45 protein-coding genes and 6 pseudogenes (1 of these 51 running past the window's edge) are annotated in these 57,116 nt (G+C 69.8%); 33 read left to right on the top strand and 18 right to left on the bottom strand.

Annotation, left to right across the window (positions count from 1 at the left end; translation table 11 throughout):
* On the top strand, positions 1 to 923 hold the end of the coding sequence (locus tag ACIRU3_RS40170; protein WP_404067721.1) for a glycoside hydrolase. Its footprint begins 1,066 nt before the window's first position; only the last 923 of its 1,989 coding nucleotides appear in the window; its start codon lies off the left edge, out of view; its stop codon occupies positions 921 to 923.
* A gap of 308 nt (positions 924 to 1,231) precedes the next feature.
* Here the strand turns inward: ACIRU3_RS40170 and ACIRU3_RS40165 are convergent, their stop codons facing one another.
* Positions 1,232 to 2,032, bottom strand: coding sequence for a carbon-nitrogen family hydrolase (locus ACIRU3_RS40165; protein WP_404067718.1), 801 nt, complete (start codon positions 2,030 to 2,032; stop codon positions 1,232 to 1,234).
* 531 nt (positions 2,033 to 2,563) lie between these two features.
* Here ACIRU3_RS40165 and ACIRU3_RS40160 point away from each other — a divergent pair.
* Together ACIRU3_RS40160 and ACIRU3_RS40155 are read left to right on the top strand one after the other, a co-directional pair.
* Complete coding sequence (locus tag ACIRU3_RS40160) at positions 2,564 to 4,027, top strand: multicopper oxidase family protein (protein WP_404067716.1); 1,464 nt, start codon at positions 2,564 to 2,566, stop codon at positions 4,025 to 4,027.
* 134 nt (positions 4,028 to 4,161) lie between these two features.
* The gene (locus ACIRU3_RS40155; protein ID WP_404067713.1) at positions 4,162 to 4,794 is read left to right on the top strand and encodes a hypothetical protein; all 633 of its coding nucleotides are present in this window, start codon (positions 4,162 to 4,164) and stop codon (positions 4,792 to 4,794) included.
* A gap of 2 nt (positions 4,795 to 4,796) precedes the next feature.
* On the opposite strand, the gene ACIRU3_RS40150 is transcribed toward ACIRU3_RS40155, so the two are convergent.
* Positions 4,797 to 5,363, bottom strand: coding sequence for a hypothetical protein (locus ACIRU3_RS40150; protein WP_404067711.1), 567 nt, complete (start codon positions 5,361 to 5,363; stop codon positions 4,797 to 4,799).
* A 1,040-nt stretch (positions 5,364 to 6,403) separates the two neighbouring features.
* Here ACIRU3_RS40150 and ACIRU3_RS40145 point away from each other — a divergent pair.
* From ACIRU3_RS40145 to ACIRU3_RS40135, 3 genes and pseudogenes are all read left to right on the top strand, one after another.
* On the top strand, positions 6,404 to 7,288 hold the full coding sequence (locus tag ACIRU3_RS40145) for a hypothetical protein (RefSeq protein WP_404067708.1): 885 nt from the start codon (positions 6,404 to 6,406) through the stop codon (positions 7,286 to 7,288).
* Positions 7,289 to 7,467: 179 nt separating this feature from the next.
* Positions 7,468 to 7,562, top strand: a pseudogene (locus tag ACIRU3_RS40140).
* A gap of 261 nt (positions 7,563 to 7,823) precedes the next feature.
* Positions 7,824 to 8,036: pseudogene (locus ACIRU3_RS40135) on the top strand (aminoglycoside phosphotransferase family protein); the annotation flags it as partial.
* Between the two features lie 133 nt (positions 8,037 to 8,169).
* Here the strand turns inward: ACIRU3_RS40135 and ACIRU3_RS40130 are convergent.
* Positions 8,170 to 9,291 (bottom strand): response regulator, encoded by a 1,122-nt coding sequence (locus ACIRU3_RS40130; RefSeq protein ID WP_404067706.1) that lies wholly within the window; start codon positions 9,289 to 9,291, stop codon positions 8,170 to 8,172.
* Positions 9,284 to 9,514 carry a hypothetical protein gene (locus tag ACIRU3_RS40125; RefSeq protein WP_404067703.1) on the bottom strand — a complete coding sequence of 77 codons (231 nt, stop codon included), beginning with the start codon at positions 9,512 to 9,514 and terminating at the stop codon, positions 9,284 to 9,286. Before ACIRU3_RS40125 ends, ACIRU3_RS40130 begins: the two co-directional genes overlap by 8 nt.
* Before the next feature lie 392 nt (positions 9,515 to 9,906).
* Between ACIRU3_RS40125 and ACIRU3_RS40120 the strand changes: the two genes are divergently transcribed.
* The 4 genes from ACIRU3_RS40120 to rox all read left to right on the top strand — a co-directional run bounded on the left by ACIRU3_RS40120 (position 9,907) and on the right by rox (position 17,405).
* Positions 9,907 to 11,238, top strand: a complete 1,332-nt coding sequence (locus ACIRU3_RS40120; protein ID WP_404067700.1) for a hypothetical protein — start codon at positions 9,907 to 9,909, stop codon at positions 11,236 to 11,238.
* Between the two features lie 208 nt (positions 11,239 to 11,446).
* Complete coding sequence (locus tag ACIRU3_RS40115) at positions 11,447 to 11,806, top strand: CU044_2847 family protein (RefSeq protein WP_404067697.1); 360 nt, start codon at positions 11,447 to 11,449, stop codon at positions 11,804 to 11,806.
* 10 nt (positions 11,807 to 11,816) lie between these two features.
* Positions 11,817 to 15,560, top strand: a complete 3,744-nt coding sequence (locus ACIRU3_RS40110) for a trypsin-like peptidase domain-containing protein (RefSeq protein ID WP_404067695.1) — start codon at positions 11,817 to 11,819, stop codon at positions 15,558 to 15,560.
* A 417-nt stretch (positions 15,561 to 15,977) separates the two neighbouring features.
* Positions 15,978 to 17,405 carry a rifampin monooxygenase gene (rox, locus tag ACIRU3_RS40105; protein ID WP_404067692.1) on the top strand — a complete coding sequence of 476 codons (1,428 nt, stop codon included), beginning with the start codon at positions 15,978 to 15,980 and terminating at the stop codon, positions 17,403 to 17,405.
* Between the two features lie 432 nt (positions 17,406 to 17,837).
* On the opposite strand, the gene ACIRU3_RS40100 is transcribed toward rox, so the two are convergent.
* Positions 17,838 to 18,746 carry an NADP-dependent oxidoreductase gene (locus tag ACIRU3_RS40100; protein WP_404067690.1) on the bottom strand — a complete coding sequence of 303 codons (909 nt, stop codon included), beginning with the start codon at positions 18,744 to 18,746 and terminating at the stop codon, positions 17,838 to 17,840.
* A gap of 145 nt (positions 18,747 to 18,891) precedes the next feature.
* On the opposite strand from ACIRU3_RS40100, the gene ACIRU3_RS40095 reads away from it, so the two are divergent.
* Entirely contained in the window at positions 18,892 to 19,500 is a 609-nt protein-coding gene (locus ACIRU3_RS40095; protein WP_404067687.1) for a TetR/AcrR family transcriptional regulator, read from the top strand.
* Positions 19,501 to 19,564: 64 nt separating this feature from the next.
* On the opposite strand, the gene ACIRU3_RS40090 is transcribed toward ACIRU3_RS40095, so the two are convergent.
* Both ACIRU3_RS40090 and ACIRU3_RS40085 read right to left on the bottom strand, forming a co-directional pair.
* The gene (locus ACIRU3_RS40090) at positions 19,565 to 20,704 is read right to left on the bottom strand and encodes an ABC transporter substrate-binding protein (protein ID WP_404067684.1); all 1,140 of its coding nucleotides are present in this window, start codon (positions 20,702 to 20,704) and stop codon (positions 19,565 to 19,567) included.
* A gap of 390 nt (positions 20,705 to 21,094) precedes the next feature.
* Entirely contained in the window at positions 21,095 to 23,983 is a 2,889-nt protein-coding gene (locus ACIRU3_RS40085) for a SpoIIE family protein phosphatase (RefSeq protein ID WP_404067681.1), read from the bottom strand.
* 417 nt (positions 23,984 to 24,400) lie between these two features.
* On the opposite strand from ACIRU3_RS40085, the gene ACIRU3_RS40080 reads away from it, so the two are divergent.
* The gene (locus tag ACIRU3_RS40080; protein ID WP_404067678.1) at positions 24,401 to 24,916 is read left to right on the top strand and encodes an NUDIX hydrolase; all 516 of its coding nucleotides are present in this window, start codon (positions 24,401 to 24,403) and stop codon (positions 24,914 to 24,916) included.
* A gap of 104 nt (positions 24,917 to 25,020) precedes the next feature.
* On the opposite strand, the pseudogene ACIRU3_RS40075 reads toward ACIRU3_RS40080, so the two are convergent.
* From ACIRU3_RS40075 to ACIRU3_RS40065, 3 genes and pseudogenes are all read right to left on the bottom strand, one after another.
* A pseudogene (locus tag ACIRU3_RS40075) lies at positions 25,021 to 25,239 on the bottom strand (DUF6333 family protein); the annotation flags it as partial.
* Positions 25,199 to 25,396, bottom strand: a complete 198-nt coding sequence (locus ACIRU3_RS40070; RefSeq protein ID WP_404067675.1) for a hypothetical protein — start codon at positions 25,394 to 25,396, stop codon at positions 25,199 to 25,201. The pseudogene ACIRU3_RS40075 and the gene ACIRU3_RS40070, both read right to left, overlap by 41 nt.
* Positions 25,397 to 25,735: 339 nt before the next feature.
* A complete protein-coding gene (locus tag ACIRU3_RS40065) occupies positions 25,736 to 27,715 on the bottom strand; it encodes a BTAD domain-containing putative transcriptional regulator (RefSeq protein ID WP_404067672.1) in 1,980 nt (659 codons plus the stop codon).
* Positions 27,716 to 27,843: 128 nt separating this feature from the next.
* Between ACIRU3_RS40065 and ACIRU3_RS40060 the strand changes: the two genes are divergently transcribed.
* The 3 genes from ACIRU3_RS40060 (at position 27,844) to ACIRU3_RS40050 (ending at position 30,495) form a co-directional block, all read left to right on the top strand.
* Positions 27,844 to 28,722, top strand: a complete 879-nt coding sequence (locus ACIRU3_RS40060; RefSeq protein WP_404067669.1) for an alpha/beta fold hydrolase — start codon at positions 27,844 to 27,846, stop codon at positions 28,720 to 28,722.
* A 469-nt stretch (positions 28,723 to 29,191) separates the two neighbouring features.
* Positions 29,192 to 29,908, top strand: a complete 717-nt coding sequence (locus tag ACIRU3_RS40055; RefSeq protein WP_404067667.1) for a helix-turn-helix transcriptional regulator — start codon at positions 29,192 to 29,194, stop codon at positions 29,906 to 29,908.
* 32 nt (positions 29,909 to 29,940) lie between these two features.
* Positions 29,941 to 30,495 (top strand): DUF3291 domain-containing protein, encoded by a 555-nt coding sequence (locus ACIRU3_RS40050; protein ID WP_404067664.1) that lies wholly within the window; start codon positions 29,941 to 29,943, stop codon positions 30,493 to 30,495.
* A gap of 395 nt (positions 30,496 to 30,890) precedes the next feature.
* Here ACIRU3_RS40050 and ACIRU3_RS40045 read toward each other — a convergent pair whose 3' ends face one another.
* On the bottom strand, positions 30,891 to 31,463 hold the full coding sequence (locus tag ACIRU3_RS40045) for a winged helix-turn-helix transcriptional regulator (protein WP_404067661.1): 573 nt from the start codon (positions 31,461 to 31,463) through the stop codon (positions 30,891 to 30,893).
* Positions 31,464 to 31,548: 85 nt separating this feature from the next.
* On the opposite strand from ACIRU3_RS40045, the gene ACIRU3_RS40040 reads away from it, so the two are divergent.
* Both ACIRU3_RS40040 and ACIRU3_RS40035 read left to right on the top strand, forming a co-directional pair.
* A complete protein-coding gene (locus ACIRU3_RS40040; RefSeq protein ID WP_404067658.1) occupies positions 31,549 to 32,250 on the top strand; it encodes an SDR family oxidoreductase in 702 nt (233 codons plus the stop codon).
* A 39-nt stretch (positions 32,251 to 32,289) separates the two neighbouring features.
* Entirely contained in the window at positions 32,290 to 32,715 is a 426-nt protein-coding gene (locus ACIRU3_RS40035) for a tautomerase family protein (protein ID WP_404067656.1), read from the top strand.
* 81 nt (positions 32,716 to 32,796) lie between these two features.
* Here the strand turns inward: ACIRU3_RS40035 and ACIRU3_RS40030 are convergent, their stop codons facing one another.
* Complete coding sequence (locus ACIRU3_RS40030) at positions 32,797 to 33,195, bottom strand: cupin domain-containing protein (RefSeq protein WP_404067753.1); 399 nt, start codon at positions 33,193 to 33,195, stop codon at positions 32,797 to 32,799.
* A 566-nt stretch (positions 33,196 to 33,761) separates the two neighbouring features.
* Positions 33,762 to 34,229, bottom strand: coding sequence for an RICIN domain-containing protein (locus ACIRU3_RS40025; RefSeq protein ID WP_404067653.1), 468 nt, complete (start codon positions 34,227 to 34,229; stop codon positions 33,762 to 33,764).
* A gap of 546 nt (positions 34,230 to 34,775) precedes the next feature.
* On the opposite strand from ACIRU3_RS40025, the gene ACIRU3_RS40020 reads away from it, so the two are divergent.
* From ACIRU3_RS40020 to ACIRU3_RS40010, 3 genes are all read left to right on the top strand, one after another.
* A complete protein-coding gene (locus ACIRU3_RS40020; RefSeq protein ID WP_404067650.1) occupies positions 34,776 to 35,246 on the top strand; it encodes a DUF3592 domain-containing protein in 471 nt (156 codons plus the stop codon).
* Between the two features lie 747 nt (positions 35,247 to 35,993).
* Positions 35,994 to 36,998 (top strand): zinc-binding alcohol dehydrogenase family protein, encoded by a 1,005-nt coding sequence (locus ACIRU3_RS40015; protein ID WP_404067647.1) that lies wholly within the window; start codon positions 35,994 to 35,996, stop codon positions 36,996 to 36,998.
* Positions 36,999 to 38,418: 1,420 nt separating this feature from the next.
* Positions 38,419 to 38,787, top strand: a complete 369-nt coding sequence (locus ACIRU3_RS40010) for a hypothetical protein (protein ID WP_404067644.1) — start codon at positions 38,419 to 38,421, stop codon at positions 38,785 to 38,787.
* Between the two features lie 227 nt (positions 38,788 to 39,014).
* Here ACIRU3_RS40010 and ACIRU3_RS40005 read toward each other — a convergent pair whose 3' ends face one another.
* The gene (locus tag ACIRU3_RS40005) at positions 39,015 to 39,593 is read right to left on the bottom strand and encodes an SDR family oxidoreductase (protein ID WP_404067750.1); all 579 of its coding nucleotides are present in this window, start codon (positions 39,591 to 39,593) and stop codon (positions 39,015 to 39,017) included.
* Positions 39,594 to 39,984: 391 nt separating this feature from the next.
* On the opposite strand from ACIRU3_RS40005, the gene ACIRU3_RS40000 reads away from it, so the two are divergent.
* The 4 genes from ACIRU3_RS40000 to ACIRU3_RS39985 all read left to right on the top strand — a co-directional run bounded on the left by ACIRU3_RS40000 (position 39,985) and on the right by ACIRU3_RS39985 (position 44,624).
* Positions 39,985 to 40,503, top strand: coding sequence for a winged helix-turn-helix transcriptional regulator (locus ACIRU3_RS40000; RefSeq protein WP_404067642.1), 519 nt, complete (start codon positions 39,985 to 39,987; stop codon positions 40,501 to 40,503).
* 270 nt (positions 40,504 to 40,773) lie between these two features.
* Positions 40,774 to 41,472 (top strand): SDR family oxidoreductase, encoded by a 699-nt coding sequence (locus ACIRU3_RS39995; protein WP_404067639.1) that lies wholly within the window; start codon positions 40,774 to 40,776, stop codon positions 41,470 to 41,472.
* Between the two features lie 596 nt (positions 41,473 to 42,068).
* Positions 42,069 to 43,274, top strand: a complete 1,206-nt coding sequence (locus ACIRU3_RS39990; protein ID WP_404067637.1) for a cytochrome P450 — start codon at positions 42,069 to 42,071, stop codon at positions 43,272 to 43,274.
* Between the two features lie 312 nt (positions 43,275 to 43,586).
* Complete coding sequence (locus ACIRU3_RS39985) at positions 43,587 to 44,624, top strand: sulfotransferase (protein WP_404067634.1); 1,038 nt, start codon at positions 43,587 to 43,589, stop codon at positions 44,622 to 44,624.
* A gap of 223 nt (positions 44,625 to 44,847) precedes the next feature.
* Here the strand turns inward: ACIRU3_RS39985 and ACIRU3_RS39980 are convergent, their stop codons facing one another.
* Complete coding sequence (locus tag ACIRU3_RS39980; RefSeq protein ID WP_404067632.1) at positions 44,848 to 44,976, bottom strand: hypothetical protein; 129 nt, start codon at positions 44,974 to 44,976, stop codon at positions 44,848 to 44,850.
* Between the two features lie 104 nt (positions 44,977 to 45,080).
* Between ACIRU3_RS39980 and ACIRU3_RS39975 the strand changes: the two genes are divergently transcribed.
* On the top strand, positions 45,081 to 47,186 hold the full coding sequence (locus ACIRU3_RS39975) for an FUSC family protein (protein WP_404067629.1): 2,106 nt from the start codon (positions 45,081 to 45,083) through the stop codon (positions 47,184 to 47,186).
* Between the two features lie 118 nt (positions 47,187 to 47,304).
* Here ACIRU3_RS39975 and ACIRU3_RS39970 read toward each other — a convergent pair whose 3' ends face one another.
* The gene (locus ACIRU3_RS39970; protein ID WP_404067626.1) at positions 47,305 to 49,263 is read right to left on the bottom strand and encodes a glycoside hydrolase family 15 protein; all 1,959 of its coding nucleotides are present in this window, start codon (positions 49,261 to 49,263) and stop codon (positions 47,305 to 47,307) included.
* Positions 49,264 to 49,794: 531 nt separating this feature from the next.
* On the opposite strand from ACIRU3_RS39970, the pseudogene ACIRU3_RS39965 reads away from it, so the two are divergent.
* From ACIRU3_RS39965 to ACIRU3_RS39955, 3 genes and pseudogenes are all read left to right on the top strand, one after another.
* Positions 49,795 to 50,021 (top strand): annotated as a pseudogene (locus tag ACIRU3_RS39965) (ferredoxin).
* Positions 50,011 to 50,435 (top strand): annotated as a pseudogene (locus ACIRU3_RS39960) (FAD-dependent oxidoreductase); the annotation flags it as partial. The pseudogenes ACIRU3_RS39965 and ACIRU3_RS39960, both read left to right, overlap by 11 nt.
* 1 nt (position 50,436) lies before the next feature.
* The gene (locus ACIRU3_RS39955; RefSeq protein WP_404067623.1) at positions 50,437 to 51,039 is read left to right on the top strand and encodes a cytochrome P450; all 603 of its coding nucleotides are present in this window, start codon (positions 50,437 to 50,439) and stop codon (positions 51,037 to 51,039) included.
* On the opposite strand, the gene ACIRU3_RS39950 is transcribed toward ACIRU3_RS39955, so the two are convergent.
* Together ACIRU3_RS39950 and ACIRU3_RS39945 are read right to left on the bottom strand one after the other, a co-directional pair.
* A complete protein-coding gene (locus ACIRU3_RS39950) occupies positions 51,008 to 51,247 on the bottom strand; it encodes a hypothetical protein (RefSeq protein ID WP_404067621.1) in 240 nt (79 codons plus the stop codon). The two genes, ACIRU3_RS39955 and ACIRU3_RS39950, sit on opposite strands and share 32 nt — an antisense overlap.
* 346 nt (positions 51,248 to 51,593) lie before the next feature.
* A complete protein-coding gene (locus ACIRU3_RS39945; protein WP_404067619.1) occupies positions 51,594 to 52,532 on the bottom strand; it encodes a cupin domain-containing protein in 939 nt (312 codons plus the stop codon).
* Between the two features lie 111 nt (positions 52,533 to 52,643).
* Between ACIRU3_RS39945 and ACIRU3_RS39940 the strand changes: the two genes are divergently transcribed.
* From ACIRU3_RS39940 to ACIRU3_RS39920, 5 genes and pseudogenes are all read left to right on the top strand, one after another.
* Entirely contained in the window at positions 52,644 to 53,498 is an 855-nt protein-coding gene (locus ACIRU3_RS39940; RefSeq protein WP_404067617.1) for an NmrA family NAD(P)-binding protein, read from the top strand.
* Entirely contained in the window at positions 53,474 to 54,019 is a 546-nt protein-coding gene (locus ACIRU3_RS39935) for a nuclear transport factor 2 family protein (RefSeq protein ID WP_404067614.1), read from the top strand. The genes ACIRU3_RS39940 and ACIRU3_RS39935 overlap by 25 nt, the downstream gene beginning before the upstream one ends.
* Before the next feature lie 321 nt (positions 54,020 to 54,340).
* Positions 54,341 to 54,544: a cold-shock protein gene (locus ACIRU3_RS39930; RefSeq protein WP_023544341.1), complete on the top strand. Its 204-nt coding sequence runs from the start codon at positions 54,341 to 54,343 to the stop codon at positions 54,542 to 54,544.
* Positions 54,545 to 54,631: 87 nt separating this feature from the next.
* A complete protein-coding gene (locus ACIRU3_RS39925) occupies positions 54,632 to 56,362 on the top strand; it encodes a DEAD/DEAH box helicase (protein ID WP_404067612.1) in 1,731 nt (576 codons plus the stop codon).
* A gap of 568 nt (positions 56,363 to 56,930) precedes the next feature.
* Positions 56,931 to 57,020: pseudogene (locus ACIRU3_RS39920) on the top strand (IS5/IS1182 family transposase); the annotation flags it as partial.
* Between the last annotated feature and the right edge of the window lie 96 nt (positions 57,021 to 57,116).

The raw sequence follows: 57,116 nt of genomic DNA, 5'->3' as shown, positions 1-57,116 counted from the left end.
CCGCCCCGGTGTGGACGGACGGCTGTGTGCGCGGGGCCGACGGCAAGATCGTCACCGGCTTCGGCGACCGCGGCTGCTACGTCAGCTCCGAGGCACTCCGGCAGGCCGAGCCCCACCGGCACTACCTGACCGACCGTACCCGGGAGATGACCGCGAACGGTGCCACCAGCTACTTCCTCGATGTCGACGCCGCCGGCGAGTTGTTCACCGACCACTCCCCCGCGCACCCGATGCCCCAGGCGCAGGACCGCCGGAACCGGCTCGCCCGGATGGCGTGGCTCTCCGGTGACCGCAAGCTGGTGCTCGGTTCGGAGAGCGCCGGTTCCTGGGCGAATCGCGTGCTGTCCTTCAGCCACGGATCCGGAACACCGGTCGACGACCGGCTCTGGACGCTGGAGCGGGACCGGGCGGCCTGGGGCGGCTACACGCCCTCCGGCGCACCCGCCGTCTTCTTCAAGCCGGTCCAACTCCCGACCGACTTGGCCAAGGCGATGTACGACCCCCGGTACCGGGTGCCGCTGTACCAGACGGTGCTGCACGACTCGGTGATCAGCATGGAGCGCTGGGAGCTGTCGTGGTCGAAGCTGCCCGACCAGAGCCGCGCCCGCGCACTGCTCGCGATGCTGTACAACGTGCCGTTGAACCTGGTCCTCGACCAGTCCGAACTCGATCGCCACGGTCGGCAGATCGCCGAGTTGCAGAAGTACTTCGAGCCGTTGCACAAGGCAGCGGCGACCCGGCCGATGACCGATTTCCGCTGGCTGACTCCCGACCACCTCGTGCAGCGGACGACGTTCGGCGACGGCGTGCTGACCATGACCGCCAACTTCTCCGCGACCTCCCACGACGGTCTTCCCGCCGGATGCGTCGACGCGGTGGTCAAGGGCGGCAAGGTCCGGCGCCTGTGCCCCGAGGGGCTGTGACACCACTGGAGGAATCGTTGCGTCTCCGCTGTGCCCACCGGGGCGCAGGAGGCGTCCCGGTCCGGCGCCGGGCTCCCCGAGAGGCCGCACTCATGACCGGGCGCGTCTCGTGTTCCTGCTCGGTGACGGGGGTGGCCCCTGGATGTGGGGGCACCGGTCCGGGACTGGCCGGCCTGGCCGCCGCCGAGGTGTTGGAGCCCAGGCACGGTGGAGTACCTCGCCGCCTACCCCGGTTCCCAGGTGTGTGCGAAAGCTGTGGCCCCGGCCGAAAGACCCCCGCTCCCACCGGGGCCGGCCGCAGTCCCCGCTCAGCGCCGGTGTGCCGGAACCGGGATGCCCATCACCCGGTCACGCAGGACCGGAAGTTCCTTGCGCACGCGCGCGACCTCGGCGAGGTCCAGGTCGGCGGTGACGATCTCCTCCTCATCGGCCGCCTCGGCCAGCACATCGCCCCAAGGGGTCACGATCATGCTGTGTCCGGCCTGCCGAACCCCGCCGTGCTCGCCGACGGCGACGCAGGCGAGCAGGAAGCACTGCTCCTCGACGGCGCGTGTGCGGGCGAACAGCGTCAGGTGGGCGAGTCGGCCGGCGGGCCAGGCCGCAGGAACGGTCAGTACATCGGCGCCGGCGTCCAACAGCGCCCGGAACAGTTCAGGGAAGCGCAGGTCGTAGCAGGTGGCAAGGCCCAGCGTGGCGGATCCGGTGGGTACGGTGACCACCTGGTCGCCCGCACCCATCAGGGCGGCCTCGCCGGTGTCGAAGCCGTACCGATGGATCTTTCGGTAGAGACCGCGGCGGACGCCGGACGGGTCGAAGACCAGCGCCGTGTTGTACAGCGTGCCGTCCGGACCGCGTTCGACGAGCGTCCCCGCGTGCAGCCAGACCCCGGCCTCCCGGGCCGCGTCGGACATCGCCTGTGCGGTGGGACCGTCGATGGGCTCGGCATCCCGCTCCCAGCTGTCATGGTTCCAGGCGCCGGCGGCCCAGCTCTCGGGCAGGACCACGAGGTCGTCACCGGTCCGGGTACGCACCAGGGCCGCCGCACGGTGCCGCCGGTCGGCGGGGCTCTCGACGGCGTCCACACGGAGTTGGACGAGTGAGGCGCGCATGGGTCCTCCTGTCGCGCCCGCGGGCGGATCGCCGAGGCGCGGCGGGCGCTCATCACCTGCCCCGACACCTCCAGCCTAGGTGTGAGGCCGTGAGCCCGCGGATCGTACGAAGTGGTCTCCGATCCTGTGACCGGGCCGGCGGACCCGACAGGGCTGGAACGCATCGGGCCGGGTCCATGCCCCCGAGACCGACGGGCCGAGGATGCGGGCGGCCGGGCGGCCGGCCCTGTGCGTCCTGAGCACGGAGGGCATGCCGCCTGCTCCCGGGGACCGACCGGACGCGGCGGGCGAGGCGTGACGGCCGCCCGTCAGCGGTGTGGTGATCTGCACGGCCTGCGACCGGCAGACCTGGACAGGACCGAGACATCCGGATTCACCCGGCCGGCAGTGAATTCTGGATTCACTCGGTCGGTCTCCGACATCAACCACTTAAATGCGGGTCATTGAGCAAGAAACGCACCATTCGCTGGGCATGATGGCACGGGCCGCCCCCTGGACCGGTCCGTTTGTCGTTTCCCTCGGAGATTCCGGATGAACAGAAGCCCTTTCGGCGGATGGGCCGCCGCCATGGCACTCCTCGCCGCTCTCGCCCTCGCATCGGGCTGTGCCACAGCAGAGCTGGCGCACGAGCATGCCGCGCCATCGGTCTCGGCCGGCCCTTCCATCTCGCCCTCCCCCGCGCTGACGGCCGCAGCCACCGAAGACCTGCGTGACCCGGCCCAGGTGGTCAGCGAGAACGGCCTGCTCAAGACACGGATCGTGGTGGAGCGGAAGAAGGTCCCGCTGGCGGGCAGACAGCTGTGGGCCCTGACCTACAACGGCCTCTACATGCCACCCACACTGCGTCTGAAGCCCGGTGACCGCATGGAGATCACCTTCGAGAACCGGATCGACAAGCAGACGAATCTCCATGTGCACGGAATGCACGTCTCACCGGGAGGAAACTCCGACAACATTTTCCTGGCCGTCCAGCCGGGCAAGACCTTCACCTACAAGTACCAGTTCCTGAAGAGCCTGGAACCGGGCACCTACTGGTATCACCCGCATCCGCACACCCTGTCCGCCGCACAGACGGCGGGCGGTATGTCGGGCCTCGTCGTCGTCGACGGCCTCGACCGGTACATGCCCCGGCCGTTGCGTGGCATCACCGAACACGTGATCGCTCTGAAGGACTTCCAGATCGTCGCCGACCGGATCAAGACCGACAACCTGAAGATGGGCGCACCGACCACCCGCACCGTGAACGGCCAGCTCAACCCGCGCATCCACATCAAGCCGGGCGAGACACAGCTGTGGCGCATCGCCAATGTGGGGGCCAACATCTTCTACAAGGTAGCGCTGCCCGGCAGCAGGTTCCACGTGGTCGCGCAGGACGGCTACCCGGTCAACAAGGTCTACTCGGCGGACTCCATCGTGATTCCGGCCGGCGCACGCTACGACGTCCTGGTGCAGGGCGGCAAGGCCGGCACCACGGAGCTGATGACGCAGCCCTACAACTCGGGCAAGGCCGGCAACCAGTTCCCGCAGGCCACCCTCGCCACGGTGGACACCTCCGGAGAGGCGGTGCGCCAGGCCACCCTGCCGACGACGTTCGGCCCGGTCGACGACCTGGCCAAGGCGCCGGTCGCGGCCCGCAAGACGATCGTGTTCACCGAGAACTCGGCGGGCACGCAGTTCTACATCAACAAGAAGCAGTTCGACCACAACCGCGTGGACTTCCGGTCGAAGCTCGACACCGTCGAGGAGTGGACGATCCGCAACAACAGCGACGAGGTCCACTCCTTCCACGTCCACACCAATGACTTCCAGGTCATGAGCATCAATGGGAAGCCACAGGTCAACTACGGTTTCCAGGACACCGTCGACGTGCCGGTACGCGGCAACATGGTCGTCCGCACCCGCTTCCTCGACTACTCGGGCAGGACGGTGCTGCACTGCCACATCCTCAATCACGAGGACGAGGGCATGATGGCCGTGCTGCAGATCGACAAGTAGCTGCGGCGGATGCTCCGCCTCAGGCTGCCGGCGAGCAAGGCCGCGACCCGCATCACTCGTCTGGTCGCGGTGCCTCGCAGGCCAAGCGGGCAGCACGGACGATGATCCCAAGATATCCGTCTTGGAGGATCCTCATGCTTCCCCGATCTCGAGTCCCGGCGCGCAGGTCCAGCCGTTGCCGCCTGGCCGCAGCTGCTCTGACGTGCGCGGTTGCAGCCTCTGCGTTGGCCGGATGCGGCAATGGCGACAATGGCACCGGCTCCACGGCAAGCGGAACCCCCACTGCGCCGGACACGTCGTCGTTCTCCGGGACAATGCCGTCCGCACTGGCTTCCTCGGCTTCCGCGGCCATCTCCTCCGCTCATGCCTCGGCCTCCGCAGCAGCTTCCTCGGCATCCGCACGCGCCTCGGAGTTCGAAGCGTCGGTGTCGGCCGAGAGCGCTCGCAGGACAGCAGCGGCTCAGCAGGAACTCAAGGACGTCAAGGGAAGCGGAAACGCACTCTCCGAGGTCGGCATGACGGGGATGCCCATGGCGCAGACCGGGGGCGTCCTCGCTGTCTTGGTGACCATCACCAACAAGACGAGCAGCACGGCGTCCTACGCCGTCCAGATCGACTTCGAGGATGCCGACCATCATGTCGTGGAGACGAGATACACCGGCGCGGAAAATCTCAAACCCGGCAAGAAGGAACAGCCCATCGTGTTCAGCCATGAGCCCTCCGAGCCACGGCTGACCCCTCGTCTGGCCAAAGCCCAGCGCTACTGACCTCATGACCGCACTCGACGCTCCGTGACCGTCGGATCCGTCCCCGTCCCCGTCCCCGTCTCCGTCTCCGACCGTGCCGGGCGGCGCGGCCGGCGAAGCAGCACGGTCGCGCAGGCCAGCCCGGCCGCGGTGAGCACGACACAGGCCGTGAACGCGGCCTGGTAGCCCGCGGTCATCGCCGCGAGCCGACCGGAACCGTGAGTGGCGGAGACGGCGACGGAGCTGACGACGGCGACTCCGAAGGCGCCGATCTGGAAAGCCGCGGTGTTGATGCCGGAGGCCACCCCGGACTCCCGCTCGGCAACACCGGTGAGAGCGGCGATGGAGCCCGCGACCGCGCAGGCGCCGAGGCCGGGTCCGAAGACGAGCAGCCCCGGGAGCAGGTCGCGGACGAAGCCGCCGCCGTCCACGGGTACTCCGGCCAGCAGCCCGCTGCCCGCCCCGACCAGCGCCAGACCGCCCGCGGCCACCGGGCGCGCACCGATCCGAGTGACCAGGGCCTGTCCGGCGGAGCCGAGAACGGCCGTGACGGGCCCGCCGATCAGCAGGGCGGCCGGCAGCCGTGACACCGAAGCCACCACTGCCGGACCAGACGGCCAGGGCCTTGTTCCGTTCGTGGCCCTCTTCGAAGGTGGCCAGCAGGACAGACAGCGCGGTGGGCGCCATGACGGCGGCCGAGACGCCCTGCACGGCGCGCGCGGCAATCAGGCGACCGCCGTCCACGCCAAGCCGCGCAGCAGGGAGGACACGCCGAACAGCAGCGTGCCGGCCATGAACACGCGGCGACGGCCGAGCAGGTCGGCGTGCGTCCGCCGAGGAGCAGCAGCCCGCCGCAGCTGAGCAGATAACCACTCATGACCCATTGCTCACGGCTCGACGAGAAGCCGAGGCCGTCGGCGATGGAGGGCAGGGCGAGGACGACGATCTGGGCGTCCAGGATCACCATGAACCCGACCACGCAGAGCAGGGCCAGGGCATGCCAGCGGCGCGGGTCCAGGGTCGTGACAGGGGTGTTCATCGGTCAGCCTCTGGGGCGCGGGCACGCAGAGCCGGACATCCGGGCGCCTGGTCCGCCGGCACGGGCCGGGCTGAGCGGCGCGGGGCGGCGTGACCCCTCGGGTGCCGGGCGGGCGGAACGCCTGTGGAACGGCAGCGGCTGGGCGCGGAGTTTCCCGGCGCTGCGGTTGAGCGCGAGAGCGGTCATCGGAGCCTCCGGTCTCGGTGAGGTGCTGTCACCCCACCGACGAACGGCGCCTATGCGGTCGACACTCCGCGAGGCGCTTTCCCAGGAACCTGCGCTCGGCGTCGTTCTCGACAAGTTCCAGGGCCCGCTCGTATGCCACGGCCGCCTCCCGCGCGCGTCCCATGCGACGCAGCAGGTCGGCCCGGGTGACGGGCAGCAGGTGGTAGCCGGCCGGGCGCCCAGTGTGGCCGTCTCGGTCTGCCGCTCCTGCTGGTGCCCGGAATGTTGGGGTCGCGCACGCAATGGCCGTGGTCCGTCTCTGGTCTGTCCCGGGGGCGTAACCGGGTGAGGGGCCCCGGGAGCCGGCCCCGTACCTCGTGGCGAAGGCTCCGGGGGGCCGGAGCGTGACTACGCGAGGAGAGCCCGATGTTCAACAAGCGCTTGGGAATGATCGCCGCTGCCGTTACCGCCGGCGGCCTGCTGCTCACCGCCTGCAACGGTGACGGCGACACGACGGGCGCCCCGGCCGTCAGCAGCTCCGCCGCCGGCGAGCGGGCCGGCACGGCGCAGGACCTCGACTTCCTCAGTGGTACGGCGCAGCAGCACAAGGCCCCGGCCAAGACCGGGGACTGGGCCAACGGGCCCGGCGGGCCGGCCACACAGCCGGCCGCGAAGAAGTGGATCCAGCTCAGCGCCGCCAGGGCGGGGAACCTGAACCCGGTCGTGGTCAACGGCGCGGGCTTTACGCTCTACCGTTTCGACAAGGACACCGCGAACCCCTCGAAGTCCACCTGCAACGGCGAGTGCGCCACCACGTGGCCGCCCGTCGTAGTGGCACCCGGAGGCAAGATCTTCCTCGACGGAGCGAAGAAGTCGGACGTCGGTATCGTCAAGCGGGACGACGGCAACCTCCAGGTCACGATCGGCGGTTGGCCCGTCTACCGCTTCAGCAAGGACCTCAAGCCCGGTGACACCAAGGGGCAGGGAGTCGGCGGCACCTGGTTCGGCGTGACGCCGAACGGTCAGAAGGCGGGCGGCGGACAGGACGGCGGCAGCCCGGCCGGAGAGCCCGCCACGAGTGTCGTCCTCTCCGAGGAGAAGAATTTCGGCGACCCGTCCGAGGGCCTCGCCGGCACCGGCTGCCAGAACGTCGCCCGCGACGACCTCGCCTCGTCCCTGCAGGCCGAAGGCTCCCTGAAGATCTGGACCGAGAAGAACTGCAAGGGCACGTCCAAGGTCGTGAGCGGCAACGTCGCCGACCTGTCCACCATCGGTTTCGACGACGAGATCTCGTCGGTCTTCCTCGGCTGAACGCACGCAGCAGATGCCGCGGCTCCCGCCAGGGGCCGCGGCAAGGCCCGCGGCAGGCCCAGTTCGAGGAAGCATCGTCCGAAGCGGACCGCATCAGAGGTCCATCAGGCCGCCGTCAGGAGGCCCTGGCAGGGTTGTTCACGTGAACGGCGCGGGACACCACCTGGGGCCGGGAACAGGGAGAGGTGCCCGGAGCGGTTGATCGGGGACCAGCGAGTACGCCTCACGGTCGGGCCCCTCAGGGCCCACGCAGGTTCGAATCCTGCCCTCTCCGCAGGCATGGTGAAGCGGGGCCCGCTGCGTCAGGCGGCGGGGCCGCTGATGCTCTCCCGAGTCGGGCGGCCTCGACTGCAGACAGAACAAACCGATCGCCTCCGCGTCGACTCTCTCGTAAGGTGCGCGGGTTGTCGTGGCGGAGGGGCGGTTCGGAGCGTGGCACCCAGGGCAGTGACGCGGGGGCAGCTGGAGGGTGCGGCGAGGGCCGCGCTGGGTGGCGGGCGGCGGCTTACGGCGGTCGAACGGGTCGCGGGCGGTCGTTTTTCTGCGGATCCGCCTGCACGACGCCTACCGGCCGCTCGGGACGGAAGGACTGGACGAGGACCGGCTTGCGCTCTACATGCTGGCACAGCGGCTCTCGCTGACGGCGGGTCCGCTACGGCTGCTCGACGGGGACTTCCCGGACCGGGCCGTCATGGCGAGCATCGCCGAGTACAACCTGAGCAAGGCGCTGGAACTGGTCCGCGCCTGAACGCCTCCTGGTGTCGCCGGGGCAGCCGCCGGCCACGCTGAACTCATCGGAGCCGAAGCGCTGCGTGCTGACGCCTTCAGTCAGTTCCCGACCCGGCCGCCCGCAGCACACCTACCCCCTCTCCCCCCTTGATTCAGGCGCCCGAGCTGTCCAGAGCCGACGCCCTACCACTGGGGGTTCGCAGCGCCATGCGTCGCTCGATGTGGATCTGGGTGAAGACCGCGACCTTCGCCCGCAGGGCCCATGGGTCGAAGGGCTTGGTGATGTAGTCGACTCCGCCGACGAGGTATCCCTGGTTGGAGTGCACCGGATCGGCGCCCATGGCGGTCAGGAAGATGATCGGGACGTCCCGGTTGCGGTGGCGGCGCTTGATCTGGGCAGCCGTCTCGTAGCCGTCCATGTCCGGCATCTGTACATCCATGATGATGACGGCGAAGTCGTCGTTGTCCAGCAGGGCTTTCAGGGCTTCCCTCCCGGAGGAGACCGTGACGAGGCGCTGGTCCAGAGTGTCGAGGACCGCGGTGATCGCCAGGAGATTGTCGGGCTGATCGTCGACGATGAGGATCTTCGGCATGCTGGCGTCCGGCGCTGTCGGCAGGGCGGTCGGACGTTCCAGGGCTTCGAGCTGCCGTTCCAGCAGCTGGCAGCGGTCCTCGGCAGCTGCGCGTTCCTCCCGCGTCGTCCGTAATTCCTCACCGAGCCTGGTGACTTGCTGCTGGAGCACGTCGCGTTCCTCGAGCAGTTGGGGAACATTGGGATGGGCGGCGGCCAGTTCGTCCGCGCGGCCCCGTTCCGCCTTCCAGTCCGATTCCAACTGTGAGAGGCGTACCTCCAGGTCGTGAATGCGGTTCGTGCGCTCCAGCAGAGCATCACCCAAGACGTCTCCCTGGACGCTGGAACGTCGGGATCTGCGGTCGGCGTCCGCCAGTTGTTCCTCGAGGACCTCCATCGCATGGTGCTGCGAGGATCCGGCGTCGGTCGCGGCCCGGTACAGCTCCCGGACCAGCTCCACGGCCTCGGGCGTCACAGCGGTGCCACGGTGCTCTCCGAGATCGGCCAGCAGCGCCCTCACGACCTTCCACGGGGGCAGCCGGGTGCCGTTGAGGTACCTCGAGAGTGTGCCGGGGTCCCACTGCCGGCGCGCCGCGTACCGGCGTACCGAGACCCCCAGCCCCTCGAACAACTCCCTGAGTGCCTGAGCCAGAGCACGCGAAGCTTCGGGAAGGTCGTTTCCGAGTGGCCGCAATTCACCCACGTTCCTCTCCTTCCGCCTCGGCGTGTCCGCAACTGCTCACGCCGTCGCCCGCAATCAGACGGTTGAAGAACGGCACAGCCAGACCGGCGGTGGCCAGCCCGGCGAGCACACTGCGGGAAGGTCCCTCGCCCGCCGTCCATGCCAGCACCGTCGCAACGCCCCCGCTGAGCACGGCGAGGAGAAGCACGAGAGCTGCCCTGGCCGTCAACAAGGGCCGTTCCATAGGGGTCTCCGTCCACTCGGCCCCTGGTCGTACGGCCAGGGAAGCCCGTCACCCGCGCGGCGGATTGCCGTCCGGGTGACACACAGCATGGAGTGTCACGAGCCCGTTGCGCACCGTGATCCGAAGTGCAGCACCCGCGCTCGGATGTTGCATTCCTCGCCGTCGTCGGAGAACGGGGTGTTCGTCCAGGTCACGGCAGTTCACCGCAAAATCGTTGCCGGTTGCGTTGCGCGCAACGTGGGCATCCGCAGACTTTCGGACGACCCGGGCGTCGCTCCCGGACCCGGTAGGCGCCGGAGAGCCGTCGGTGATGCGCGCTACGGTGGCCGCGGAGCCGGAACACCAGCCCGGTGTGCGCCAACGCACGTGTCCCGTAGGCCGCTTGGAGTGAAGTGCCCCGTCATCTCGATCCCGAGGTCGCCAAGGCAAACATGATCGCCAAGGGGATCTGGCCCATATCGGTGTGGCCGTTCAACGACAAGCCGTGGCTGAGCGTCTGCACGGAGTGCGGCAAGTTCGTCAGGCCGATCTACCGCAACGTGATGCGGCCCGGCCGCGGCGGCTGTGACCCGTGCGGGCGTGCCCGGGCGGCTTCACGACGCAGGGTTCCGGCGGACGTGGCCCTCGAAGAGATGCGCGCCGCCGGGGTGGAGCCCCTGGAGGAGTATCCCGGAGTGGACACTCCCTGGAGGAGCCGCTGCCTCAGCGCCCTGTGCCCCGGCCTGTGGGAGGGTGATCCGGCCGAGATCAGACCGCGTCTGGCGGACGCTCGCCGCAGCAAGGGCTCGGCATGCAGGTACTGCGCCCGCATCGCCATCCGGCCCGAACGCGCGGCATACGAGATGATCCGGCACGGCGTCGAGCCCCGGGAGCCGTACCAGAAGGCCAGTAGTCCCTGGCCCTGCACCTGCCTGAACTGCAAGGCGGATGACATCACCCCCACCTACGCCAACGTGGTCCTTACTGGGCAGGGAGGGTGCAAGCATTGCGGCGGGCGGATGCGCGTGCCCGAGGAGCAGGCCGTCAGCGAAATGCTCGCGGTCGGCGCCCTACCGCTCGAACCGTACAGGGGGGTCAATCAGCGCTGGCGCAGCCGATGCCTGGCTGCCGAGTGCCCCGGCCCACGGGACCGCACCATCCATCCCCGGCTCACCTGGGTGCGGCGCGGCGCACAGGCCTGCAAATGGTGCGCCGGCGTCGTGATCGCCGGGGACATCGCGCACGACATCATGGTCGAAGCCGGACTGCAGCCGCTGGAGTCGTATCCGGGGGTGCGCGAGCGCTGGAAGTGCCAGTGTGTGAATCCGGCCTGCCGCGCCGTCGTCTCCCCCACCTTGGGCAGCGTGAACAGTCGTGGCACGGGCTGTTCCGAGTGCGCCGAGTACGGCTTCAAACGAGAGCGGCCGGCCATGGTGTACCTGCTCCGCCACGAGGGCCTGCGGGCGGCGAAGGTCGGAATCTGCAACCTGGGCACCGGCCGGATCGACAAGCACCGGAGCCGGGGCTGGCAGTTGCACGCCACCCTCGCCTTCGAAGTCGGCCGCGACGCCGAGCGGTTGGAACGAGAGGTCCTCGCCGAGTGGCGGGCACAGGACTGGAAGCCGGTCCGCGACGGGAACCACGCCTACGACGGCTGGACCGAGACGACACCCGTCACACCCGACGTCCCCATCGAAGCGCTCTGGGACGGCATCGTGCAACTGCGGAGCCTGCTGGCCTCATAGCCCCAAGAAACAGCCAGTTCCACCAGCATCGGGTGGCGTTGACGAATCCCCGTACGTGCCTATCCTGTCACGGCATTCCGTGCGACATCGAGCAGGTGTACCACGGCAGCGACGTCTCGCGGGGCGAGCTTCGTCCAACTGCAGGCCGTCGACGCCGCATCTGCCCGTTACGGCTCCGCGGCACTCGAAGGTGTGGCAGCGTGTACGCATGGCAGGTCGCATGCTTCCGGTTCGCGTCGGCGATGTCGAACTCCTCGTGGAGACAGTCCCGGTGGCCGGGTCGGAATCCACATCCCGGCTCTCGGACGCAGGGGACCGTGTCGTCGACGCGTTCGATCGGGCGCGCGACGCGGTCGTCGAGATCGCGTCGTCCGCCGCCATTGCCGTCCACCGACTGGGGCAGCGTGCGGCGCGGCCGGAGTCGCTGGAGGTGGAGTTCGGCCTGAAGTTCTCGGCTCAGGGGAACGTCGTGGTGGCGGGGGCGTCGAGTGAGGCGTCATTGCTGGTCCGGGTCGTTTATCGATCCTCCCTGTCAGACACGGAGGTGCCCCCGGGAGGGGCCGACTAGCGGGGGCAGGATGGGGGACGTACGGATCGCGCGACACCTGGGGAGGGTGCTCGACGCGGGCGGTGCGGGCGTGGGCACGTGCTTTCAGGTCGCACCCTGCATCGTGGTCACGGCGTGGCACGTCGTGGCGGATCTGGACCGCGGCCACGTCGGCGCGTGGGTGGACACGGACGCCCTTGACGGCTCGGCCGGGCCCTGCCCGACGCGGGTGGTGGCTGTCGATCCGGTGCGCGACCTCGCCGTGCTGCGCAGGAGCGAGACCCTGCCCGGCGCCGTGCCGCGGCTGATGCCGACGGACGCTGTCGACCTCCTGACGGACGTGGTGATCACCGGCGTGTCGGCGGTGGACGACCACGACCACGAGTATCGCTATCTGGACGCCACTGGTGTCTGGCAGGGTGGCACGGTCCGCGACGGCAGGGTGCCCCTGGGCCGGCTGACGTCGACGGCGGTGATGCGCGGCATGAGCGGCGCGCCCGTGCTGCGCCTCGCGGACAGCGCCGTCGTCGGGGTGGTGTCGGCCCGGTACAACAGCGCTGACGGCTGGCTCCGCAACTCGGTGTGGGTGGCCCGGATCGAGGATCTGGCCGGTCTTCTGGAGTCCGTCGGGGAGATCACCCTCAGCCATCGACTCGTCCTCGCCTCAGGTGAGGTGGGGTCCATGCTCTCCGTGCGTGCGGCGGGCGGCGACACCGCTGCGGCGCATATTCCCGACTACGCACCGAAGCCTGCCACGGTGCGGGACTGCGGCGGTCCGTACGAGGCAGCCCTGGAAGTGGCGCGGGTGCTGGCGGCGCTCGACAATGCCGCCCGGGGCGCGGCGACTCTCGGCCCGGTACTGGACCACCTCATCACGAACGCGTTCGGCGGCGATCCGGGCGGGCGGCCGGCACGGGAGTTCCGGGCGCGATTACGCGCCCGCGGTCTGGATCCCCGGTTGCTGGTGCGCTCGACGACGGAACACGAGGAGGCTGTCCGCCGCTGGGCCGGACCGCTCGGCGGCCAGAGCGATGCCGCGGAGGAGACCTCGGCCGTGGAACTCCTGACGTCCTTCCGGCGCGTCGTCGCGGGTGAGGTGAGCGGGGAGCTGTTCGCCGAACTGGCCGAGTCGAGCCGCCGCTACCTCGCCGAAGCGCTCACCGACGGGCACACGATGCCGCTGTCGGCCTTCCTGCATGCCCTGACCGCGCAGCTCCCGCCGCTGCGTTCCACGTCCACCGAGGCGGTCCTGGCCCGCCCGCCAGGCGACGACGGGGCGGGAACGCGCTCGGGAGGCACGGCCGCGTCGTCGGCTTCGGAGTCCGCTTCGTCGGTCTCGGCGTCCGGTGGGACGGCACCGCATTATCACCGGGCTCAACTGGCTTCGCTGGCAGCCCAGATGATCCGGCTTCCCGACCCCGACCCGTATGTCGTCGGCCGGAACGACCTCGTCGCCACGATCGTCCGCAAGATCGACCAGCGCATGAGCCGTCAGCGGTCGGCGACGGCTTTCCTGTCGGGCCAGCCCGGTGTCGGCACCTCCGTGGTCGCCATCGAGGCGGCCCGGCTGCTGTCCCCGGCGTTTTCCGGCGGGGTGTACTACGTCGATCTGTCCGGTCTGGTCCCTGAAGCCCGCAGGCACGCCCGGGACGTGGTCAGGAAGGTGGGCGAAGCCCTCGGCCTGGAGCTCGGGGGCGGTGCCCGGGAGGACGCCTACCTCTTCGAGGCGTTCGCCGCGCAACTGCGGGAACGCAACATCCTGCTCGTCCTGGACAACGCCCTCGACGCCGAGCACGTCGCGCCCCTGGTCAAGACACCCACCACCTGCGCCATCATCGTCACTTCCCGCGACAGCGTGCAGAGTTACGCCGATCCCGGCCTGGTCTTCCGGGTAGATCCGCTGGACCGCCGGGCGTCCGTGGAGGTGCTGGCCGCGTGCGACGAGGACCGCGCCCGGGAGGCGGAGGATCCCGGGCGCGCCATCCTGCACCGGATCGCCCACCTGTGCGCGGACGTGCCGATGGCGCTGCGGATGTTCGGGGCGCGCATGGCCAGCCGCCCCGACCTGTCCCTGGACCATCTCCTGCAACTGCTGGAGCAGGAGACCACCCGCCTCGACTACCTCGACGCGGGCGACCGCGCGGTCCGAGTCGCGATCAAGCTCAGCTACGACATCCTGGACACCGATGTCGCCCACACGTTCCGGCTCGTCGCCGCGGCGCCGGGGTTCGCGCTGACCGGGTCCGAGGCCGGGTACTGCCTGGACACGCCGGAGTACGACCAGGAGAAGCTGCTGAACCGGCTGGTGGACCGCAGCCTCGCCAAGCAGCAGGCCGTGCGGGCCTTCAGCGGCCGGCTGCTCGCCACGTTCACCCTTTTCGACCTCGTGCTGCTCTTCGCCAAGGAACGGCTGTCCGAGGAAGAACCGGAGGAACTCGTCAGGGACTTCCAGCACCGTTCCGTGGCGTTTCTGCGCGACCGACTGACCGAGATCAACGATCAGCGAGGGGACGCTGATCTGTCAGGGGAGCTGGACCCGACCCGCTTCCACGCAGCCGTCCAACTCGCCGAGGGCAAGGGATGGCTCGACCTGGCCACCGAGCTGGCCCTGGGCCTGCACGTGTTGTACTCCGCCCGGGGTGAACTCGACGCGATCATCGCAGTCAACGACACGCGTGTCGACCTGCACCTGCGCCACGGCCAGCCCGAGGAGGCCGTCAAGGCCTGTCTGCTCAACGCGGACACGCTGGCCAAGACAGCCCCGGAAGCCGCGCTGGAATCCGCCCGTCGGGCCGTGCGGATCGCCCGTGAGCACGCGCTGACCGCACAGGCCGCCGAAGCCGACTTCAAGCTGAGCCTGCTGCTGTGGAATCAGAAAGATCTCGCCGGGTCTCTGGAGGCGAGCGAAAGATCGGCCGACGTCCTGATCGCCCTGGGCCGTCAGGCCCAGGCCGTCCCCGTCGCGACCAACACCTGCTCGCTGGCTCGTGAGTTGGGCGACACCGGGCGGGCCCTGCGATGGGGCCGCACCGCGACAGAGCTGGGCGAACGCTGGGGCGACGCGGACACCCGCGCGTCCGCGTTCTTCGAACGCGGACGGGCGGAGCTTAGGGCGGACAGAGCATTCGACGCCATCGCCTCCAACCGTCGTGCCGAGGAGCTGTACAAATCGATCGAGAGCTGGTGGAACGCCGGCGTCTCGTGTCAGAACGCGGCCTGGGCGGCCTCTACGGTCGACGACCTGGCCACAGCAGTCGAGATGCTCAGCCGCGCGGCCGACCACTGGGAGCGCCGAGGCAGCGTCCCTCATCTGCTGGAGACGCTCGTCGACCTCAGTGCCCTCCATATGCAGGTGGATGCCTTCGCACAGGCCGGGCACGTCCTCGCCCGGGCCCTGAGGGCAGCCGGAGCCGAGTCCGATCTGCAGGACTCCCCCTTGCTGCGGACCGAGGTCCTGCTGCGTAACGCCGCGATGAGGATGTTCGTCCCGGATGCCGGCCCGGAGCCGGAGGTCCGCCTGCCCACCCTGCCCGCAGGCGACGCAAAGGACGACGGCAACGGCAACGGCAACACGCAGGACGATCCGGAACTGCAACGCGTGCGCGACGTCCTGGAGCAGCACCACAGGGGTGCGCTGCCGGACGGCAGGGCACGCGAGTTGGTCCGAGGCTTCCTCGCGGATCGGACCCGCAACGGGCCACCGCCACTTCCGCAGTGGCTTCACGACGAATTCGGCAAAGAGCGCCCCGGACGGACGGCGCTCGGTTCCGGCTGACGCTTCCCGCGAGGCCTTACGGCCGGCATCGCCCTCAAGGCGCCCGCATCGGGTCCCGCAGTACGCGCCGCGTCATCGCTTCGAGAGGAGCTTGTCAGTCCGGAGCGGACGACAAAAGACAAAGGCAAGGGGGTGATCCGCTCCTTGCCGTTCTCAACATATAGCGCACCGGGGGCCTGGCGGCAAGGCCCGGGTCGTGTTGCAGAATCTCCGACCGAAGCCAGAACCTGCGGAAATCAGAGTTTCGCGAAATACACGCGCTTTTGGCGATGTACGGGTCCTGCGGGACGTCGGACCGGCGGTCGGACTCGCGGTGCGCTTGCGGGCACTCGGCGCGGAGGCGCGGGTGTGGGTGTGGGTGCCGCCGGACTCCGCGGAGCAGTCGGCCGAAAAGCGTTCTCGTCCTATGGGGGGTTCATGATCGACGTGATCATTGCCGGCGGCGGACCGACCGGCTTGATGCTGGCCGGCGAGTTGCGGCTGCACGGCGTGCGCGTGCTCGTGCTGGAGAAGCAGGCGGAGCCGACCGCGTTTGTCCGCGCGCTCGGCCTGCACGTGCGCAGCATCGAGGTGATGGACCAGCGCGGTCTGCTGGGGCGGTTCCTCGCGCAGGGGCAGCAGTACAAGGTCGGCGGCTTCTTCGCGGCCATCGACAAACCCTGGCCCGATCGGCTCGACTCCGCGCATCCCTACGTTCTGGGCATCCCCCAGACCACCACCGATCGCCTGCTGGCCGAGCACGCCATCGGCCTCGGGGCCGAGATCCGGCGCGGCTGCGAACTGGTCGGGCTGAGCCAGGACGACAACGGGGTGGGTGTCGAGCTGTCCGACGGCACGCGGCTGCGCTCGCGCTATCTCGTCGGCTGCGACGGCGGCCGCAGCACGGTGCGCAAGCTGCTCGGGGTCGGCTTTCCCGGCGAGCCCAGCAGGGTCGAGACGCTGCTGGGCCAGATGGAGGTCGCCGTGCCGCCGGAGACTGTGGCCGCCGTGGTGACCGAAGTCCGCAAGACCGAGAAGCGGTTCGGCCTCGGTCCCTTCGGGGACGGCGTGTATCGCGTCGTCGTGCCCGCCGAGGGGTTGGCCGTGGACCGCTCGGTCCCGCCGACCCTGGAGGAGGTCAAGCAACAGCTGCGGAAGGTCGCCGGCACCGACTTCGGCGTGCACTCACCGCGCTGGCTGTCCCGCTTCGGCGACGCCACCCGCCAGGCCGACCGCTACCGGGTCGGCCGGGTGCTGCTGGCCGGCGACGCGGCGCACATCCACCCGCCGACCGGCGGGCAGGGCCTCAACCTCGGTATCCAGGACGCGTTCAACCTCGGCTGGAAACTGGCGGCCGAGGTCGGCGGCCGGGCACCGGAGGGACTGCTGGACAGCTACCACACCGAACGGCACCCGGTGGCCGCCGACGTGCTGAACAGCACCCGCGCGCAGATGGAGCTGCTGTCCACCGAACCGGGTCCCCTGGCGGTGCGCCGGCTGATGTCGGAACTGATGGACTTCGAGGACGTGAACCGGTACCTGATCGAGAAGATCACTGCGATCGGGCTCCGCTACGACTTCGGCGAAGGACATGAGCTGCTCGGCCGGCGGATGCGGGACGTGGGGCTGAAGCGGGGTCGCCTCTACGAGCTGATGCACGACGGCCGCGGACTGCTCCTCGACCAGACCGGCCGGCTCTCGGTGGCGGGCTGGGCAGACCGGGTCGACCGTGTCGTCGACGTCAGCGAGGAACTGGACGTGCCCGCGGTGCTGCTGCGGCCTGACGGCCATGTGGCGTGGGTCGGCGAAGACCAGCAGGATCTGCTCGGCCGGTTGCCCCAGTGGTTCGGCGCCGCCGTCAGCTGAGCGCGTAGTCGAGGCTCGCACGGGCGGGGCCTGACTCCGGCCGAGTTCGGCGCGGCCCGGTGCCGTACTCCGTCCGATTTTGCGCTGTGACAGCTGTCACGGGGGAAGAGACTCACCGCCTCAACTGCGGGCGCCTGTTTCTCCCGCTGCGGCCGTCGGTCGCCCGGCGGCCCGAGGGCCGAGCCTCTGGGTCGTTGCCGCGGGTGCCGCAGGTCAGCCCTCGTGGGCTCGCCATCCCGGGGCGACGACGCCTCACGCGCCCGCCGAGGGGCAGACGCGTCAGCGACGTCGGGGCGCGCCGGTCAGTCAGGCCGGGGCTGCAGCGCGGCCGGCGGGGACTGACGGCCCCGCCGCCAGCGGCCGGCTGCCGCCCCCGGCGGGTCACCTCGGCCACACAGGACCCGAGGTGCGGCGGGTCTGCGACCTTGCAGGTCAGGGAAGGAGGACGACCTTGCCCTGGTTGCGGCGGGCCTCAATGGCCGCGTGCGCCTGGGCGGCCTCGGCGAGCGGGTAGGTCCGCCACACGGAGACGTCGAGTGTGCCGGTCGCGATCAGGTCGGCCAGCTGCGGCAGGGCCTGCGGGAAGCGGTCCTTGGGGTCCATGCCGGTGAACCGCACGCCGTGTTCGGCGAAGGACGGGTCCGCGATGGTGATGACCTTGCCCGCATCGCCGGCCAGGGCGACGGATTCGGCGAGCACGCCCGCGCCGGAAGCATCGAACACACAGTCCACGCCGTCGCGGGCGGCGGCCCGGACCCGCTCCGCCCACCCCTCGCCGTAGCGGACGGCGGACGCCCCCATGCCGTTGACCCGCTCGATGTCCTGCTCGGCGACCGTACCGACCACAGTGACGCCGCGTGCGACGGCCAGCTGCACCGCGATGGCGCCGACACTGCCACCGGCGCCGTGGACGAGCAGCGTCTGTCCCGCCCCGACATCGAGGTGCTCCAGCGCTCGGTAGGCGGCCTCACCGACCGTGATCATCCCGGCGACGGCCTCGAACGACAGCTCCTTCGGCTTGGCAAACGGCAGCTGCAGCAGCGCGTACTCGCCGTAACCGCCGGTCGAGGCGACGCCGAAGACCTCGTCACCGACGGCGAAGCTCGCGCCCTCGCCGACCTTGTCGACCACACCGGCCACGTCCCAGCCGGGCACGTGCGGGAAGGTCACCGGGAAGGCGCCCTGCATGATGCCCGCGCGGATTCGCACGTCGATCGGGTTGACGGCGGCCGCCCGCACTCGGATGCGGACCTGCCCGGCATCCGGCTCGGGGGTGACGACCTGCGAGGGGGTGAGGACCTCCGGCCCGCCGTATGCGGAGAAGGTGATCGCTGTGGACATCAGGCACTCCTTGAGGAGAGGGAATCCGCGCACGCCCTGAATCATCCAGTGCGTGTGATTTCCTTTCCTGTGTATCACACACAGCGTGTGATACGAGATGTGATGACCATCACACGCTGTGTATGATTTGAGATAGGGTGAAGCCATGCAGCAACCCCTCCACCGCCGCCGGCCGACCCTGAGCAACCCGCGCGTCCAGCGCACCCGCAGCCGCATCCTGGCCGTCGCGCGAGAACTGCTGCCCGAGGTCGGGCCGACCGGATTGACCTACGCCCTGCTCGCCGAGCGGGCCGACGTCACCCGCCAGACCCTCTACCGACACTGGCCCAACCGGGCGGCGCTGCTCTTCGACCTGATCCTGGAAGGCCCCGACCTCGGCAACTACCCCCAGCCGGGCAGCGACGTGCGCACCGTGGCCACCGCGTGGCTGAGGAGCCTGCGCGCCGGCATCAGCGACCCGGCCGTCCGTACCGCGGTGCTGGCCGTCACCGCTCAGGCCGACCACGACCCCGACAGCGCCCACGCCCTCGCACGCATCGGCGAAGACCGCCACGCAGCCCTGAACAAGCTGCTGGAGCCTTCCGGCGTCCAGATCAGCCGCGACGAGTACACCCTGCTGTACGGCCCCGTCCTCGCCCGGCTGTTCCTCGACCGAGGCCAGGTATCCGACGAGTTCATCGACGCCGTTGTCACCCAGTGGCTCACCATCCTCGACCGGACGTCCGGGTCCCTCGCCGACACGGAGGGCCACTAGGGCTCCCCCTGCGTCCTGTCTGCCCGCACTGGTATCGGCGCATCGCCCACTTCTGAAGTGAGTACTAGCCGTTGACGGCCTTCCCCCAGCCCTGAGCGACGGTTTCTCTCGCCTTCTCCAGTTGCGCGTCTGTCGGAAACTGCGGCGTTCCCTCAACTGTCGGCAGCCGTGCGGCGGCAGCCTCGTCGAGGGTGCCGTCCTTCTTCATGACGTCCATCAGCACCGGGCGGGCAAAGCCGGCCAGCCGGAGGTTCTGCCCCTGTGTGCTGAAGAGGTACTCCTCCCACAGGCGGGCAGCCGCCGGGTGCGGGGCTTTCTTGTTGATCGCCTGCGCGTAGTACTGGGCGAAACTGCCGTCGAAGGGGGTCGAGACCTGCCACTCCACACCCTTGTCGCGGAACTTGTCGACGTAGTTGAGGTTGACGTAGTCCCAGTTGACGCTGATGGGCGTCCGGCCGTCCTCCACCGCTTCCGGGCTGGACTCGTTCGGGTTGAAGTTGCCGCGCTTCTTGAGCTCGGCGAAGAAGTCGATACCGGGCTGAATGTTGTCGAACGATCCGCCGTTCGCCAGCGCGGCCGCATAGACGCTGGCGAAGGCCGTGCCCGAACGGCTCGGGTCACCCTCGATCGCAACCTGACCCTTGTAACCGGGTTTGAGCAGATCGGCGAAGGTCCGGGGACAGGGCTTGACGCGTCCCGCGTCGCAGCCGATGGACATGTAGCCCCCGTAATTGTTGTACCAGCGAGCCTCCGGGTCCTTCTGGCTGCTGGGGATCGAGTCGTACTCGGCGACCCTGTAGGGCGCCAGCAGGTTCTGCCGCGCCGCAGACCGCGCGAAGGTGTCGCCCATGTCGAGCACGTCAGGGGCCGTCGGCCGATTCCCGCGCTTCTTCATGGCGTCGATCTCGTCCTCGCTGTGCCCTTCCGGGATGTCGACCCTGACCTTGATCCCGTACTTCTTCTCGAAGCCGTCGATGAGACCGCCGTAGTTGGCCCAGTTGCGTGGAAGGGTGATCGTGTTGAGCCTGCCCTCGCCCTTCGCCGCGGCGATCAGCGCGTCCATGCCCCCCGCGTTCTCGGCGGAGGTGGCCTCCGCCGGCTTCACGGGTGTGGCGGTCGATGCGCTCTCGCAGGCACTCAGGCCCAGAGCCACGAGGGCGAGGCAGCCGAGGACGGCCGCTGCTCGAGCACGGGGTGCGGTCACGACGGCTCCAGGAGTGGGGATGTGGAACGAGGGGTGTCACCGTCTGGTTGTTGCAGCGTGGTCGCCGCGCCATGGGTTACGCAGCGCAGTCGGCGTGTTCCGGAAGCTGCCGGGGCAGGGAGCCGCGGTTCCGGTGCGTCGACGAAGTGGCCATCAAATCCAGCCTACCCGGCCGCCTCCATGGTGGAATCCCACCCACGGAAGCCTGTGATCTGCTCCTTTCCATGGCGCGGCCACGGTTCTGCATACGTTACGGGCCTCGCTCGCGCCGGTTGTGCATACGCTACGGGCCCCGCTCGCACCGGTTCTGGATGCGCCGCGGGCCCCGCTCGCGCCGGTGCGCAGCGTCGGGGATCGCGCGGCTGCTCGGTGCGCACGGTCACGGTCCGCTCACAGTGCCGTGTCGTCCCATTGGTCGAGCAGGATCTCGTCGAGCCCCGCCACCTCCGGCGTGGTGTCCGCGTGGAGAGACTTCTCGGCCCAGATCACTTTGCCGGTGGGCGTGTATCGGGTGCCCCAGCGCTCGGTGGACTGCGCTACCAGGAAGAGTCCGCGGCCTCCCTCGTCGGTGACGTTCGCCCGGCGCAGCCTGGGCGAGGTGCCGCTGCCGTCGGAGACCTCGAAGATCAGGGTGCCTGCGTCGAAGCCGCTGATCGGCTCGGTGCGGATCAACCGGACGGCGATGGGCTCGGCACCGTAGCGTACGGCGTTGGTGATCAGCTCACTGAGGATGAGTTCGGCGGTGAAGACGATCTCCTCCAGCCCCCACTCCGTCAGCCGGCGGGCGCAAGCGGTGCGCACCGGGGACACCGCCGCCGGCTCTTGGGGCACCTGCCATTCGGCGACGTGCGCAGGGTCGAGCCGGCGGGTACGGGCCACCAACAGCGCGATGTCGTCTCTCTGCCGGTCGGGCAGCATGGCCTCCATCACCGCCGCGCACGTGGCCTCCGGGGTGCGATCCGGCCCGGCCAGAGCATCGCGCAAGGCTTCCAGGCCGGCGTCGAGGTCGCGGCCGCGGTCCTCGATCAGGCCATCGGTGTAGAGCACCAGCCTGGATCCCTCGGGCACGGTCAGCTCGGTGCTCTGGAAGGGCAGGCCGACGCCCACTCCCAGCGGTGGGGAGACGGGCACCTCGGGGAAGGTCACGGTCCCGTCGGGATGGACCACCGCCGGTCCCGGATGGCCCGCGGTCGCGATGGCCAGCTGCCCAGTGGTCGGATCGTAGACGGCGTACTGGCAGGTCGCCCCGGTGATCCCCTGGCCGTCCTGCTCGGTCGCGGGCTCCTCGGCGTCGATCTGGGCCACCAGTTCGTCCAGCCTGCCCAACAGCTCCTCCGTGGGCATGTCCAGGCCGGCGAAGTTGAGAACGGCGGTGCGCAGCCGCCCCATGGTCGCCGCGGCGTGCAGACCGTGCCCGACGACATCACCGACCACCAGCGCCACCCGGGCGCCCGACAGCGGGATGACGTCGAACCAGTCTCCGCCCACCCCTGACTGGGCCGGCAGGTAGCGGTAGGCGGCTTCGAGGGCGGACTGCTCGGGCAGCCCGCGGGGCAGCAGGCTGTGCTGCAGGGTGACGGCCATGGTGTGTTCGTGGGTGTAGCGGCGGGCGTTGTCGACGCACACGGCCGCGCGGGCGGCCAGTTCCTCGGCCAAGGACACGTCCTCGTCCTCGAACGGCGGGGAATCGCCCGCCCGCCAGAAGTCCGCCGTCCCCAGGACCACACCGCGGGCTCGCAGCGGGACCACGAGCAAGGAGCGCATGCCGTGGTCGAGGATCCTCTGAGCACCTTCCAAGTGCTCGCCCCGCCAGCTGTCGGATGCGCTCAGGTCTCTGACCAGGACGGATCGGCTGTCGGCCATCGCCGCGGAGACGGGGTGGCCGGGGGCGAGCCGCATCACCTTCCCGACAGGGCGGAAGAGATGGTCCGCGTCCGGGCCGACGGCCGCGACACACCGCAGTTCGTCGATCCCGGTGGAGACATCGGCGGGTTCCATGCCGTGCAGGACCGGGTCCAGCAGCTCGACGGTGACGCCGTCGGCGAACCGTGGCACCGCCACCTCCGCCAGTTCCTCCGCCGTGCGCTGCACATCGAATGTCGTGCCGATCCGCATCCCGGCGTCATAGAGCAGCTTCAACCGTTCGCGCACCACCTCGGCCCTGCCGGCCAGAGCCCGCAGCTCGGTGGTGTCCCGGAGCGTCACCACGCTGCCGACCCGTCCATGAGGTGCGGTGAGCCGCTTGCTGACCGCGAGCAGCCGGTCGGACGCCAGATACACCTCGTCGGTGGCGGGGCGATCGGAGGCCAGGAGCTCCGCGAGGTCCGCCTCCAGCCCCAATTCGGAGGTCTGGCGCTGCTCCGCGTCCGCCGGCAGGTTGAGCAGCCGTCGTGCCTCGTCGTTGGCCAGCAGCAGCCGGCCGTCACCGGCGATGATGAGCACTCCTTCCCGCACGGCGTGCAGGACCGCGTCGTGGTGCTCGTACATCCGGGTCATTTCGGCCGCGCCGAGGCCATGGGTCTGCCGCCTCAACCGACGGCTCACCAGGCCCGACCCGCCCGCGGCGATGACCAGGGCCGCGGCACCGCCGGCGAAGAGGACCGGCAGCTGCCGGTTCACCTTGTGCTGCACCTTGTCGACCGTGACAGCAGCGGAGACGATGGCGACGACAGAGCCGTCTGGAGCCCGGACGGGGACGGCTGAGATCACGGAGAGCCCCAGGGAGCCCTGGAAGGTCCTGGTGAATGACTTTCCGGTCGCCGCCTCCGCGTAGGGCCCGATGGTGTGTTTCCCGATCTGACGCGGGTCGCTGTGGGTGAGGGTGATCCCGTCCAGCCCGTACACGATGACGGCGTCGACGCCCGCCGCCTTTCGCGCCGCCTCGGCATGCGGCTGCAGCACGGCGGTCGGGTTCGGGCTGTTCAGCGCCGCCACGATCCCCGGGGAGTCGGCAAAGGTCTGCGCCACCGCAATCGTCCTGCTCCGGGCCTCCGCCAGACTCCCGCGCCGAGCCTGCACCACGAGAGCCACCAGTGTGACGGCGACGAGCAACACCACGACCGCCAGCTGCAGGAGGAAGACCCGGCCGGAGAGGCTGCGCACGCTCAGCAGCGAACGCAGGCGCCGCAGCGGCCGCCGTGGCTCTCCCCTCGCCCCAGGCCGACCGTGTCCCCGTCGCCCTTGCCGAGCCTGTCCCGGACGGGGATCCCGACCGGGCCCGCGGGCCCTCCCGGACGCATCAGGCACCTCGCGCCCCGATTGACCCGAAACTTCACCCATATCCCCTTTCTATCGCTTCCAGGTCACCAACCACGAGGTGTGACCTGGACGGGGCGGTCGGACGGGAGCGGCGGCGAGCGCTGTGGGCGGGGCTCGGGCGCCGGGTGCCGGGTGCGACACGACCGGCCTGGCTCAGGGCGCGCCGGCACAAGCCCGCGACACGCCGACCGGTCAGGCGACCGGGCTGTCGCGACCCGCCGCGCAACGGCTGAACGTCTCGATCGGGCAGTGGCTGCGGTGCCTGCGTGTACGTCCTCCCGCGCATCCCCGAAGGGTGGGTCGGGCGCGGTGAGATGACTGGCAAGCCGACACACGCTCGGAGCGGCCCAACCGGTCTCGGCGAGACGTCCGTCCCGCTGAGGGGGTGCCGGGCCCGTGGCGTCTCGGCTGTCAGTGGCTCGTCGTACTCTCCGGCAGGTGACCCACCACCTGATAGGGCAGCGGACCCTCAGAGCCGCGATCGGTGATGCACGTCAGGCCCTTGCCGAGCACGACAACGCCTTGGCGTGGCTGCTTCGCCCTGAAGCGGCACTGGACGGTCCGCTGGCAACCGAGGTCTGGGTGTTCGACAGGGCGTTGACGCGTGTCTTGCTGGTGCAGCATCGCTGGCGTGGGTGGGTGCCGCCCGGGGGCAAGGTGGATCCCGGAGAGACGCCACGCGAGGCGGCGCGTCGGGAGTTGTTCGAAGAGACCGGAGTGCGCGCTGATCTTCTCGGGACGCCGGCGGCTGTCACCGTACGCTCGTATCGTCGCGGCTGGTCGGCCACCATGGGCGTGTCCTTCATGGCGGTGATCGATCGACACACAGAATTGCTCCCCGAAGAAGGGCAGCCTGCTGCCTGGCTGCGGCTCGACGAGCCATGGCAGGGCTGGTTCTCCGAGGATCGCCTCCGTATGGAGCAGTGCGCCGGATGGCTCAGGGAACGAGGTTGAGGGTGGGGCGGCTCAGCGGCGCGGGCAATCCGTGGGACCGAGCCGACGTGGCGCGCCCTTCGGTCCTGGTGCCAGACCTCTTCCATGTCGTCCTGGGTCTGGGAGAAGTCCCTCTCGCATGCGGCGGTGACCCGGGCGTCGAGGTGGGCGTGGGCCTGTGAGCCGAAGGCGTTGTCGAGGTTGTAGGTGGTGATGCCGTTCTCACCGAAGGCGGGGTCGGTGATCTGGACGGCGTTGCCCCGGCAGCCGAGCCGTGGATGCCGGTAGGCACCGCGGGCTTGATCACGGCCGACGGTATGCGGCCCGGTCGGTGCCGGGGACAGGGTCCCGGGTCAGGGCGACGCAACAGGGGTGGGCAGGATCCCCCACCTCCAAGAGCGTGAACAACTCGACGTCGTGCTGGGCGAAGCGGTGGAGGTACTGGACGAACAGCTCCAACTCGTCGCCGGAGAGAGGCTCGTCATGCCGGTCGTTGCGCACGCCTTACGATGCGGCCGACCCAAATACCGGCAACCTCTTCGTCCCGAAGCAACTTGGGTGGTGCTCCATCATGGGCTACTGGTGGATCAGGCAGCAGGTCCGTCAAGCCACGGACGCACGATCTCGTCCGGCACGTCTTCGATGCGGACCTCGATGTCCTCCAGCTCCTCGCGCACCACGGGTTCGTCATCGCCCAGTCCGAACAGGGTCGCAAGTCTCGGTGGCCTTCATGGGCTCGGCGCCTTCGTGTGGGACGGCACATTGGACACGAAACTGCCGTGAACGGACTGATCGCTCTTCGGCATGGGACGACGCCCAGGCGGATCCGCGGCGCGCAGGTCAAGCGAGCGCGTTGATGATGACAGTGAGCCAGCGGTCCACCGGGCCGAGGGTGACCAGACCACTGCCGGCGCCTGCGAGTTCGCCCGCGGCCGGCCGCAGGCGGGTGTGGGCTCGTTCCAGCGCGGCCCGGTCGCCGAGCACCAGAGCCACTGCCGCCTCCAGGCAGCACAGAGCCTCGTACAACAGGTCGGCGGGCGGCTCCGGCAAGGCACGCAGCATCGCCTGGGCATCGGCGTGGCGGCCGGTGCGCAGCGCAACGAAGACCTCGGCCCAGGGCCGGTACGGACCCCAGTCCGCGTCCGGGTCGACGTGTTCGGCCACCTTCCTTGCGGACGTGCTGCCATCTGCCAGCCGCAGGCAGAGGAGTGCCAGGGGAAGCAGACCGTGCTCGACGCCGGGCATTCCTGAGCCGTGCAGCCCTGCGGCAGCGGTCCGGTATGCGGTTTCGGCCTGTGCGGTCCGCCCGGAGGCAGCCAGGCGCAATGCTCGGTACCACTGGGTGAAGACGCCCGTCAGCGGCCGTTCGTGTCGCTCTGCCAGACGGTCTGCTGCGGCGGCGTGCTCGTCCGCGGCCGGGAAGTCACCGAGTGCGCTGTGCGCCTGTACTTGGATCAGGTGGCCGAGCACTTCGAAGGTCACCAGGCCGTGCCTGGCGGACAGCGTGACCAGCTCCGCGCCGATCGCATCCCGCCGGGGCGCGAGACCGGCTCGGGTGCAGGACTGCATGAACGCTCCGTTGAGGGCGAACGCCAGCAGTGTGGGATCGTCGAGGCGGCGCGCGATCTCCTCCGCCTCGCGTGCGGCCTGAGGACCGCGGGCGCAGCGGGTGCCGCGCATCTCCAGTGCGATCGTGGCAAGCAACCGGCAGCGGGCCACCTCGTGTGAGTCGTCCCGCGGCAGGGTCGCCAGGGTGCGCTCGGCGGCCGCGACGATCTGCCGCGCCTGTTGCGGGTCGTCGTTGCGGGTCCAGATGGCGGGGACGTCGTAGGCACCGATCACGCGTGCCGTCAGGTGCGGGTCGCCGAGCTCCTGCGCCGCGGTGATGGCCGCCAGACGGGTCTCCTGAGCCGCCTGCAGCCCGCTTCCTCCGGTCACTGCGAGATTGCGGAGCAGATCGACCGTCGACTCCAACCGGCTCCGCGTGCGCCCGACGACCGCACGGTCGTAGACCGCCACCGTACGAGTCCACAGCCTTTCCGCCGCCGTCAGCGGTTCCGCATCCAGGCGCGGGTCCTGGGCGAGTATGTCCGTCTCCAGGCCGCGCAGCTCCGGGCCGGGGTCCACCCCCAGCTCGTCGGCCAGCATGGCCCGGGCCCGACGCAGCACCGCCAGCGCATCCGCCTGCCGGCCCGAGCGGTAGAGCGCCAGCGCCAGCAGCCGCCAGGCCTCCTCACGCCAGGGATGGTCGGCCAGATGGGCATGCAGCTCGGGCACTGCCTCGGCGGCCAGCCCCAGATCCAGCCTGGCCTGGGCCTGCTGCTCCACTGCTCGCAGCCGCAGTTCGGCCAGGCGGGAGCGCTCGCCGCGGGCCCAGTCCTCCTGCGCGAACTCTGCGTAGGCCGGGCCGCGCCACGCTTCCAGCGCCGTCTGCAGTTGCTCCAGGGCCTGCGCGGGCGGCTGCTGTGCGGCCGCACCGACAGCCGCCTCGAACCTCCAGGCGTCAACGGTGTCCGGTGCCGCCCGCAGCGCGTACCCGGGTCCCTCCGTGACCAGCAGACGGGCCGGGGTCCGAGCCGGGCGGTCCGGCTCCAGGACACGGCGCAACGCGGCGACGAAGGTCTGCACGGCACCCACGGCGCCCGGCCCGGGCTCGTCCCACAGGTCCTCCACAAGGCGGGCGACCGGAACCACGCGCCGGCGGGCCGTGATCAGCCGCGCGAGCACCGCCCGGTGCCGCGGCCCCTTCAGCCCCAGAACCCCACCCGCCGCGTCCCAGGCGACCACTGGCCCGAGCACTCCGAACGTGATCCGCTCCATGGTCACCTCCCGGCCTCGCCCTGCTCGCCTGCCACGGTACGTGCTGATCGCATGCTGATTCGCACGCGGCAGGCTCGACCAGGTCCGCAGAGCGCGGGCCGACTCGCGCCCAGGGAGAGCAGCCCACCATGACACCGACCATCCCCGGATTCGACTACCAGCGCGTCCAGGTCGCCGAAGGCATCGCGCTCACCACCGCCGTCGGCGGCTCGGGCAGCCCGATCGTCCTCCTGCACGGCTTCCCGCAGACCCACCTGATGTGGCGGGACGTGGCCACCGACCTCGCGGCCGATCACACCGTCATCTGTCCCGACCTGCGCGGCTACGGCGCCAGCGACAAGCCCGCCGACCCGGACGGAACCGCGTACGCCAAGCGCACCATGGCCGCCGACATCGTCACTCTGGCCCGCGCCCTCGGCCACGAACGGTTCGCACTGGCCGGCCACGACCGCGGTGCCCTGGTCGCTTTCCGAGCCGGACTCGACCATCCCACCAGCATCAGCCACCTCGCCTGCCTGGACGTGCTCCCGACCCTCGACATGTGGCAGGTGATGCGCGGCACGAACGCTGCCGTCGGGTTCCACCTCTATCTGATGGCTCAGCCCTCGGGCCTGCCCGAGCAGATGATCGCGGCCGCGCCGGACGCCTTCTTCGGGCATTTCCTCGACATCTGGACCCACGACCCCGACGCCATTCCCGCCGACATCCGTGCCGCCTACCTGGACGCCTGCCGCCACGCGGTGCCCTCGATCGTGGCCGACTACCGCGCCTCCGCACGAATCGACGTCGACCACGACCAGGCCGACAAGGACGCCGACAACCAACTGGACATGCCGGTCACCGTCCTCCAGCAGGACTGGGGTGCCGCCCTCGGCTTCGACGCCCGGGCGCTCTGGTCCGCCTGGGCACCGAAGCTGGCTCACACGACCGTCACCTGCGGCCACTTCATGGCCGAGGAAGCCCCCGCGCAGATCACCGCGGAACTCCGCAAACTCGTGGACCGCTGAGCAGGCGCCGTCGCGCCACTGCGCGGACGAGCTGGCGGAAGGACCACCCCGCCCGCCGCGAACGCGCCGCAGCAGCCCGGGGGGTGCTGCCGCGGCAGCCGTCGTCATCGGGCTCCGCACCTGATCGCGCCCACGCAGACACGGGCCCGCTCGTCGTACCTGGGTGCCACGGCCCGGTGAGGTCTTGAGCCTGCTCATCGTCCGCTCCGCCGTGCAGCGATCTTTGTGCCGCTGCCCCGAATCCTGGGCGCCGTCCGCCCAGTGATCCCTTGCGCAGGCGGGCGGCCTGAGTGTGGTTTTCTCCGGGATGGCGAGCCGCATGAGACGTCGTCGCAGGCAATGGCTGGCAGCACGCTCCGTTGCTGTGTGCCCTGTCGGCGGTGCAGTCACATGATCGGCGGCCCGGACAGGCTCTGAGAGGGACGGATCGCCTTCTATCTCCAACCTGTGTTGTTCCTAGAATGGCCAGGTGGAGGACATCGACGCGATCGCAATGTTGCAGGATCCGGTGCGGCGCCGCTTGTACGAGTACGTGGCGGCTCAGGGCCACGAGGTCGGCCGCAACGAGGCCGCCGAGGCGGCCGGGGTGGCCCGCACACTCGCTGCGCACCATCTGGACAGGCTGACCGAGGCCGGTCTCCTGGAGAGTGGCAGCCGCCGCCTGACAGGCCGCTCGGGGCCGGGGGCGGGCCGTCCCGCCAAGGTGTACACGCGGGCGCGGGCCGAGTGGTCGGTGTCGCTGCCCGCCCGCGACTACCGCACCGCCGCCGAGCTGCTCGCCGAGGCCGCCGAACAGGCCGGACTCGACGCCGGGCTCTGCGCGGCGGCGCGCCGCCGGGGTAAGGCCCTACGTGGCTCGGCGGCGCCCTGTGCCGATCTTGAAGAGGCCGTGAAGATGCTGGCTGCCCGCGGCTACGAACCGCACCTGGAACGCGTCGAGAGCGCCCAGAACGCCGACGGCACCGAGGACACCGAGGACACGACTGACGCAGCCGCACACGTCGTCCGTATGCGCAACTGTCCTTTCCATGCCGTCGCCGAACGCTTCCCGCCGCTCGTCTGCGGCATGAATCTCGCGCTGCTGGAAGGGCTGATCGGCACAGACGGTCCCGTCCGCGCTCGCATGGACGCCCGGCCGGGAGAGTGCTGCGTGGTGGTCGAGGATTCTAAAAACAATGGTGATTGACATAGAAAAGTAGGCCGTGCTGGGATGGGGCCATGACCGCATCCGCGCACGCCGCCCACCTGGCCCAGCTCAATGTCGCAACGCTCCGTCACCCCTTCGACGACCCGCGCATGGCGCCGTTCGTCGAGATGCTCGATCCGGTCAACGCCGCCGCGGACGACGCGCCCGGCTTCGTGTGGCGGCTGGTGGAGGAGGGGGCGGCAGACGCCACTGGCCTGCGCCCGGCAGGCGAGGACGTCATCGTCAACCTGTCGGTGTGGGAGAACCAGGAAGCCCTGTGGGACTTCGCCTACCGCAGCGGGCACCTGGAGGTGATGCGGCGCCGCCGCGAATGGTTCGAACGGCACGTCGAGGCGCACCTGGTGCTCTGGTGGGTCCCCGCCGGGCACCTCCCGACCGTCGGCGAGGCCCTGGAGCGGCTGGCGAACCTGCAGGCGCACGGGCCGTCCCCGCACGCGTTCACCTTCGCCTCCCCGGTCAGCGCCACCGAGGCCGCCCAGCACCTTCAGCCCGCGCCGTCGGCGCAGCCTGAGCAGGCCGCCCGGAGCGCGCGACCCTTGCCCGCCGGAGGCTCGGCGGCGATCTGAAGCAGGGTCGCTCAGGCCGACGGAGCCGGCGGTCGGCCATGCAGCCGTGCCGAGCCGGCCAGGCACCCCGGTCAGCCTGCCCGTCGATGATCCCCGCCGTCGACTCCGGATCACGACTCACGGCCTCACAGACCCGGCCGCAAAGACGGTCGGGCAGCTCCCCGATCAGCCCCCTGTCCTGCCACTGCCGCCAGAAGTCGTACACACGTCCCAGGCGGGAAAGTCCGCGGGCATGGCCCACCACTTGATGTCGTCGCCCACCGGGCAGCGGACCACATCGGCATCCGGCGCCGGCAGCAGCTCCGCCCGGGCACCCTTGGACTCGACAACCCCGAGCCGCACTCGGGCCCTGCCGTCACGGGGACCCGGCCGGAAGATCCCCCGCCTCAGAGGCCTCACTCGGACGCGTGCTCACCGTGATCGGCAGAGCAACGGCTCTCAGAATCGCGGCGTTCCCAGGCGCTGCCGACCGCGGCCGCCAGCGGCGAGCGACAGTCGGGGTTCAGCCGGATCTCGATGTCGTCGGACATCGTCTCGGGCGAGGGGCCGGCCGTTACGCGGACGCGTATCGGACGGCCGGTGTCGGCCTCGACGAACGACAGGGGCGGCCGGCCTTCCTGCAGGTACGTATCGCCCCATTGCATCAGCGACAGAAGCACCGGCAGCAGCTCCTCGCCCGCCTTGGTCAGCCGGTACTCGTCGCGGGCCCGGCTGCCCGGCTTCCGGTAGGGAACGGGCGCGACGATCTGCGCGGCCTTCAACTGCGCGAGTGCCCGTGACACCGCGGGCGCCGAGGCCCCGATCCGCGCCACGAAGTCGTCGAACCTGGTTGTGCCGTAGAAGCATTCGCGGACCACCAGGAACGTCGTCTTGGTGCTGAGCAGGTCCAGCAGCCGCCCCGCCGAGCATTCGTCGCCGATCGGCCACGGATCCCGGTCGCGCAGCCGTTCCTCGAAATTCATCGCCATACCGCCATTGTAACTAACGCTTGCGTTATCCAGCAGGTCATGCTTCCATCTAACTAACGAACTCGTTATCCAGATGGGAGATGCCATGGTTGCGGTAGCAGACAGAGTGGTCATGGTGACCGGGGGACGGCGGGGACTCGGCTCGGCGCTGGTGGATGAGCTGCTGGCACGCGGGGCGCGCAAGGTGTACTCGACCGCGCGCTCGGCGTACACCGACGACCGTCCAGAGGTGGTCACCGCTGAGCTCGAGGTCCGCTCGGCGGCGTCGGTCGCCGCCCTCGCGGAGGTCGCCACCGACGTCGACATCGTCTTCAACAACGCCGGGATCCTGCTGCCGGCTCCGCTGCTGACGGGCGACTTCGAGGACGCCACCACCACGTTCGACGTCAACGTCTTCGGGCTGCTACGGGTGGCGCGGGCGTTCGCGCCGATCCTGGCCGCGAACGGCGGGGGCGCACTGGTGAACATGCACTCCGTGCTGTCCTGGCTGGCCGGCAGTGGCGCCTACGGGGCGTCCAAGGCGGCTGCGTGGTCCCTCACGAACTCGCTCCGATACGAACTGGCAGGCCAGAAAACCCAGGTCGTCGGTGTACACGCAGGGTTCATCGACACCGAGATGGTCACCGCCATGAAACTGCCGAAGGCGACGCCGGCCGAGGTGGCCGCGCGGATCGTCGACGGCCTGGAGGCCGAGGCCACTGAGGTGCTCACCGACGACGTCACCGTCGCCGCCAAGGCGGCGCTGTCCGGCCCCGTGGAGGGTCTGGCCTTCCCGGCCGCCCGTTGACATCCCGCCCGACACTCGATCAAGGAGCACCGAACAGCAATGCCACTGTGGACTATTCACCACACGCCCGGAATCTTCAGCGACGAGGAGAAGCAGGAGCTTTCATCCCGCATCACTGACCACTACGAAAAGATCGGACTGCCCCGGTTCTACGTGGTCACCCTGTTCCACGAGACCCGGCCCGAGAACATCTACGTCGGTGGGGAGCCCACCCCGGCCGGGGTCCGCATCACCATCGACCACATCGCCCGCCACAACCCCGACCAGGAGAGCCGGCGCCGGACCGCCCAGTGGGTCAAGGGCATTCTGCAGCCCCACATCGAGCGGAAGGCAGGGCTGCATTGGGAGTTCCACGTCGACGAGACCAGCGAGGATCTCTGGATGATCAACGGACTCGTACCGCCCCCCGGAGGCTCCGACGCCGAGAAGTCCTGGGCCGAGAACAACGCGACCGCCCCCTATTAAAGGGTGTGCGAAAGCAGCGTCGTCCTCTCGCGGGCCGGACGGAACTTGCAGGCGGAGCCCGGGACCCCAGGGCATCGTGGGTCAGCCATCGGAGGGACGTGGGGCCCGCAGGCTCGCCCGCTCCTTCAACTCCTCCTCGTCCACCAATGTGAGCATCGGCCGGCCCGGCGCACACAGCATGGTCACGACGAACTTGGTCGGCGCGTCCGACAGGGCGTTGCCGTCCTGGTAGTGGATCACGTCACCACCCGGCTCCCAGAACGTCCCGCCGGCCTCGACCACACGCTCCGGCTCACCCTCGAGCTCGAACCGGACCGCGCCCTCCATCACGTAGCCGAACGACGGTCCCGAGTGGCGGTGCGGAGGGAGCCCGGGGTGACCGGGGGGCCACTCGACAAGGATGGTCATTCCCGAGCCACCTTCGGGGAAGAAGGGCGGAGTGACGTCTTGCAGCAACTGGACTTCGGGCGGCAATGAGATTTCGTGCCCCGCGTCGGCGGTCCCGTGCACTGGGTTCTTCTCTGACACGCACCACACCTCCGTAACCCTGCCCGAAATGCACGATCTTGCGTGGGCCACCGCTTTCTGGACCAGTGAGCTTTCTGGACCAGTGAACCGATCCACTCGTTCGGCGGTGACCGAGTTCATCGGTTCCGGGCTCACACCACTCGCTGCATCACGCATGAGGACCACAGCCCGCATCCGCGACACACCAGGCGCCTTCTGCCACGCTCGGACAGTCCCGAGACCACTCTGCCTCCCGTCGGCGGCCGCCACAATCCGGGAGCCAGCGGCATCGAGAACGCATCGCACCATGTCATCGGCGGGCGCGTGGCAGCGACGGCGGCGTTTCACCAGGTTGTCCCCTCTATGGGTAAATGCCGCCGCCGATGCAGCGAGACGGAGGCGGCATCGGTGACCGGGTGTGCCGGCGGAGCTGGTCTTCAGTTTTGATACTCGGCCCAGGGCGGGTCCGATGCATCCAGCACGGTCCCCGGCGCCCTCCCTCTCCGGCGCCGGGGCACTGGCTGCCTGACGACGGTCCGTCAGGCCGGGGGCGGCGGCAACTTCCAGATCTGCCAAGCCACCTGCTCGCAGTCGCGGACGTTGATACCCGCGTGCTCGCTGGAGTCACCCCTGCCCTGGATGGCGAGGCACTGCCTGTTCACATCCGTCCTCAGATGCTCGTTCTCGTATTTCCATTGCTGGTTGGGCAGGCCGTGACAGTCACCCACCGCCTGGGCCGGCGCGTCGATCTCACCGTTGCGCACGTCGAGACAGTGCAGTTCGGCGAGGTTGCGCAGCTTGCCGTCCTCCCAGAACCACAGTTGGTTCCCGGTGCCCCGGCACGTCTGCACCTCCACGTTGTCGCCGTTGGTAGCCAGACACTTGTCGTGCAGACCGCTGCGGATATCGAAGGTCTCCCGTGCCGCCGTTGCGGGTGTCATCGTCATTCCCGATACCGCGCCCGCCAGGCCCAATACCATGGCCGCCGCGGTGAGTCGACGTCGCATCACTGACTCCACTTCATTTCCGTTCATTCCGGTACATCAGGTGCCCCTGGGATGCCGCCGCCCGGCGCCGGCCATCACGGACTGATTACGCGTCGTTATTGCTCATGTACCTGTAGTGAGAAACCCGGTGATGCGGGGGCTCGCGATGCGTGTGCCAGGCGTGATCTACGGGGTGAGCCCCGGGCGAGGCCGACCCGTGGCCAAAAATGGGGCGTGCCCGATGGCCGGTCGCCAGACCCATCGGACATTCGCCAGTTGCGCCGCCAGTACCACCCCCTGCAAGACGAGGCGCACTGCCATCAGGTCTTTGGTGTGCGCCCTCAGCCGGACGCCGTGCCACCAGCAGGGTCCGCGGCCGGCGCGTGGACGGCCGAACTGGACAGCGGCGTCGGGCGTCCGCCCGCTCAGACCCACCGGGGCCGGTTGGACGATTCCTGAGACAATTCCTGAACAGCAGCCTGGTGCCCCACCACCCGGGGCTGGAGGACGGCGACCGGGAGTTCTGGGATAGCGTCCCTCTCACTCCGGACAAGTGAGAGGGACGTTGTGCAGGTTCAGGTGCGTGGACAGAGAGCCCGCCGTTGGATCACGTTCGGGGCGATCGCGTTCGGGGCGTTGTTCTTGGTGATCGGGCTGATCCTTGCGGGGGTGTCGGTCTCGTTCCTGGCGGATGCGGAACGTGCCCGGGGCACGGTGGTGGCCCTGGAGTGGCGGAACGACCACAGCGGTGTCGGTCGCGAGAAGCGGGTGAAGGACAAGCCCGTGGCGTATCCGGTGGTCAAGTTCACGCCGGCGGACGGCACGCCGAGGACGTTCCGGGACTCCACAGGTTCCAATCCTCCGGCGTACGAGGAGGGTGAGCAGGTCGAGGTTCTCTACCGCGCGGATTCCCCCGAGGACGCGCGGATCAATGGCTTCGCCTCGCTGTGGCTGCTCCCGTTGATCTTCGGTGGGATCGGGCTGGTTATCGCGGGGATCGGGACGGTCTTTGCGTTGGCGATGAGGAGACGCTCGTAGGCCGTGTGTTCAACGCCGGTGACAGCAACGAACGGGGCAGCCAGTCGCGTTCAGCACTGATGGGTACCGATGAGCCCTGACGGGCCGGCCGGCCCCGCGAGCGCGACCCTGTGGCTGTCCGAGATGCCCAGAAGGCCAACTCCGGGGCTCAGTCGCAACCAGCCGTAGTCGGAGCCGGGCAGCCGCAGGGGCCGGGGCCGGGCGCAGCCGCGACCGGCATCGGGGCCGGCTCGCTCTGCGGTCGGGTCCACAGGCTCTGTCGGTTGCACGGACTCAGACGCTTCGCCAGAGCCATGACCGGGCCGTTCGGAGCCGGGGCGGGAGCGGCTGTTCGCTCCCGCCGTGACGTGGCCCCCGCCCCAGCCACCGCCGCCTCGCCCTGCCGTCGGAACGGCCACGGCAGACCGGCCTTCGGCGTTCGCTCTCATCGGCTCACCCCGCTCCGGAAACCAGTGACGTCGTCCCGAACCTGCTCACGCAACGCCACGAAGGGTCCGTCAACCCGATCCAGGACGCCCAAGCGCGTGAGGAGCCGCGCGACCCCGACCGTCCACCGACACCTCTGCCCTGGTGCCGTACGGCACCAGGGCACCACAGCACCGGCCATAGGGAGGGACGACCGCCCTACCGGCCGGGGGCTATTCCCCGGTCGGGCCGGCAACGGAGGTCGGGCAGTGCCGCGCGGCGGGGCACGGTCCTGGCCCACACTGGTAGGGGGGCAGTCGTGGACGGAACGGGGCACAGGCGATGCGCGCATGGGTGGTGGACCGGCCGGGGCCCGTCGAGCGGGAGCCGCTGCGGTTCGTGGAGCGGCCGGTCCCGGTGCCTGGGTCCGGTGAGTTGCTGGTGCGGGTGCGGGCCTGCGGTGTGTGCCGTACAGATCTGCACGTCGCCGAGGGAGACCTGCCGGTGCGCCGGGCGGGGGTGACACCCGGGCACGAGGTGGTCGGCGTGGTGGCCGGAATCGGCGCGGACGTGAGCGGCTGGGCGGTCGGCGACCGGGTGGGAGTGGCGTGGCTGCGCCGAACGGACGGCACGTGTCGCTACTGCCTGCGCGGGGACGAGAACCTGTGCCCCGGCTCCGAGTACACCGGCTGGGACACCGACGGCGGCTACGCCGAGTACACGACCGTGCCGGCCGCCTTCGCCTACCAGCTGCCGGCCGATATGGACGATGTCGCACTGGCGCCGCTGCTGTGCGCGGGCATCATCGGCTACCGGGCGCTGCTGCGGACGTCACTGCCGCCGGACGGGCGCCTCGGGCTGTACGGGTTCGGCGGCAGCGCCCATCTGTGCGCGCAGATCGCGCTGGCGCAGGGGGCGACCGTGCACGTCCTGACCCGCGACGAGGCCTCGCAGCGGCTCGCGCTCGCCCTCGGATGTGCGTCGGCCGGCGGGGTCTACGACCTGCCGCCGCAGCCGCTGGACGGGGCGATCCTGTTCGCGCCGATCGGTGATCTTGTACCGGTGGCACTGCAGGCACTGGACCGGGGCGGAGTCCTGGCGGTCGCAGGCATCCATCTCAGCGACGTCCCGGTGCTGCATTACGAGAGCGAGCTGTTCTACGAGAAGGAGCTGCGCAGCGTCACCTCGAACACCCGGGAGAACGGCCGGGAGTTCCTGGACCTCGCGGCCCGGTACGGCGTGCGGGCCACCACGCACCCCTACCCGCTCTCCGAGGCGCAGCGGGCGCTCGGCGATCTGAAGGCAGGCCGCTTCGACGGGGCGGCCGTGCTGGTGAACGACCTGTGAGCCTCAGCGCACGGGCAGGTGCAGGAGGCGGGTGACAGCACCGGAAGCAGGACCTCTGCGTTCACCTCCGCGGAACGCGGCCCAGGCCGCTGTCCCAGGCCGCCTGGGCCGTGAGGCACCCCTTGTGCTCGGCCGTGCCGAGCAGGCACGCGTCCTTACCGAGGCCTCAGCCTCCGCCCGCACGGCCAACACCCCCCGATGCACTGCCGCCCCTTGTCCTCGTTCGCCCGGCCCCAAGCCTCCGACCAGGCATCCGACGCCGCTCGGCGCGCCCAGGACGTCCTCGATCGGAGCGCTCGCGATCCTTACGAGACCCTGACGTGTCGGTCGTAACCCGTTCCTCCGCCGCCCGAGCCGGGCACTGTGAGCCGCGTCGGCAGTCCCGGGCGCCGCGCATGGCCGTGAGCCTCGCGTCAGCGGCCTGCCAGCCCAGGCTGGCGCCGGCAGAAGACGCGAGAGGGAAGGGGGATGATCAGCGGCCTACGGCCGGCCTGGACCGGCAGGCAATCGGTCGCTGTGGCATAGGAGAAGCGGCTGCCGCAGCGACAGGGGCGCCCCGGGCATCGGCCCGGGGCGCTCGCACTGCCGTGAGCGTCCTCGTGCGAAGTGCGGCGCCCGACCGAGCAGGAACGCGAGCCCGCATCACTTCTCGTCAGTCGCCGGTAGCATCGGACTCGGCCTCACCGACGCCGGCATCGCCCGCCTCGGGCACGGCGAGTACGCATCAAGATCGCGACTCTGCCCGGCCGCAACGCCGCCACTGCGACATGGCACGACGCCGAAGTGGCCCGACGCGCGCTCGCCTCGGTCAGCGTGGACCCAGCGGGCGAGACACCGCACGTCGACGACGTCCTCCGACTGCCCGCACGGGTCGGCATCACCGTCGAACTCCGCTGAACCTCCCCAACAACGGCCAAGTGTGCGGCCTGGACAGGCTGGTGACGCGGCTGCCTGGTGTTCGGCCCTCGATGCCTGTGCGGGGCCGGTGGTAGTCGTACCGGACCAACCGGCGGGGAAACGCTGCGTCGCCGCTTGCCCCGCCCGCCGTAAATCCACAGGCCGACCCGCACGGGTACACCGACACGCTCAAGTGTCGGCACCCGTTCGAAGTCGGTCATTCGAAGTCTCCGCCTCCTGCCCGGGACACCCCCGGACCCGCTCCCTTCGGTCCACCATCGGTGGGCTCGTCGGCGTCCGCCGGGACCGGAGACGGGGATGCGCTCCCCCGACACGAACTGACGGTCGCTCCGGGCCGAGCGGGGGTGTGACCCCGGCCTGCTGCATTGGCATCACCGGCGTCACCAGGTCGGGTGACTGCGCCGCCACCTGCCGCGCAGGGCATCACAAATAAGTGTGACCATCGCACTACGGTGACATGGCGACTCCCGGCCGTCACCACACCTGGCAGGAGGACCAATCGATGAACCGCACCCTGAAGCGCCTGCTCGGCGCCACAACGGCGGTGGCCGCGGGCGCCACGGCCCTGCTCGGCACCGGTGCCGGCACCGCCGATGCCCGCACCGCCCGCGCCCACTGCGACCGCGCCGAGCGGCCCATTTGGAGCGAGGGGCTCAGCCGCAACGTGACCGGCCACGGCTGCAGCCTGCCGGACAACAAACGCCGCTGGTACACCATCGAGATCGACACCCTCGTACAGCCCCACTACAAGACGGACAATCTGAACGGAGGCGTCGACCGGACCGAGACCCTGCACGACAAAACCATCAGGTGCCTCGGCTACACCTCCGACAACGGCACGGTGAACTGGTTTGGCTGCCCGCCCTCCTGACACCCACCGTCCCCCTGCACGGCGAGATACTGGCCCAACCCGCCGACGCGGGAGGGCGACGGCCGGCCCCGTACGCTCGGCGCGGCCACTTGGCGTACGCGCGCCCTGGCGTACGTCCGTCCCCTGCCGGCCGTAGAACAGGTGCGTCGGCTCCGGCGGGCTGGTCCTGTACGAGGCCCCGGACGTACCCACCCCGTCCCCGCCCCCAGCTCTTCGACGGAGCATGGTCAGACTTCGATGACGAGGGTCTCGATGAGGGTGTCGCGGAGTGTGAACTGGTAGCGCAGGTCGACGGACCCGCCGGGGAAGTTGCCTTCCAGGTGGTGTGTGGCGATGTAGTGGGTCGCGTCGATCTGCTGGGCGCCGGTGAGATCGATGGTGTACGTGAACTCGCTGGCGGAGCGGCTCAGCCACCGCTCGATTGCGCTGGTGCCCTGGTAGGTCCTGCCGTCGTCGGTCACGGTGGCGTCATCCGTGAAGGCAGTGACTGCGGTGGCTGTGTCGTGGGCGCGATGGGCCTTGAGGTAGCGGGTGATCGTCGCGGGCAGTGTCTGCGGGGCGGTGGTGCGGGGCTGCTGTTCGGGCATGACGGTCCTGTGGGTGGTCGGAGGGTCAGACGGTAGGTGTGTGCCGCCGTCGATGACGTGCTCGGCGCCGACGATGGACGAGGCACGGTCGGAGACGAGAGAGGCGATCAGCTCGGCGACATCCTCGGGCCGGTTGGGGCGCCCGAGGGCAATGCCGCCCAGCGAGTCCATGGGGCGGCCCAGCGCCGTTTCCTGGGTGATGCCGGCTTCGCTTGCGATCCGGGCGACCAGGTTGTCGGCGGCGGTGGTCTGGATGAAGCCCGGTGAGACGGTAGCGCGCGTCCACCTCGGCGATCACATGGGTTGCGCCTTCGGCGGTGGACAGATCGGCTGCGATGAACGCCTTCTCCTCAATGTCGTCGGGGCGGCTGCGGGAGGTGACGAGAACGTTCGCTCCGGCCTCGGTGAGGCGCCGGGCGATGGCCGCGCCAGTGCCCTTGGTGCCCGCGGTGACCAGGGCGCGGCGGCCATCGAGGGATTCGCTGCGGGCGGTGGGCATGGCATCTTCCGTTTCCGGGAGGGCGTAGGGACGGGACGCCACTCCTACTCTTCACTGCTAAAATAGAAGCAACTAGCTTCGACTTTAACAGTGACTGGGAGGGTGGCCACGATGGCGAGCCGGATCAGACTGGAGGACCGGGAATGCCCGCTGTCCACGACGGTGGAGCACGTCGGCGAGTGGTGGACTCTGCTGATCCTCCATGACACCTTCGACGGCTACACCCGCTTCGACCAGTTCCAGGAGAATCTGGGCATCTCCTCCAGCATGCTCACCACGCGGCTGAAGACCCTCGTCGCAGCCGGCCTGCTGGAGCGCCGGCCCTACCAAGCCAACCCCGTCCGTCACGAGTATGTCCTCACCGAGCTGGGGCGTTCCCTGCGCCCGGTGATCCTCGCCCTGGCCGCGTGGGGCAACTCCCGCCTCGCGCCGCCCGAGCGCAGCATGATCCTCGTGGATGCGCAGAGCGGCGAGGAGGTCGAACCCGTGGTCGTCGACGCCAGGACCGGACGCCGACTTGACGACAGCAACGCGTACGTTTTCACCGCAGGACCCGCTGCCGGTGACGCGATGCGGGCCCGCTACGCCCCCGCCTCCACGACGGCACCCAACCCTGCACGCACTGCCTGACCGGCGCACCTTCGCCGACCAACCGACCTGGTCGTGTGTCCCTCAAGCGAGGTGGTTCGGTCGCCTGGGCGCCACGGGCCAGCACGGTTTCGGCCTCTGCAGGTTCTCGCAGGTAGGCCGCAGGCATGTCTGGCACGCTCAGCTCGGCCATCGACTGCGCGAGGAGGTACCGAGGCAGGTGTGGTCGGGTCACGGGTGGATCAGCCGTCGGCTGGGGCCTAGCGTCAGAAGCAGGGAGTCCTTCACACCCCACACGCAGGGAGGGTGATCATGGACATCAAGGGTTCGGTAGCCCTTGTCACGGGAGCGAACCGCGGCATCGGGCTGGCCTTCGCCCGGGCACTGCACGCGCACGGCGCCGCCAAGGTCTACGCCGGAGTCCGGGAGCCGGAGACATTCCGGGACCCCGGGCTGGTTCCGCTGCGGCTGGATGTCACCGACGAGGAGCAGGTCGCCGCGGCCGCACGCGCCGCCGGCGATGTCAGCATCCTCATCAACAACGCCGGCGTCGCCAGTGGCCCGTCCCTCCTGGAGGGGCCGTTCGACGGTGCCAGGCGCGAAATGGAGGTCAATTTCTTCGGCACCTGGGCCGTCTCGCGTGCATACACGCCCGTACTGGCCGCCAACGGTGGCGGAGCGCTGGTCAACATGCTGTCTGTGGCCTCGTGGGTGGCCAACAGGCGGTTTCCGAGCTACGCGGCCTCCAAGTCCGCTCAGTGGTCGCTGACGAACGCCTTCCGATTGGCGCTGCGGGAGCAGGGCACGCTGGTGGTCGGTGTGCATGCGGGTTATGTCGACACCGACCTGACGGCGGATGTCGACTCGCCGAAGATCCTTGCAGCCGACGTGGCCGAGCAGACCATGACTGCACTGCTCAATGACGAACCCGAGGTGCTGGTCGACGAGCCCACCCGCCACGTACGCGCCGCGCTCTCGGGGGGCCTGGAGGCTCTGTACGCCAATCGATGACCGCACCAACCCGCCGTCGTCCTGCCCCTCGGACGAGTTGCGTCACATAGAACTTCGTGGCATTGCGCTGTCGACGCTGAATTCCACGACCGGGTCGGGCCGCACGCGACGGAAATTCCGGCTCTCCTTTCTCGCCCCCAGCCCGCGCTGAAACGGAAGCCGTGCCGGGGCTGTTCGGCGTCATCGGGTGCAGGCCGTCGGGCAATTCCACGCCGTAGGGCGGTGGGCAGCGGAGTGGTGAGGGCCGCCAACACCCGCACGTCACCCGTCGCGCCGAACCGGCCCGGAAGCAGCGTGAGCAGGGCCCTCAGCGAGCCGGTGACTGCGGGGAGTCAGTCGTCCGCGTGGCGCTGACCTGCGTGAACTCGGTCCGGTCGGACGCCCGGCGCTCGGCGGTGAGTCCACCCACTCTGCGCATGTCCCGCGCCGCGTCGGACGCCATCGGCGCAGTTCCGGGGCAGGTGCGGGCCTGACCGGGCCGACGGGCCGCCGGGCAATCGGGCGGAACAGCGCACTGGACCTGCCCCGGTGGCCCGGTACCACGGAGTGGCATATGCATGGAATAACGAAAGCAGCGAGAGAGGGAGAACGGCAAGATGCCCCAAGGCGACAACGCGATCCATTGCCCGTTCGACTTCAGCGAGGGCTTGGAGTTCGATCCCTCCCTGGCGGCGCTCATGGACCGCGATGCCATCACCCGAATCCGACTCCCCTACGGTGACTCCGACGCCTGGCTGGTCACCGGGTTCGAGGGAGTGCAGCAGGTGACCACCGATCAACGGTTCAGCCGAGCGGCAATTCTGGACCACGACTACCCGCGGCTGACGCCGGAACCCATCGTCTCCGCCGAGTCGATCAATGTGATGGACCCGCCGCACAGCAGCCGTCTGCGACACCTGACGTCGCAGGCGTTCAGCCAGCGGCAGGTGGATCGGATGCGAGGGAAGATCACCCGGCGCGCGGGCACCCTGCTCGACGAGATGGCCGCGCAGGGGCCGCCGGTGGATCTGGTGCACCACCTGTCGGACCCGCTGCCCCAGCAGACCATCTTCGACCTTCTCGGGATTCCCCACGACGACTGGGCTCGCGTGCAGCAGAACCTGCGTCAACTGCTCGCCACCGGCCCCGACAGAGGCAAGATCGCCGCGACCGCCAAGGCGGAGCTTCGGGCGTACTTCGGCGAGCTGGTCGAACAGCGGCGGAGCTCCCCCGGAAAGGACCTGATCAGCGCGTTGGTCGCCGCCAGGGACGGCGACGACGTGCTCGACGACCAGGAAGTGGCGGTCATGGCGCTGACGCTGACGCTCAGCGGGCAGGACACGGCCACCTGTCAGATCAGCAACATCTGCTACCTCCTGCTGACCCGTCCCGAGCTGATGAAGCACTTCAGGAGCCGGCCCGAGGCCCTGACGGACAGCCTGAACGAGATGCTCCGCGTCATCCCCTTCCGCAAGGGCGTCGGCATTCCCCGGGTGGCCCTGGAGGACGTCGAGATGGGCGGGGTACGCATCCGAAAGGGCGACTTCGTCCATGTCTCGTACCTGACGGCGAACCGCGACCCGGACCGCTACCCGGACCCGGACTTCATCGACCCGGACCGTCCCCCCGCGCCGCACATGACCTTCGGCTGGGGCGGACACCGGTGCATCGCCGTGCCGCTGGCCATGGCGGAACTGGAAGTGGCCATCGGGCAGCTGCTGGAACGCTTTCCGGGGCTGCGGCTGGCGGTACCGCCGGAGGAGGTGCGCTGGGACACGGAGACGATCCGCCGCTTCCCGATCGAGCTTCCCGTTGCCTGGTAGGAGCTGCCTGACGGGAGCTGCTTGGTGCCGGAGCGGATGGCCGCCTCGGTGCATTCGCCGCCCTCGCCGCCGTTGCAGTTGCAGTTGCAGTTGCCGCTGGACTTGAAGCAGTCGCACGTGGCCGGGGCAGCGGCCGGGTCCGGATCGAGGACGGTGACGCCCGGCAGGGAGGGCAGATGCTCAGCCCTGCCGGGCCCGGTCCTGGTCGGCTTCGACCAGCGCGCGCCTGTCCGGCAGACGTCGCGAGCATGGCATAGTGCTGCGGTAGCCGGGGCCGAGGTCCAGAGTGCTACCAAGCTGCGGAGAGTGGCCATGCGTACCTTGACGTTCGTCATCGGCACCGGCCGCAGCGGCTCGACCGCACTCTCGCGCATCCTCAACGCCCATCCGGACGTACTGAGCCTCAACGAGTACATGGCCTCCGTGGGCGACGCCTCCTTCCCCGAAGGCACGCTGACCGGCGAGGAGTTCTGGCAACACCTCTTCCAGCCCGCCCCGCACTTCGAGCGAATGATCCGCAGCGGGCTGCCACTGCCGGAATTCCTCTACACGCGCCGCCCCGGCAGGTATTCCTCGGAGACGACCGGCATTCCAGCGCTGTCCCTGATGGTGCTGCCTCACCTCACAGATGACCCGGACGGGCTCCTCGACGAGCTCCGCGAAGCAGTGGTCCGGTGGCCCGAGCGCAGCGCTGCCGAGCACCATCAAGCGCTGTTCGGGCTGCTCTGCACACGGTTCGGGCGCACCGCCGTCGTGGAGCGCTCCGGTTACTCGACAGGCTGGGCACCGGGGCTACGGGCCGCCTTCCCGCACGCGAGGTTCGTACACATGTTCAGAGACGGGCCGGACTGCGCCTTGTCCATGAGCCGCCACCCGGGATACCGCACGATCTCCCTGTTGCTTGAGATCAAGGCACGAGCCGGGATCAAGAGTTTCGCCGACCTGACCGCCGAGCACGTGCGCTCACTGCCCCTCGACCTGGCGCCGCTCCTCGGAGAGCGCTTCGATCCTGCCCTCGTACGCGACCGGGACCTGCCCCTGCGGACGTTCGGCGCCCTGTGGTCGGAACTGGTCACCCAGGGCACGCAGTTCCTCAACCGGCTGCCCGTCACGCAGCGCACCACGCTTGCCTACGAGGACCTCCTCGACAGCCCTCGCCAAGAGCTGACCCGCCTCGCCGCATTCGTCGGAGTCAGACCGCTCCCGCAGTGGCTGGACACCGCATGCTCACTGCTCGACCACAGCCGACGCGGCTCCGCCGGGAGGCTGGCTGTCGCTGAACTCGACGAACTGACGCAGAGCTGCGCGCCAGGCACCCGCGTTTTGGAGAGGCAGCAGTTGAGCCGGTGACCGAGCGGAGCCTCGCCTCGCAGACACCGGCCCAGACCCTCACCTCCTGCCCCACCTCCACCGCGCCGGCAACGGGCCTCTCCCCCGCAGTTTCGGCCTTGTGTTCGGTGTCGTCGGCCCCCTGTGGCCGGCTGCACACCCCGCCGCTTCCGCGCCGACCGTATGGCCGCCTCCCCACGCGACGTCCAGGACTTCGTGCCCGGCCAGATCACGAGCGCCATCCTCACGCACCGGGCCGCATGACGAGCAGGGCGCGGACAGCCGCCGTGAACGCCTCGTGGGCGCGGGCCCGACGCTTCCGCTGCCGGGCCCGGAGCTGTTCGGACGAGCGCACGGTGACCGCCTGTCTCACCACCTTGAGCGTCGCCCTGCAGATGCGGCGAGTGGCAGCCACGCCGGAGCTGGCAGAGGATGAGAAGCGCTGCTCCCGCGCCGCGCCGCCAAGGAGGCCCGGACATGCGCTGGTGGTCGTCGCTGGTCACGATCGGCCGGGACGGCCTGCGCATTCAACGGGCATTCGCCGCCCCGTCGGCGATCGCCCGGGCCGTACTGGCCGTGCTGCTCGCCACGGTCCTCGGCCTGCTGCTGGACGACCCGGTGGCCGGGGCCATGGCCAGCGTCGGTGCATTCATCTGCGGCATCGGTACATTGCTGAGCCCGCTGCGACACCCTCTGGTGAACGCGCTCGGGATGGCCGCGGCCTTCAGCGCGATGGCGGTGCTGGGGGCCCTGGTGCACGGCACCACCTGGCTGTTCCTGCTGCTGCTCGCGGTCGCGGCCTTCGCCACCGGGATGTGGCGGACGCTGGGCATCGCGCCCGGCATCCGGGGTTGCCTCGCCGTCATCGGGCTGATGATCACTGCGGATCTCGCTCCAGACGTCCATGGCGGGCTGGTGATGGCCGGGTGGATCGCGGTGGGGACCGGACTCGTCGTGCTGGTGCAACTGCTCCCGCCGTACGGCCCACGGTTCGCCGCCCAGCGCCGTGCCCTCGCGGCCCTCTACACATCACTCGCCGAGGCTTCGGTCGCGGCCGACGCCCCCGGTCTGGGCGGGTCCGCTCCGTTCACCACGGCCCGGCAGACCCTGGATCTGCTGCCGCAGTTCAGTCGGCCGGCGGCAGCGGCCCTGTTCGGACTGCTGGGAGAGGCCGAACGCATCCGCCGCGCGCTGCACACGGTGCGGCTGACGATACCCGCGGCGGCGCCCGCGAACCGCGAGGCCCTGGCCGCCGCGGCACAGGTGCTCGGCAACATCTCCCGTACCGTGGCCTCCGGCCGCGAGCACCGCACCCCCGAGGAAGTCAGCACCGTCCTGGAGTCGTGGGCGGCCGCCTCCCCCGAGCACGGCCCGCGCGACCTGGCCGCGCGGCTGCGGCCGGCCGAGCAGCTGGCCCTGCGCTCGACCGACGACCGCCTCGGCGATGTACTGGAACCCCACACCGAGGTGCCGGGCCTGTACGCGGGCACCCCCGCCGTAGCACGCACCGCCCGGCGGATCCGGGCCCAGCTGCATCCCCGATCGCCGATCTTCCGCCATGCGGTGCGGCTCGCCGTGGGCGTGGTGGTCGCTGAGGTCATCGGCCGGGCGATCGGCGGGTGGGGCGGGCTGGGCATCTCCGCGCACGGCTTCTGGGTGGCCCTGACCACCATGCTGGTGCTCTTCCCCGAGTACGGACACACCATCGCCCGCGGCTGGGGACGAGCGGCCGGGGCCGTGCTGGGCGGCCTCTTCGCCTGGGTGCTGTCCCTGCCGAACTGGTCGCCCGTCGGCCTCGCGGTCCTGGCGGTGGTGCTGGCCGCCGCGTCGTTCGTGACCCTGCGGACCGGACAGCTGATGCTGAACCTGTGGCTGACGACCTGGATCGTCTTCCTGATCCACCACGTCGGCGGGCTGCCCGGGCCCGCGGCGTGGGCGCGCGCCGCCGACACGGTGGTCGGCGCCGCGCTCGCTGTGCTCATCTTCCTGGTCTGGCCGACCTGGTCCACCCGGCGGGTGCCGGGCCTGCTCGCGGAGTGGCTGCGGGTGCAGGACCGACTGCTGCCCGAGCTGCTGACCGGCTACGCCGACGTCGGGGCGGCCGACCGGGCAGCCGTCGACACACTGCGGGCGCGATCACGGCAGGTCAGGGAGCACCTGGAGGCCGCGGTCGAGCAGTCGCACGCCGAGCCGGCCGAGCACCGCGGCCCCTGGTCGAGTGCGCAGCTGACACAGATCAGGACTCAGGTGTCCACGGTCGCCGGATGCGTCACCCAGCTCGGCGAACACCTGCCGCGTACGGAGCAGGACACCGTGCCGGAACTGACCGAACTGGTCGATCCGCTGCACGAACACCTCACCGCCCTGGCCCGCGCCGCCGCCGGAGCCGAGACCGTGGCCCCGGGGGCGTTGCGGTCGGTCTTCGACTCCTTCACCGCCCGCTCCGGCCTGCTGGCCGACGGTTCCGGCCGCGCCACGACCAGCCGTGCGGTCGCCCTGAGCACCGCGACCGTCGACGCCGTCGAGGCCCTGACCGCCACCATCGCCTCCCGTCACCGCCGCCGTCGCCACGCGGCAGCCTGAGACCGGGATCCACGCCGGTGCAGGGTGATCGCAAGCCGGTCGTGGTGCCGGCACGGCGACAGGGACGGACGCGGCCCTCGACCGCACGAGGCTGACCGATGCGGGACGGGTGGTGCGCTCACCTGCGGATGACGTGGTCCGACGGATATGGGGTCGTAGGCGTGACAGGTGGGCCTCCGGCCGCTGCCGCCATCGGTTGCGCGTAGAGAAAGGGAACCGGAAGCGGAGAGGTGGGTGGGAAGCCCGGTCTGGCGGCGTCCAGATGAGCATCCAGGCTCAGTGCGGCGGTGACGAGGGCGAGGTGGGTCAATGCTTGTGGGAAATTGCCGAGTTGCTCGCCGGTCAGCCCGATTTCCTCGGAGTACAGGCCGAGATGGTTGGCGTAGGTGAGCATCTTCTCGAAGACGAGTCGCCCTTCACGCAGATGGCCGGCGCGAGCGAGGGCTTCGACGTACCAGAAGGTGCACGCCGAGAAGGTGCCTTCGGATCCGCGCAGTCCGTCGGGAGAGGCAGAGGGGTCGTAGCGGTAGACGAGGCCGTCGGACACGAGATCTTTCCTGATCGCGTCCAGGGTCGAGAGCCACCGCCCGTCCTGCGGTGGGATGAACCCCACCGCAGGCATCCGCAGGAGCGCGGAGTCCAGGACTTCGCTGCCCAGGTACTGGGTGAACGCGGCACGTGCCGGACTCCATCCTCGCTGCTGGATCTGCCAGTAGATGGCGTCGCGTTCCTTGGTCCAGCGCGGCACCTCGGCGGGGCGACCGCTCCGGGTGGCCATGCGGATGGCCCGGTCCAGCGCGATCCAGCTCATGAGCCGTCCATAGGTGAAGTCCTTGTCACCGCCCCGTGTTTCCCAGATGCCGGCTTCGGGACGGTCCCAGTTCTCGCACACCCAGTCCACCGTGTTGATCAGCGCCTGCCAGATGCGGCACGTTGTCGGCAGACCCCTCTGGTCGGCGAAATGGAGGCACTCCAATGCCGATCCGTAGATGTCGAGCTGCAACTGGTCTGCGGCACCGTTGCCGATCCGCACCGGAGCGGAGCGCCGGTAGCCTTCCCAGTGGCCCAGGGTCTGCTCCGTCAGGTCGGAGGAGCCGTCGACGCGGTACATGATCTTCAGAGGATGCTCGCCCGGACCGGTGTATTCCTGAACGCGGTCGCCCAGCCACTCGGTGAACGCCACGGCTTCCTCGGCGAATCCCAGCCCGAGCAGCGCGTGAAGGGACAAGGAGGCATCGCGTACCCACGCGTAGCGGTAGTCCCAGTTGCGCTCGCCTCCGACCTGTTCCGGCAGGCTGGTGGTCGGAGCCGCGACCATGGCGCCTGACGGGGCGTACGTCATGAGTTTGAGCGTCATGGCGGAACGGTTGACCATCTCCCGCCACCGTCCGGTGTAGCGGGAATGCGCCAGCCAGTTGTGCCAGAAGGCGATGGTGTCTTCCAGGAGCCGCTCGCATTCCTCCGGCGGAACGATGCGTGGCGGGCCGTCAGCGAACGTCTCCAGCACCAGGCCGCGGGTCATGCCGGCTCGCAGCCCTACGGTCATGCACACGTCGCCGGAGCGAATCCTCCGGTCGCTCGCGCACTCATCGTCCAGTGTGTCCACCACATGGATGGCCACATCCGTGTCCCGGCTGACAAATTTCCAGCCGCCCATGCACGGAGTGACCTCATGTGGTTGCTGCGCGTAGTCGAACCGAGGGGCGATCTCGATGTCGAACGAGATCTCGCCGCGCGTGCACCGGAGCATGCGGACCAGCCGGTGATTGCCTGTCGGATTGTGTGGCGAGGCAGGCGGCATGAAATCCACGACCGACCCGACGCCCTGCTCGGTCATGAATCTGGTGAGCAGCACACAGGTGTCCGGGTAGTAGAGCTGCTTGGTCGCATACGTCGGCGCTTGGGGAGCGATCGTCCAGTGGCCGCCGTTGTCGCCGTCCAGCAGTGCTCCGAAGATGCTCGGTGAGTCGAATCTCGGGCTGCAGAACCAGTCGATCGTTCCCTCGGTGGAGACCAGCGCGGCCGTCTGCAGGTCACCGATGAGTCCGTGGTCTTCGATCAGCGGACGTTCGTTCATGGGGCCTCTTCCCGTCGTGCCCGGCGTCAGCGGTGACGTCGCTGCTGCCGGCCGTGCCCCCTTGCGGACACACCATGCGCCCCCACCTCCAGACTGCCCGGCATATCCGGGGTTCGCACAACTCCGGGAAGCGGCCCCCTCAGCCACCTGCACGGGGCCCGGATCACTGTCTGGATCCAGTACAACGAGGGGGTGATCGGTCACGGGCCGTTCATCTCCCCGGCGTCCTCGCCCCGTCCACTCCGGTACGGAACTCCTCGTCGGCGTCAGATGGTTCATGGCGCTGTATGACCCTCCCCGGCCCTGGCGCTGGGCAGCGCGAGGACTGCGCCCGACCCGGCCGCCGTGCCGCCTTCGGACCCGCGCGGGGGCGGGCGTCAGCAGGCCGCCGACTGCACGGCTGTCGCGTTGCGAGGCCCTCTCGCCGAGCCGATCCTGGAGTGGAGGCATGCCAACCACTCGACGGAACCGAACGCACAGGGGCTGCGGGTCCTGCGGTCAGCGCGGCCTGAGCACGAAGCGGGGTTCCAGATGCGGCTTGTCGTCGATCTCAACCGGTGTAGGAACTCGCGCAGTGCGCCCTTCTCGCTCCGGACGTGTTCGCTCTGCACGGCGGGGAGGCGCTGCTCCTCACCTCCCGCAGCGACGAAGCGCTGCGCGAGCAGGTGGAACAGGCTGCGGCCGCTTGTCCGGTCCAGGCCATACTTGTCGACCTCTCCGACGAACCGACGAACGGGGTGGAGGGCCGTGTCGGCTGACACCGGTGTCGAGGCCCTCCGGCGGGAGGGACGCCTCGTGGTCGTCGGAGCCTCGCCGGCCGGACTGCGCGCGGCGGGACCCTGCGCGAGAGGGGCTTCACCGGCACGCTCACCTTGATCGGCGACGAGCCGTACGACCGGCTTCCGCTGTCCAAGCAGGTGGTGCTGGGGCTGGAGGACGCCGATGCGACCGCGCTGCCGCGCAGGCGTGACATCGACGCCGAATGGCGTCTGGGCGTGGGCGCCGCGGGCCTGGACCGAGCCGCCAGGAACGTGATCCTTGCGGACGGCGACGCCGTTCCCTACGACCGCCTGCTGATCAGCACCGTTACCAAGGCCCGGCCCTGGTTCCATCCGGAACAGGCGGCGTCGGACGGGGTTTTCGTGCTGCGTACTCGCGACGACTCCGCAGCTGGTGGCCACCTCGATACCGCTCCTGATCGCAGGCCATGAGACCGCTGTCGACCTGATCAGCAACGCGACGCTCACACTGCTGCGCCACCCCGACGTCCTCGAGCGGTTCCGGAAGGAACCGGACCTGGTCGTCCCGCACATCGAGGAAGTGCTGCGCCACGAGCCGCCGGTCCAGTTCGTACCGTTCACCGCCGCCCTGACCGGCATCGACATCGCCGGCATCACCATCCCCAAGGGTTCGCCGGTCCGGCTGATGCGGGATTCGGCCAACCGTGACCCGAAGCGCTTCGAGGACCACGACCGGTTCGATCCCGACCGCGCGGACAACGAGCACCTCGGGTTCTGCACCGGCATCCACTACGGCTTCGGCGCCCCGCCGGCCCGGATGGAGGCGCGGTTCGCCCTGCCCGAGCTGTTTCGCCGGATCATCAGTCCACGGCTGTCGGCGGACCCGCCGCCCTACCGCGTCAACCCCGTCCTGCGCGGCCCCCGCCACCTTCCCGTGGCGACCGGCAGCCTCACGCCCCCCCATGACAAAGGAGCCCCGGCGCGCCGGCCCCCGGCACAGGCAGCTACTCCGCCGGATCCTCCTCGGTGTGCCTGACCGCCCTCTTCACGGCCTGCTCCAGCTCGTACCGGCTGCCCCCCGTCTCCTCGGCATGAGCAGTGATCGCGGCCTGCACCGTTTCCGACGCCGTACGCCAGCGACGCCATTGCTCGTCGTACTCCTCGGCGGCGAGGCCGGCCAGGCGGGCACGCTCCGTCTCGGCTGCACGCTCCAGCTCGATCAGGAATTCGGGGATGTCTGCCACGTGCACGGATCCTAAGCGGCCCGTATGCCGCGCCGACCGTCGGAAGTATCGTCCAATCGGGTAGAGCCACCACCGGACCGGGCGATCACGGGCTGTGGCTTCGTGCACGTTCAGCAGCAGCGTCTGCCTGGCGGAGTGGTCTCGGCCGACGATCTCTGCGTTCGTTGATGTCGACGAGAGGTGACGGCAGTTGGCGGCGGCGCGTCGCGGCGCTGGTCCGGCGTCGCCGTACGAGCAAGCACCGGCGGGTCCCCTGTCCAGGGGTTCCGGGCCATCGCCGCCATCGCCGGGCGGCGCCGTTTCGGGGTCGAGTCGGCTCGTGTGCCGCCGCGGACGTCGGGCGGGCTCAGCTCGCGGGGTGACCGTCCCCCGGGGCCGCGCCCGCGCGCGCCGACTCCCGCTGCCGCCACACCCCGGGCGGGTCCCCGTGGTGGCGCCGGAAGGCTGTCGCGAAGGCGTAGGGCGAGCCGTAGCCGACCACGCCGGCGATGTTCGTCAGGCTGAGCTCACCGGCGCGCAGGTGGTCCCGGGCGAGGGTCATCCGCCAGTCGGTCAGGTACTGCATGGGAGTCTGGCCGAGCACGTCCCGGAAGGTCCGTGCGAAGGCCGCCCGCGACAGGCCGCTGATCGCGGCGAGTTCGGGGACCGACCAGGGATGTCCCGCGTTCTCGTGCATGGCTTGCAGCGCGGCGCTCAGCCGGGGATCCGCGGACGCCCGGTACCAGCGCGGCGCGGTCGCGCTCCGGCGGAAGCCGGTTCGGATGGCGAGCACCAGAAGAATGTCGAGCAGCCGGTCCAGCACGGTGGGCCGGCCCGGCTCCGGTGCGGCCAGCTCACGCGACAGCAGCGCGACCACGTCCCGCACCGGGTCGCCAACCGCCGCCGACAGCGGCAGAACCTGAGGCAGCGCTTCGAGCAGTCCGCTGCCGATGTCACCCGAGAACCGGTAGGCACCGCACAGGAACACCGTCGCCCGCGGGTCGTCCGAACGCCCGTCCTGTGCGTGCCGGGCCCGGAACTCCTCCGGCTCAAGGCAGTCGGCGCCCGGTTCGTGCCCGATGTGGTGGTCAGGTCCACCACGAACGAGCGTCACATCCCCCGGCGAGAGTTCCCAGGCACTCCCAGGGTCGTCGAGCCACAGCCATCCCCTGCCCCGAACGACAGCGTGCACGGCCAGCTGGATCGAGCCGGCCAGCCGCAACCCCCACGGCGGCTCGGCCACCGTCCGGGCGAAAACGGCGCCGGAGGCACGTGCCCTCGCGAGGTGATCGTCCAATAGATCCACACGACCAGCATCAGCAGAACGGCCGCCCTGGTCAATGAGATGAGCGTTTGACACAAAAGAACGAGCGAAACACACATTGATTCGCTCGCAGCGCCATCTCAGCATTGACGCATGATCGAAACACCGCAGACCGCGCTCGTACTGGGCGGCACCGGGCGGACCGGCTCGCTCGTGGCGAACAAGCTCGCAGAACGGGGGCTGAGCGCCCGCACCGCGTCACGCCATGGCGGCGACGTGCTGTTCGACTGGGACGACCCGAGCACCCACCCCGGCGCCCTCACCGGCGTCGACCGCGTCTACCTCGTCACACCCGTCCTGCGGGTCACGTACGCCGACCAGGTGGCCGGCTTCCTCGACCTCACCGAAGCCGCCGGGGTGCGTCACGTCACGTACCTCAGCACCTACGGCGGCGACCAGGCACCGCCCGAGGTCGACATCAGGGCCGTAGAGACCGACCTCGCCTCCCGAGGGGCCATCACGCACTCCATCCTGCGTCCCGCATGGGTGATGCAGAACTTCAGCGACGCACACCTGCCGATCGTCGACGGGGTGATCACGGTACCGACCGGCGGCGGCACGGAAGCCTTCGTCGACGCGGCCGACATCGCGGCCGTCGCGGTCGAGACGCTGACCGCGCCCGACGCCCACGCCGGCGCGCAGTACGCGCCTACCGGCCCGCAGGCCCTCACGGTCGCCGAAGTCGCCGACACCATCGCCGGTGTGATCGGTCGACCAGTCACGCACGACGACATCGACCGCGAGATGTGGATCGACGGTGCCGTCGCGGCCGGCTTCGCCCCCGCCGATTACGCGGTGCTGCTCCGCTGGCTGACCGGGGCCATCATCTCGGGCAACGGCTCCAGGCCCAACGACGACATCGAGAAGGTCACGGGCCGGCCGCCGACCGCCTTCCACGACTTCGCCCGGCGGAGCGTCGCCGCATGGCTCTCCGCGGCGGCCCGGTGACCATGCCCATGGACGACATCGCGGACTTCGCGGCGCTGGACCCGTTCTTCCGGATCATCGAGGAGGGGCTGTCCGGCCTCGTCGACGGGGAGCACTTCTTCGACCTCCTGGCCGAGGACGTCATCTTCGAGTATGTGATCTCCGTGCCCGGATATCCGCGACGGGTGGAGGGACGCCAGGCGGTTGCCGGCCTGTATCGCGGCTACGGCAACGTCATGGTCCTGCGCAGCGCGGACAGCCTGGCTGTCCATCGGGATCCCAGGACATCTGTCGTCGTGCTCGAATACGCGGTGCACGGTCGGGCGGTCCACACACGGCGGGCCTACGACAACCGCTTCGTCTCCGTGATCACCGTCAAGGACCGCAAGGTGACGCACTGGCGGGACCACCTGGACCCTGTCGCGGTCTTCCGGGCGACCGGATGGCCGGCGGAGGATCGTGAGGATCGTTGGCGGAAGAGTTCGGACCTGCTGACAGCTTGTGGGGGCTTCCGGTGGTGTCGTCGGGCCTCCACTCGGTGATCTGGTGTGTGGGGACCGGGACGAGAACTGCTGGGGCCGGTCGTGGACTTGGCCGCCGAACGGCCACCGAGACGAGGACGACGAGGCGTCCCCTCTCCGGTCCGTGACGGGCTCGGCGAGGGGAGGCGGGCGGCTCCTTTCCGAGGAACCCCGGCGCACATAGCCGATCCACGACGCGCCGGCGAGTTGTGCTACGGTATGGCTGTTGCAGTTGTGGTACCCATGAACGTATGTGCGCCTGACGGGAATGTTTCTCCTGCAGGCGCATTTTGTTTTCCGGCATCTCCGGATGGGGCCTCTGCCTACAGAACGGAGACGGTCATGGCACAGGGAACCGTGAAGTGGTTCAACGCCGAAAAGGGTTTCGGCTTCATCCAGCAGGACGGCGGCGGCCCCGACGTCTTCGCTCACTACTCGAACATCGCCACCCAGGGCTTCCGTGAGCTCCAGGAGGGCCAGCGGGTCTCCTTCGACGTCACGCAGGGCCAGAAGGGCCCGCAGGCGGAGAACATCGTCCCCGCCTGATCGCCGGACGCATATCCGCTCTCCGGGGTCCGCACCGTCATGGTGCAGACCCCGGTTTGTGCTGTTTCCAGGAAGGCAAAGAACTGCATGTCCCGCAGGCCCCAGAAGTCGAACCGGCGTGCCTCGTCACCCTCACCGTCCGCCTCGTCGCCAAGGGAATTCCGGCTGCCGGAAAGCACGACACCCGCGCTTCCCGCCGTCGATGACTTCGCCGCTCTGGACATGCCCTCGGGGCTGCTGCGGACCCTCGTCGCGCAAGGCGTCACCGCCCCCTTCCCCATCCAGGGCGCCACGCTGCCCAACTCGCTCGCCGGCCGTGACCTGCTGGGACGGGGACGCACCGGATCCGGCAAGACCCTCGCGTTCGGGCTTGCGCTCCTGGCCCGCACGGCGGGACTGCGCGCGGAGCCCAAGGCGCCCCTCGCCCTCGTGCTGGTGCCCACCCGTGAACTCGCCCAGCAGGTGACGGACGCGCTGACCCCCTACGCGACGGCGGTGAACCTCCGGCTGACCACCGTGGTCGGCGGGCTGTCCATCACCAAGCAGGCCGGTGCGCTCCGGCGCGGCGTCGAAGTACTCGTGGCGACTCCCGGCAGACTCAACGACCTCGTGGAACGCGGGGATGCTGTGCTCGACGACGTCCGCATCACGGTGCTGGACGAAGCCGACCAGATGACCGACATGGGTTTCCTGCCGCAGATCACCAAGCTGATCCAGCAAGTGCGGCCCGACGGGCAGCGCATGCTCTTCTCGGCCACCCTGGACCGCAACATCGACCGCCTGGTACAGCGGTTCCTGACCGACCCCGTCGTGCACTCCGTGGACCCGTCCGCGGGGGCGGTGACCACCATGGAGCACCACGTGCTCCACGTCCAGGACGAGACCGACAAGAAGGCCGTCACCACACGCATCGCCGCCCGCGACGGCCGCGTCATCCTCTTCCTCGACACCAAGAGGTCCGCCGACCGGCTCACCAAGCGCCTCCTGGCCGTCGGCGTCCGTGCGGCGGCACTGCACGGAGGCCGCTCCCAGCCACAGCGGAACCGCACCCTGGAACAGTTCAAGAACGGCCAGGTCACCGCGCTGGTGGCCACGAACGTCGCGGCCCGGGGCATACACATCGACGACCTCGACCTGGTCGTGAACGTCGATCCCCCCGCCGATCACAAGGACTACCTCCACCGGGGCGGCCGCACGGCCCGCGCCGGCGGCTCCGGCAGCGTCGTCACGCTGGTCCTGCCCGACCAGAAGCGGGACATCACCCGGCTCATGTCGGACGCGGGCATCCACCCCCGAACGGCCCGCATCACGTCGAGCGACGCGGAACTGGCCACCATCACCGGCGCCCGTGAGCCTTCCGGCGAGCCCGTCACCGTCGAGGTCCCCCAGCAGGCGACACCGACGACGACCCGCCCGGCCCGGAAGGCCGGCAGCGAGCCCGGCAGGCGGTCCGGCCGTCGCCGCCGAAACGGCTCCGGGTCCGAAGCGGCGGCAGGTGCCGCCACCAGGACGGGTAACCGGGGCTCGGACCGCCGGGCCTCCGGCGGGGCGGCAGCGGCCGGTGGCACTTCGGCAACGGGCGGGCGCGGCTCTGGCCGCCGGGCGGTAGCCGGCAAGGCCACAGGTGGTGCCGTTGCCGCGGGCGGCCGCAGTTCGGACCGCCGGTCCACTGCCGGTACGACGACCGGTACCGCTTCCGGCAAGGCTGTCCGCGGATCCGGCCGACGTGGAGCGGCCGGCGCGGCCACGGGCGGCGCTGCCGGCACCTCCGGCCGCGGCTCCAACCGCGGGGACGGCCGCCGCAGCTCTGCGAACTGAGCCATCTCTGGCAATTGATCTCGACGTGTCGCGCTCTCCCTGTGCAGAAGGGAGAGCGCTGATGCGGCCTGAGCGTGCAGCGACTGGTCGTTCGGGCCGCCGGCGACGAGCCGATTCCGGCTGCGGACGTAACGCTCTTTCGCAGCACGTGCTGGATCCCACAGACGCGGCGCGGGCAGTGGGACCTGTCGCCCAGGTCACCGGTGTGGACGCGTTCAGGGCCGGCGGCTGAAGCCACACCACGCAAGGTACGTCTCTGTGGCCGCAATTTCCGGCCCCTGTACCTCAGCGGCCGGCAGCGGGCTTGGGCATCAAGTTCCCACCACAGCGGACGAGTTCAGACGCCGACGGTGGATCTCCATACGCAGAAGCAGGGGCAGCGGCCATTACTGTCGGCATGGATGTGCCGAGCAGCGACAGTGCCGCTCGTCCTGCGGCGAAGCATCTGCTGTCGTCAATTGCCCCGGCTGCCGGTCGCTCGGTCCGGGCGGAACGGGAATCCGCCATGACGAACTTCAGCGCGGACGGATACTGAGGCCAGCGATACTTCATCTACCGCGACCAGATCCGCGATCCAGGCATCGTGCCTGCGATCGCCCGGCGCCGCACTCGCCACGGCACCGGACTTGGCACCCACCGCTGGGTGATCGAGCGGAGTTTGTGCGCCACGAGGCGCTCTGTTTGTATCCCCGGCTCAGCCGGGAGGAACTCGGAAGGAGGTTCCTGGGCCCGATGACTTACCTGGATCCGAAAG

Source organism: Streptomyces sp. NPDC101151, assembly GCF_044768335.1.
In the GTDB taxonomy this organism is placed as follows: domain Bacteria; phylum Actinomycetota; class Actinomycetes; order Streptomycetales; family Streptomycetaceae; genus Streptomyces.
This window is presented reverse-complemented; position numbering and strand designations above follow the sequence as displayed.

Excerpts from the sequence above, each read along its gene's own strand:
- ACIRU3_RS40035 (WP_404067656.1), top strand. The coding sequence starts at position 32,290 with ATGCCACTGTGGACTATTCACCACACGCCCGGAATCTTCAGCGACGAG.
- ACIRU3_RS40015 (WP_404067647.1), top strand. The coding sequence starts at position 35,994 with ATGCGCGCATGGGTGGTGGACCGGCCGGGGCCCGTCGAGCGGGAGCCG.
- ACIRU3_RS40095 (WP_404067687.1), top strand. The coding sequence starts at position 18,892 with ATGCAGCAACCCCTCCACCGCCGCCGGCCGACCCTGAGCAACCCGCGC.
- ACIRU3_RS39995 (WP_404067639.1), top strand. The coding sequence starts at position 40,774 with ATGGACATCAAGGGTTCGGTAGCCCTTGTCACGGGAGCGAACCGCGGC.
- ACIRU3_RS40045 (WP_404067661.1), bottom strand. The coding sequence starts at position 31,463 with ATGGCGATGAATTTCGAGGAACGGCTGCGCGACCGGGATCCGTGGCCG.
- ACIRU3_RS39975 (WP_404067629.1), top strand. The coding sequence starts at position 45,081 with ATGCGCTGGTGGTCGTCGCTGGTCACGATCGGCCGGGACGGCCTGCGC.
- ACIRU3_RS40010 (WP_404067644.1), top strand. The coding sequence starts at position 38,419 with ATGAACCGCACCCTGAAGCGCCTGCTCGGCGCCACAACGGCGGTGGCC.
- ACIRU3_RS39990 (WP_404067637.1), top strand. The coding sequence starts at position 42,069 with ATGCCCCAAGGCGACAACGCGATCCATTGCCCGTTCGACTTCAGCGAG.
- ACIRU3_RS39935 (WP_404067614.1), top strand. The coding sequence starts at position 53,474 with ATGGCTCTCCGCGGCGGCCCGGTGACCATGCCCATGGACGACATCGCG.
- ACIRU3_RS40060 (WP_404067669.1), top strand. The coding sequence starts at position 27,844 with ATGACACCGACCATCCCCGGATTCGACTACCAGCGCGTCCAGGTCGCC.
- ACIRU3_RS40040 (WP_404067658.1), top strand. The coding sequence starts at position 31,549 with ATGGTTGCGGTAGCAGACAGAGTGGTCATGGTGACCGGGGGACGGCGG.
- ACIRU3_RS39925 (WP_404067612.1), top strand. The coding sequence starts at position 54,632 with ATGTCCCGCAGGCCCCAGAAGTCGAACCGGCGTGCCTCGTCACCCTCA.
- ACIRU3_RS40160 (WP_404067716.1), top strand. The coding sequence starts at position 2,564 with ATGAACAGAAGCCCTTTCGGCGGATGGGCCGCCGCCATGGCACTCCTC.
- ACIRU3_RS40110 (WP_404067695.1), top strand. The coding sequence starts at position 11,817 with ATGGGGGACGTACGGATCGCGCGACACCTGGGGAGGGTGCTCGACGCG.
- ACIRU3_RS40050 (WP_404067664.1), top strand. The coding sequence starts at position 29,941 with ATGACCGCATCCGCGCACGCCGCCCACCTGGCCCAGCTCAATGTCGCA.
- ACIRU3_RS39970 (WP_404067626.1), bottom strand. The coding sequence starts at position 49,263 with ATGAACGAACGTCCGCTGATCGAAGACCACGGACTCATCGGTGACCTG.
- ACIRU3_RS40145 (WP_404067708.1), top strand. The coding sequence starts at position 6,404 with ATGTTCAACAAGCGCTTGGGAATGATCGCCGCTGCCGTTACCGCCGGC.
- ACIRU3_RS40085 (WP_404067681.1), bottom strand. The coding sequence starts at position 23,983 with ATGGGTGAAGTTTCGGGTCAATCGGGGCGCGAGGTGCCTGATGCGTCC.
- ACIRU3_RS40125 (WP_404067703.1), bottom strand. The coding sequence starts at position 9,514 with ATGGAACGGCCCTTGTTGACGGCCAGGGCAGCTCTCGTGCTTCTCCTC.
- ACIRU3_RS40115 (WP_404067697.1), top strand. The coding sequence starts at position 11,447 with ATGGCAGGTCGCATGCTTCCGGTTCGCGTCGGCGATGTCGAACTCCTC.
- ACIRU3_RS39940 (WP_404067617.1), top strand. The coding sequence starts at position 52,644 with ATGATCGAAACACCGCAGACCGCGCTCGTACTGGGCGGCACCGGGCGG.
- ACIRU3_RS40165 (WP_404067718.1), bottom strand. The coding sequence starts at position 2,032 with ATGCGCGCCTCACTCGTCCAACTCCGTGTGGACGCCGTCGAGAGCCCC.
- ACIRU3_RS40000 (WP_404067642.1), top strand. The coding sequence starts at position 39,985 with ATGGCGAGCCGGATCAGACTGGAGGACCGGGAATGCCCGCTGTCCACG.
- ACIRU3_RS40025 (WP_404067653.1), bottom strand. The coding sequence starts at position 34,229 with ATGCGACGTCGACTCACCGCGGCGGCCATGGTATTGGGCCTGGCGGGC.
- ACIRU3_RS39985 (WP_404067634.1), top strand. The coding sequence starts at position 43,587 with ATGCGTACCTTGACGTTCGTCATCGGCACCGGCCGCAGCGGCTCGACC.
- ACIRU3_RS40065 (WP_404067672.1), bottom strand. The coding sequence starts at position 27,715 with ATGGAGCGGATCACGTTCGGAGTGCTCGGGCCAGTGGTCGCCTGGGAC.
- ACIRU3_RS39930 (WP_023544341.1), top strand. The coding sequence starts at position 54,341 with ATGGCACAGGGAACCGTGAAGTGGTTCAACGCCGAAAAGGGTTTCGGC.
- ACIRU3_RS40155 (WP_404067713.1), top strand. The coding sequence starts at position 4,162 with ATGCTTCCCCGATCTCGAGTCCCGGCGCGCAGGTCCAGCCGTTGCCGC.
- rox (WP_404067692.1), top strand. The coding sequence starts at position 15,978 with ATGATCGACGTGATCATTGCCGGCGGCGGACCGACCGGCTTGATGCTG.
- ACIRU3_RS40100 (WP_404067690.1), bottom strand. The coding sequence starts at position 18,746 with ATGTCCACAGCGATCACCTTCTCCGCATACGGCGGGCCGGAGGTCCTC.